The organism is Kitasatospora sp. NPDC028055, from assembly GCF_040637885.1.
Classification (GTDB): domain Bacteria; phylum Actinomycetota; class Actinomycetes; order Streptomycetales; family Streptomycetaceae; genus Kitasatospora.
The window spans coordinates 1-55,893 of record NZ_JBEZXE010000040.1 but is presented as its reverse complement, the minus strand read 5'-3'; the positions used below and the strand labels follow the sequence as shown (position 1 = coordinate 55,893).

Genomic DNA, 55,893 nt, shown 5'->3' with positions numbered 1-55,893 from the left:
TCGGCTGCGGCTGCTCCGGCTGCTTCGGCTGCTTCGGGTGCTTCGGCTGGTAGGCGAGGCGGCCCGGTCAGCGGCGGGCTGAGCCGGGACCGGACGCCGAGCCGGAGCCGTACGCCGTCCCCGAGGCGGTACGGCCCGGACCCCGGCGGACCGCGCGGCCGGCCATCGACAGCAGGTCGCGGGCCGGTCCCTGCGGACGCCGGCCGCTGGGCCAGACCGCCCGCAGGGACCGGCTCAGGTCCACCCCGGTGACCTGGACGGCCACCAGCCGCCGCGCCCGCAGGTCCTCCTCGACCGCCAGCCGGCTGAGCACGGCCGGCCCGGCCCCGGCGACCGCTGCGGCCTTCACCGCCGTCGAGGAGGGCAGTTCCAGCAGCGGGCCGGCCGGCCCGCCGTGCGGCGCCAGCACGGCCGTCAGCACCTGCCGGGCACCCGACCCCGCCTCCCGCAGGATCAGCCGGGCGGCCGCCAACTCCTCGGGGGCGACCCGGCTGCGGCGCGCCCAGGCGTGCTGCGGGGCGGTGACCACCACCAGCTCGTCCCGCGCCACCACCACGGCGTCCAGCCCGGCCGGGACGGTGGCGCTCTCGACGAACCCGAGGTCGACCTCGCCGCGCAGCACCTTCTCGGCCACCAGACCGGAGTTGTCGGCGCTCAACGAGACCACGGTGTCCGGCCGTTCCTCCCGCAGGGCGACCAGCCAGCCGGGCAACAGGTGCTCGGCCACCGTCAGGCTCGCGGCGACCCGCAACCGGTCGTCGCGCTCGCCGCGCAGCGCCTCGATCCCCGCGTCCATCGCCCCGGCGGCCTCCAGCACCCGGCCGGCCCAGCCGGTGACCAGCACCCCGGCCGACGTCAGGCGGGAACCGTTCGGGGAGCGTTCGAGGAGGCCGACCCCGATCCTGGTCTCCATCACCCGCATCCGGGCGGAGGCGGCCGGTTGGCTGATGCCGACCTCCCGGGCGGCCCGGCCGAGACTGCCGAGCCGGGCGACGGCGAGCAGCAGCTCCAGGCTGGGGAGGTCGGGCACTCGGGGGGAAAGCGGCATGGTGGGGTCCACGGACGTCGGGGCGGATCGAGCCGGACGGAACAGGGCAGGACGGGGCGGGACGGCGAACTGCCGTCCCGCCCTCGGGGGTTCTGGTCGTGGTGGGGTTCAGCGCCGTCGGCGGCGAGCACGGGCCGCCCGGGCGGCGAGGGCGAGGGCGGCACCCGCAGCGATCGCGACGAGGCCGACCGGCAGCGCGGTGCCGACCAAGTCCGCTCCCGTGCGGGCCAGTTCACCCCCGGGCGCGGGGGCAGCGGGTCCGGGGGAGCGCTCGCCGCCGGTGCCTGCGCCCGCTGCGGGCGGGGCCGCCGAGGCGGACGGGCTCGGGCTGCCGGACGCGCCGGGGCCGGGTGACTCCCCCGGGCCACCGGGTTCCGTGGGCGTCCCGCTCGGAGTGGCCGTCGGGGTGGTCGTCGACGTCGGCGTGGACGTGGGTGTCGAGGTGGGCGTGGGCGTCGGCGTGGGTGTTGGTGTCGACGTCGGGGTGGTGGTCGGCGTCACCGTCGGGGTCGGATGTCCGGGGACGAGCCGGATGACCTTCCGGGGCTGTATCTTCACGATGTCGTCCTTGCCGAGGTAGCCCATGACGCCGATGTCGACCCGGTCGGTGAACGGGTTGTCCGGCCCGAACTTCAACCGGATCGGAATCTCCGTGACACCGGGCGGAATGGGCCCTTCGTCCTCCGGGAGCGGGAAGTCCTGCCAGTTGTCCCCCGGATCGTTGAACGACGTGGTCGACTGCCACCGGCCGTCGAGGAAGTACTGGACCTCGATCTGATCGGACCTGATCCCGGCGTACTGGGTGTCGTGGACCTCGAAGAACAGCCGGTTGAACTGCCCGTCCGTCTCCGAGCGGTGGAGAACGACGGCGAACTCCTGCCAGTCGGCCCCGGGTTCGAAGTCGCGGGGCAGTCCGCGCAGTTCCAGGGTGGCCTCCGTCGCGGTCGCCGACGTTCCGGGCGCCGTCGCGGTCACCGCAGTCGTGGTCACCGCAGTCGTGGTCACCGGAGTCGCTGCCACCGGATTCGCCGCCGCCGCGGTCGGAAGCACCGCCGCCGCGACGAGCCCGGTGGCCCCTGCGGCGACGGCGGCGGCGGCCATTCTGCTCAGTTGCACGTGATTCCCTCGTCCCGTTGATGATCAATACACCGGGAATCCTCCGTGCACCGACCAGATCCGAGTAGTACCCCCTTTCCTATGGGGTCATAGGCCGGGTTTCTGACCCACTCCGGCCGTCCTCAGCTCCGTCTCTGCACCCGGGCGGGCACTGCACCGCCGACAAGCAGCACACCGGACAAGCGTTACATTGGGGCAGAAAGGGGACCGATCACCGGCGAGGTGCGGCGGATGCACGCGATCACCGACTGGCTGCGCGGACTGTCCGGCCCGGTCGTGTACGCGGTCGTCGGCGCCATGGTCTTCACCGAGGACGCGCTGTTCTTCAGCTTCTTCATCCCGGGCGAGTCGGCCGCCGTCCTCGGCGGCTTCATCGCCCACCAGGGCAGCGTCTCGCTCGGCTGGATGATCCTGGTGGTGGTCTGCGCGGCCGTCCTCGGAGACTCCGCCGGCTACGAGATCGGCCGCCACCTCGGCCCGACGATCCTGCGCACCCGCCCGCTGCGGCGGCACGCGAAGCGGGTCGAGACGGCGCAGGACCTGATCCGCCGCCGCGGACCGGCCGCCGTGTTCGTCGGCCGCTTCATCGCCTTCTTCCGCCCGCTGGTGCCCTCGCTGGCCGGGATGTCCCGGATGCCGTACCGCCGGTTCCTGTTCTACAACGCCCTCGGCGGGCTGGCCTGGGCCTTCGGCTTCACCCTTCTGGGCTACTTCGCCGGAGCCGCCTACAGCAGGGTGGAGGGCACCGTCGGCCGGGTCGCCGCCATCACGATCGCCGCTCTCGTCGCCGTCACCCTGCTGGTCTGGTTCCTCCGGCGCCACCACGCGCGCGGCCGAGAGCCGTCGGACCAGGACGGCGGCGGCGACCGCGAGCACTGAACCGGGCCGGACCGGACCGTCACCGATCCGGGCAGGCCCGCCCGCCGGTCACCGACCGCTACCGGAACGGCGGCCCGTCCGGCGCGCAGACCCGGCCACGCGGCGGCAGGTCGCCGTCCAGCAGGTAGCGCGCCTCGTAGCCGGCGGCGCAGCCGCTCGGGTTGCCGAGCACGCTGTGGCCCGGGCCGTCGACGGTCAGCAGCCGGCCGCGGGCCAGGGTGTCGGCCAGCGCGCGGGAGCCCTGGTACGGCCAGGCCGGGTCGCCGGTGTTGGCGACGACCAGCACGGGCGCGGCGGTGTAGCGGTCCCAGGGCCCGGTGTAGCGGTCCCGGGCGGCCTCGGCCGGCCAGTCGGCGCAGCGCTGGGTCTGCCAGACCCAGTACGGGCCGAGGGCGCCGGAGCGCTCCCGGGCGAGGTCGGCGAGGGCCGGGTAGCCGGTGCCGGCGGGCGGGTTGACGGTGTCGGCGCACAGCACGCCGAGGACCTGCGTCTGGCCGGGCTGCGCACCGGTCGGCAGGGGTGCCGCCGGGTTGTCGGCGGCGGTCCACAGGCTCTGCAACTGCCCGCCCAGGGCGGCCCAGCCGCGGCTGCCGAGCTGCGGCAGCGGCTGGGCCGAGTACAGCAGCAGCGCGACGGTCGAGACGGCGCTCGCCTCGTCGTAGGTGACGGCCTGCGCGCCGGTGCCGACGGTGACCGGTCCGTGCGCCAGGCGCTCTGTCAGCGCGGCGTACTTGGCCCTGGTCGCCTCCGGGCTGCCCGCGGAGAAGGCGCAGTCGGCCGGGGTGGCGGCGCCGCAGCGGTCGAGGAAGTCGTCCAGGGTGCGGGCCGAGCCGAGGTCGCTGCCGGTGCGCAGGAACGGCGGCAGTGCCCGGTCCTGCGGGGTGCGGCCCGTGGACCAGGCCACCGGGTCGACGGCGCTGTCCAGGACCATGGCGCGCACCCGACCGGGGAAGAGGTTGGCGTAGGTGGCGCCGAGGTACGTCCCGTAGGAGGTGCCGAGGTAGCTGAGCCTGCGGTCGCCGACAGCCTGGCGCAGCAGATCGAGGTCGCGGGCGACGTCCGCGGTGGACAAGTGGGCGAGCAGGCCGGTGCGGTCGTTCTCGGCGCAGCGGCGGCCCAGTTGCGCGTAGGTGTCGGCCCAGCGCGACTGCTGTTCGGCGCCGATCGGGTAGCCGGCGGGGAGTCCGCCGAGCAGGGCCTGTTCGCCGGCCGGGTCGGGGAAGCACCGCAGGGTGGTGGAGGCGCCGACGCCGCGCGGGTCGAAGCTGACGATGTCGAATCTCCGGCGGACCTCCTCGGGGAACAGCGGGGTGGTGGAGGGCAGCGCCAGGGTGCCGGGGATCGCCGGGCCGCCCGGGTTGTAGAACAGGGTGCCGATCCGGTGCGCCGGGTCGTCGGCGGGGTGGCGGATGAGCGCCAGGTCGATGGAGCGGCCGTGCGGGTCGCGGTGGTCCAGCGGCACCTGGGCGGTGTCGCACTGGAATCCGGGGGCGCAGGGCTTGGCCCAGGTCAGGACCGGCACCGGTGGGGCGGGCGCGGCGGCCGAGGCGGCGGCCGGGGGGAGGGCGGCCAGCAGCAGGCCGACGGCCGCGGCGGCGGCGCCGCGGAGGGTGGCGGTGGTGCGGGGTCGGGGCATGGGCGGCTCTCTCGGTCGATCGGCTGAGTGGGCGTCACGGAGTCTTCCGTTCCGCACCGTCAGGGCGCTGCCAGGAAACTGTCAGGGCACTGACACCACGCTCTCCGCGCGCTGTCGGCTCGCCGAACCGGGCCGTCCGATCGTTGTTGACGAAAAGTCAGCAGCTTCGCCGCCGTACCTTGACGGGTCACCGACACGGTCCTACAACGGAGTCAGCTCCCCGCTCCCCGTCCCTCGGGAGTCCTCCGGGAGCAGCGGAAGTTCGCCTTCCCGTCCCTCACCGAGGAAGAGGCTTTCCCATGCGCGCACTCCCCCACCGCACCGCTGCCCTGACCGTCTCCGTACTCGCCGCGCTCGCCCTGGTCGCGGCGGCTCCCGCCACCGTCGCCGCATCCCCGACCGCCGCGACCGCCCCCGTCGCCGCCGGCCCCGTGCTCACCACCGGCAGCACGGGTGGCGCCGCCGTCGCGGCGGGCGACGCCCTCGCCGCACCGCTCGCCGGCCGCTCCGCCACCTTCTACTCCACCGCCACCAGCACCACCGGCGTCACCTGCGCGACCTCCCGGCTGTCCGCCACCGTGCTGACCAACCCGGCCGCCCCCGGCACCGCCACCGAGTCCCTGACCGGCCTCACCTTCGGCTCCTGCACCGCCAACGTCACCGGCGTCACCTCGGTGCGCAGCCTGACGGTCGACACCCTCCCGTACGGCGTCTCGATCGCCGACGACGCGGGCCTGCCCGTCACCCTGACCGGCGGCAGCGCCGGGCAGATCCAGGCCACCGCCGTCCTGAACAGCTGGTTCGGCACCATCACCTGCACCTACCGGCTCAGCGGAGCCTTCACCGGCGCCGCCGACAACGGCGGCCAGGGCCTGACCTTCACCAACGAGCACTTCGCCAAGAGCGGCGGCTCCGGCCTCTGCCCCGGCGACGGCTACTTCTCGGCGAGCTACGGCCCGGTCACCGACACCAGCCAGTCCGGCGCCCCGGCGGTCTATGTGAACTGACCGCCGGACCGCGGCCCGGCGCCCCGGGGCGACCGGGCGGCGGCAGCACGAAACGATCAGACCGGGGCAGATTCGGACCCAAGCGGGCGGGATGGGACGATACCTGCCATGTCTAGCAAGTCTCCGCCGGTCCGGGGCAACGAGGCCCCCGCCGACCCGCTCCGCCGCCTGCTGCTCGAACTGGGCGACGCCCTGCTGGGCGGGGGCCTTCCCGTCCATGAGGTCGAGGAGGAACTCCGCGGGCTCGGACGGGCACTGGGGGCTCCCGAGGTGCGGGTCGCCGCGCTGACCAACGGGCTGTTCGTCGCCCTCGACGCGGTGGAGGCCACCAGCTTCCGGCCGGTCGGCGCCGCGCTGCGGTTCGAGCAGACCGCGGACGTCCTGCACCTGGCGCACCGGCTGCGCGCCGGTGAGCTGGACGGCCCCCGGGCCCTGGCCGAGCTGGACGCCATCCGGCACGCCCCCGCCCGCTGGCCCGCCTGGGTGGCGGACCTGGGGGTACTGCCGGTCGGGGTGGGCGTCTGCCTGTTCCTCCAACCGGTGACGGCGAACGTGCTGGCCGCCGGGGCCGGCTCGCTGATCGTGGCGGGCCTGACCGCACTGGCCCGCCGGCTGCCCAGGCTGCGCCCGCTGCTGCCGGTCACCGCCGGGTTCCTGGTGGCGCTGCTCGTCCTGTCGCTCAGCCGGGCCGGCCTGCTGGAGGGCCCGCTGCGCACCATCGTGGCCACCCTGGCGATCCTGCTGCCGGGCGGGCTGCTGGTCACCGGGCTGTCGGAGATCGCGGCGGGCGCCGCCAGCGCCGGGACGGCCCGGCTGGTGTCCGGCGCGGTGCAGCTGGCGCTGTTCCTGGCCGGGGTGGCGGCGGCCACCACCGCGATCGGCGTACCGGCCAGTGCGCTGGCCAACATCCAGGTGGCCAGGCCGAGTTGGTGGGTGATCGCGGTGGGGCTGGCGATCGCCGTGGCGGGCGTCGTGGTCAACGTGAACACCCCGCCGGCGGCGATCCCGTGGATCGTCGCGGTGATCGCGGTCAGCGTCACCGTGCAGGTGGTGGTCGGGTCGGTCCACGGCGCGGCGATAGGCGGGCTGGCGGGCGCGGTCAGCGCCGCGGTCGCGGCCACCGTGGTGCACTGGCTGCCCGGCGGACCGCTCTGGCAGGTGCTCTACCTGCCCGCGTTCTGGATCGTGGTGCCGGGCTCCTTCGGCCTGCTGAACACCGCGCAGATCGAGGTCGGCAACGGCGCCCAGTCGGTGCTGGCCGCCGTGTCCGCGGTGTTCGGGGTGTCGATCGGCACCCTGATCGGCTCGGTGATCAGCCGGATCCCGCGCCCCTCGCTCGCCGTGGCCCAACTGCGGGCCTGACCCCCGGCAGGCGCGGCCACCGTTCTCCGCGACCGCCCGACCGGCGCGGTCCCCGGCTCAGCCGGAGGCCGCGCCGTTTCCGTTGCCGCTGCCGCCGCCGGTGCCGTAGCCCTTGCCGTTGCCGGTGCCGTAGCCCTTGCCGTTCCCGCTGCCCTTGCCGTTGCCCTTGCTGGTGCGGACCGCGAGCAGCGCGGTGTCGTCCGTCAGGCGCCCGCCGGAGTGCCGGAGGACGGCGCCGACGACGGTACCCACCAGGCGCTCGGGCTCCCCGACCCCGGGCAGGCCGGCCAGGCCCTCCAGGTGGGCGCGCAGGTCGAAGAAGTCGCCCTGGCGGTCCCGGGCCTCGGTCACCCCGTCCGTGACGATCAGCACGGTCTCGTCCACGCCCAGCCGGAGCCGCTGCACCTCCGGGAGCCGACCGGCCAGCGGGGCGAGGCCCAGCGGGACACCGTTGCCCGGCGGCAGCTGCCGGACCCCGCCCGGGCCCAGGACGTACGGGCAGTCGTGGCCGAAGTTGACCACCTGGATCTCCCCGGGGGCGTCGTCGGGGAACCAGACGACCACCGCCGTGGCGAACCGCTCGTCCTCCTCGCCCAGCCGGGCGGAGAGCCGGTTCTGCCGGTGCACCCGCTCCTCCAGCCAGGAGGCGACCGTCGCCAGGCCCTCCTCCCGGAAGGCCGCCTCCCGGAAGCAGCCGACCAGGGCCGCCGCCGTGGCGACCGCCGGCAGGCCCTTCCCCTGGACGTCGCCGAGGAGCACCCGGGCGCCGTACGGGGTGGCCACCACGTCGTAGAAGTCGCCGCCCACCCGGGCCTCGACGTCCGCGGCCAGGTAGCGGGCCTCCGCGTCCACCCCGCCCCAGCCCGGCGGCACCGGGCGCAGCACCACCTGCCGGGTGGTCTCGGCGGCGCCCTGCAGATGGCGGACGTAGGCGGCGGCCCGGGCCCGGAAGACGCTGAGCGGATACGCGAGGACGCAGCCGGCGATCACCAGCAGGAAGTCCTCGATCCCGTGGGACTTGCCCCAGACGCCGTTCAGCCCGGGATAGGCGACGACCGCGAGACCGGCGAAGGCCACGGTGACCGCCGGACCGCACAGCCCCGCGGCGACCACCGGAACCAGGGCCAGCCAGCTGAGCGACTCGAAGTCGCGGGGGGTGAGGGCGTCCACGGCCACCACCGCCGCCAGCAGCACGGCCGGGATCAGCCAGGACCGGTGCCCGTACCGGACCAGCACCGGCAGCTGGGACCCTGGGTCGGACGGCGGCTGCGCCGGCCCGGACGCCTTCGCGGCACGCACCAGCAACGGCCCCTCCGCTCTCCTCCGGTGTCGCGACGGTGCCGGGCCCGGCGCCGTCGCGCCCACGTTAGAGGGCCGGGGCGCCCGGCGCCCCTCGGTCCGCGCCCGTCCGGCTCAGCCGGCCGGCCCGTCGCGCGGCCCGGCAAGGTGGACGCCCACCCCGGCCCGGAACCGCCCGCCCCGCCCGGCGGCTAGTCTGACCCCGCACCGAAAGCCCGTACGAACCGCGAGAGGCCTTCCCGATGAGCACCCCCAGCACCCCCGTCGTCGAGCGGTCGGACGAGCGGCACCGCTACGAGATCCTGGTCGACGGTGAACTCGCCGGTTTCACCGAGTACTTGGACCACGACGGGCAGCGCGTCTTCTACCACACCCTGGTCGAGGAGGCCTTCGCCGGCCGCGGCCTCGCCGGACAGCTGGTCCAGGCGGCGCTGACGGACGTCCGGGCCGCCGGGAAGCGGATCGTCCCGATCTGCCCGTACGTGGCCAAGTTCCTGACCAAGCACCAGGAGTTCGCCGACCTCACCGACGAGGTCACCCCCGAGGTCAAGGCCTGGCTGCGCGACCGACTGAGCTGACCTGACCTGAGCTGGCCCGAGCTGGCCCGAGCTGGCCCGAGCGAGATCCGCCCGGTCCCCGGTCGAGGACAGCGGAGGACGGTGCGGCCCCGCCGGGCGGGGCCGCACCGTCGGCACGTCCGGGTCGTCACATGTTGATCATGTGACCGGCGAGGCCGTGGATGGCCTCCTTGACCGCCTCGCCCAGGGTCGGGTGGGCGTGCACGTTGCGGGCCACCTCGTGGACGGTGAGGTCCCACTGCTGGGCCAGCGTCAGCTCGGGCAGCAGCTCGGTGACCTCGGGGCCGATCAGGTGGGCGCCGAGCAGCTCGCCGTGGGTGTTGTCGCAGATCACCTTGACGAAGCCGATCGGGTGGCCGAGGCCGTGCGCCTTGCCGTTCGCGGTGAACGGGAACTTGGCGACCTTGACGTCGTAGCCGAGGTCACGGGCCTGGGCCTCGGTGTAGCCGAAGGAGGCGATCTGCGGCTGGCAGTAGGTGGCGCGCGGGATCATGGCGAAGTCGACCTCCATGGTCTCCGCCCCGCCGATGGTCTCGGCGGCGATCACGGCCATCGTCTCGGCGGCGTGCGCGAGCATCAGCTTGGCCGTGACGTCGCCGATCGCGAAGATGTGGTCGACGCTGGTGCGGCCGCGCCCGTCCACCGCGATGGCGTTGCGGTCGGTCAGCTTGACCCCGGTGTTCTCCAGGCCGTAGCCGTTGACCCGCGGCGCGAAGCCGATCGCCTGGAGCACCTTGTCGGCCTCCAGCACCTGCTGCTGCCCGTCCTTGGTGACGGTCACCCGCACCTTGGCGTTCGGGTCGCTGTCGTCGATCGACTCGACCCGGGTCGAGGTGAGCACCTCGATGCCCAGCTTGCGGTACTGCTTGGCGAGTTCGGTGGAGACCTCGACGTCCTCCAGCGGCACCACGCGGTCCAGGAACTCGACGATGGTGACCTTCACGCCGTAGTTGTGCAGCACGTAGGCGAACTCGACGCCGATCGCGCCGGCGCCCGCGATGATGATGCTCTCCGGCAGCTGCTCGGTGAGAATCTGCTCCTCGTAGGTCACCACGCGCTCGCTCAGGCTGGTGCCGGGCAGCAGGCGGGTGGTGGCACCGGAGGCGATGATGCAGTGGTCGAAGGTGACCACGTCGAAGCCGCCGCCGCTGAGCGCGACCTGGAGGGTGTGGTCGTCGACGAAGGTGCCCCAGCCGTCGTACTCGGTGATGCCGTTCTTCTTCATCAGGTAGTGGACGCCCTTGACCCGGCCGTCGGCCACCGAGCGGCTGCGCTTGAAGGCCTCGGAGAAGTCGAAGGTCACCTGGCCCTCGACCTTGATGCCGAAGGTCTTGGCCTCCTTGGTGAAGATGTGGGCGAGCTCGGCGTTGCGCAGCAGGGCCTTGGAGGGGATGCAGCCGACGTTGAGGCAGACGCCGCCCCAGTACTTGGCCTCGATGACCGCGACCTTGAGGCCCAGCTGGGCCGAACGGACGGCGGCGGTGTAGCCGCCGGGGCCCGCGCCGAGGACGACGACGTCGTAGTGCGTGCTCATGTTGCTGACTCCTCCGAGGGTGTCACGGGTGTCGTGATCTCGTGATCTCGGTCCCATGGTGTCAGGACCGGACTCGACGCACCCACCGGGTCTCGGCGGATGCGCTCCGCGCGGCACCGTACAGGGCCGGGGGCCGATTGTCAGTGGTGGCCGCTACGGTGGTGCGCACCCTGACCCACCAGGGGCGATGGCGGACGGGAGGTGCCCTGTGGACGGTGTGCGCACGGCCGGTGGGTGGGCCCGCCGCCCGAGGACGGCAGCGGGCCCACCCGGGCGTCAGGCCGCCACCGCGTGGGCGGCGGTGCCGCCCGCTCCGGCGTCGCCGGCTCCGGTGCTGCCCGGGGTGCTGATACCCGCTCCGCCGGCCGCCCGGGCGGCCGGGCGCTGCCCGGGTACGGGCCGCTGCAGCGGGGAGAGGTCCCAGGCGTAGGTGCCGACGGCATGGGCGATCACGTCGATGTTGTTGTCGAAGACCGCCAGGTCCAGGTTGTCCAGGTCGTCACAGGCCTTGTGGTAGCAGGCGTCGTAGGCGGCGCCCGCCGTTCCGCCGTAACGGGCCTGCTGCTCGGGGGTCTTGATCACCTCGGCGCCGGTGTCGGTGCCGCCGGCCGGGATGCCCGCGTCGATGAACGGACCGTAGTCGGAGCGGCCGTCGAAGGCGCGCGGCTCGTGCGGCAGCTCGCGGCCGTCCAGGTAGTCGGTGAGGAAGCGCTCGATCTGGGCCGAGCCCTCCGGGCCCGCGCCGCCGCCCGCGCTGCCGGAGCCGTTGTAGACGAACTGCGCGTAGTTGGGGGATGCGATCATGTCGAAGTTGAGGTAGAGCCGGATGTTCTTCCGGTCCGCGTCGGAGAGCGACTTCACGTACGCCTCGGAGCCCTTGAGGCCGAACTCCTCGGCCGACCACCAGGCGAACCGGACCTTGTTCTTGACCGGCCGGGTGCCGAGGTTCTTCGCGACCTCCAGGATGCCGGCCGCGCCGGAGCCGTTGTCGTTGATGCCGGGCCCGGCCGGGACGGAGTCCAGGTGGGCACCGACCATCACGGTGTTCGCCGGATCGCCGCCCCGGGTCTCGGCGATGACGTTCCAGGTCTTGCGCTGCTCCATGAACGTGCGGACGTCCAGGGTCAGCCGCACCGGACCGGCGGCGGCCTCGGCGGCCAGCGCCTTGCCCGCCGCCTCGGTGATCCCGCCGGTGGGGACCTTCCCGGCGGTGGGCTCGCCGAGGGTCCCGTTCAGTTCGCCGTCGGTGTTGTTGTAGATCAGCGCCCCGACGGCGCCCGCCGTGGCCGCGGCCGCCTGCTTCGCGGCGAAGCTGCACCCGCCGCGCCGGATCAGCGCGATCCGGCCGGTGACGGAGCCCGCCGGGTAGTCGGCGGGCGTGCAGCCGGTGGCGGCGCTCACCGGGGCGACGCCCAACTCGGCGGTCAGGCCCGCCTCCGGGCCGCTCACCGAGTAGGTCATCGCCAGTACCGGCACCGACTCCGCCCGTGGTGACAGCACGTCCAGGCGCTGTGCCCGGGCCTCGAAGAAGGTGTACTCGAAGTCCTGCCGGGAGACCTTGAGCCCGGCCCGCCGGGCCTGTTCGTAGATGTACCGCGCGGACAGGTCGTGGCCCTTCGAACCGGCCGCCCTGGTACCGCCGTTGCGGTCGGCGAACCGTTGCAGCGCGACCAGGGTGTCCCGGGCGTCCTCGGCGCTGCTCGCCCCGACCAGCCGCTCGGCCAGCCTGGCGCCCCGGCGGGCCGGGTCCGGGTCGGCGTTGGCACTGCCCGCACTGACGAGTAGTAACGGCGCGACCAGGGCGGCGGCGGTCAGGGCGGCGAGCGGGGAGGTCCGGGAACGGGAGCGGGGCTTCAAGGCGACTCCTTCCGACGGTCGGTGGGTTCACGATTTGACATGACGGCGACCGCCTTGCCAAGGCCGCCGCGCGGCGCGAGGTGCGCGGGACGCCCAGGGCGGTGATGCTGGAGGGGTGGGGGCGTCTCATCCAGGGGGGTGACCACATGTCCATGCTGGATAAGCTCAAGGGCCTGTTGAAGGGCCACGAGGACCAGGCCGAGAAGGGTGTCGACAAGGCCGGCGACTACGTCGACGAACGCACCCAGGGCAAGTACCAGAGCCAGGTCGACACCGCCCAGGACAAGCTCAAGGAGCAGTTCCGCGACGACCGGCCGCCGCAGTAGCGCGGCCCCCGATGCCGCCCGGCCGGGCCGGCGGCGGCGCTCAGGCGTCGCCCCGGCCCGGCCGTGGTCGGCCCCCGCCCGTCTCCCCCGTCCGTGTTCCCTGCCCCGTGGACGCGCGGCACTGCGAGTAGACACTGTCTACGGTGATCCGGTAGACAGTGTCCATGACCGAACAGGACCGCGACCTCCGCGCCCGCCTGGTGGCTGCCGGCATCGAGCTGGTGACCGAGGAGGGCGTCCACGCCCTCGGGCTGCGGGAGATCGCCCGCCGCGCCGGGGTCTCCCACGGAGCACCGCGCCGCTACTTCCCCACCCACCGCGAACTGCTCGCCGCCGTCGCCCGGCACGGCTTCGGCCGGCTGACCGACACCCTGGCCGGTGCCGACGCCCTCGCCGCCGGCACCGGGGCCGACCCCCGCACCCGGATCGAGGCCCTCGCCCGCGCCTACCTCTGCTTCGCCGCGGCCAACCCCGGCATGTTCGAGCTGATGTTCCGCCACGACCTGCTGGAGGGCAGCGGCACCGAACTGCGCCGCTCCACCCTGCCGCTGTTCCGCACCTTCGTCGGCCTGGTCGGCGAACTCCACCCGCAGGACGAGGACCCGACCGCCGCCACCGCCGCGCTCTGGGCCAACCTGCACGGCCTGGCCCAACTCCGCACCTGGGGCAGCCTCGCCCTGGCCACCGGCAGCGACGGCATCGAACCCCTGCTGGGCGCCACCCTGACCGCCCACCTCGGCCCGGCCACCCGGTGAAGCCCCGTCGCCGCGAGCGGCTCACCCTCGCCACCAGCGTCACCGGTGCCGTCCTCGTCGCCCTGGACGGCACCGTGCTCGGCGTCGCCCAGCCCACCCTCCAGCGCGACCTGCACGCCTCCCTGACCGCCGTCCAGTGGACCAGCACGGGCTACCTGGTCACCGTCGCGGCCCTGCTGGTCTTCGCCGGCCGGCTCGGCGACCGCTACGGCCACCGGCGCACCTTCACCCTCGGGGTGGCCGGCTTCGCCGCCGCCTCCGCCGGCATCGCCCTCGCCCCCGACATCGGCTGGGTGATCGCACTGCGCGTGCTCCAGGGCCTCTCCGGCGCCCTGCTCCAGCCCGCCACCATCGGCCTGCTGCGCGCCGTCTGGCCGGCCGACCGGCTGCCCGGCGCGATCGCGCTGCGCACCGCCGCGCTCGGCGTCTCGGCCGCCGCCGGACCGCTGGTCGGCGGCGCGCTCACCACCCACTTCGGCTGGCGGGCGGTCTTCCTGCTCGGCCTGCTGCCCGCCGCGGCGGCCCTGGTCGCCGCCCTCGCCGTCCCCCCGGTCCGCACCGAACCGGCTACCAGCGGCCTCGACCTGCCCGGCGCGGGACTGCTCGCGCTCGCCCTGGCCGCCCTGGTGCACACCCTGGTGACCCTGCCGACCGACGGCTGGTCGACCGGCACCGCGCTCACCCTCACGGCGGCCGCCCTGGCCACCCTCGCCCTGGCCCGGCACGAGCGCCGCACCGACCGCCCGCTGCTGCCCGCCGCCCTGCTGCGCGCACCCGCCATCGGCCCGGCGCTGGGAGTCCTGCTCGCGGCCTCGGCGGCGCTCTTCGCAACGCTCTTCCCGGCCAGCTACTTCCTCCAGGACGCCCTCGGCCTCGACCCCCTGCAGAGCGCCCTGCGGGCATCGCCGCTCGCCGTGGCGATGGTCGTCGCCGCACCCGTCTCGGCCGGACTGGCGAAGCGCCGCGGCACCCGCGACACCGTGCTGGGCGCGATGGCGCTGCTCACGGCGGGCACGCTGCTCACCGCCCGGCTCGGCCCGTCCTCGGGCGCCGTCGCGATCGGCGGCTGCTTCCTGCTGATCGGCGGCGGCTTCGGCACGGTGATGGCCGTCGCCACCTCCGCCGTCGTCCGGGGCGCGGCCGCCGCCGAGGCGGGCGTGGCGGGCGGCCTCCAGCAGACCGCGATGAACGTCGGCCCGGCCCTGGGCGTCGCGCTGGCCACCGTCCTGGCCGGGCGCACGGCACCGGGCGCGGCACTCGCCCCGGCCGCGCTGTCCGCAGCCGCCGTGGCGGCGGCGGGACTGCTGCTCGCCACCCGGCTGCCCGGCCGGGCCGTCGCCACCCGGCCTCGGGAGGCCACCGGGCCGGGGGCCGCCGGACGCCCGTGACGGGCGCCCGACCAGGACGACCGGGACGACCGGGACGACCGGGGCAGCCGGGGCAGCCGGGGCAACCAGAGGGAGCGTCAGACGCCCGTGGCGCCGTCGAGGGCCTCACGTAGCAGGTCGGCGTGGCCGTTGTGGCGGGCGTACTCCTCGATCAGGTGCACCAGGATCCAGCGCAGCGAGGCGGTCTCGGCACCGAGCACCGCCGCCAACGGAGCAGGCAGCGGTCCGGCCTCGTCCAGCGGCACCCCACGGGTGAGCTCCCGGCCCCGCTCGACCTCCGCCCGCCAGTCGGCCAGGGCCTGCGCCATCCCGCGCGCGGCGTCCAGCCCGTAGCCGTCCGGGTTCTCCGGGCCGTACCGCGGCGGCACCTCCTGGCCGGCGAACACCCGCTGGTACCAGGTGCGTTCGACCTCGGCCAGGTGCTGGACCAGCCCGAGCAGGGTCATCGTCGAGGGCGGCACCGAGGCCGTCCGCACCTGCCCGTCGTCCAGCCCGGAGACCTTGTGCTCCAGGGTGGCCCGCTGGAAGTCCAGCCAGCCCTCCAGTGTGGTCCGTTCGTCCGCCTGCGGGGACGGGATCGGCCGCCCGTCCGGTGTGCTCGCCATGGCCGCCACTGTGGCACGCACCACTGACAACGGCCCCCGGCGCGGCCGAGCACGCCGGGGGCCGGTCCGGGGTCAGGGGTCAGGCCCGGCCGGTCGTGGAGATCACCACCACCTCGGCCACCGCGCCGTCTCACGGGGCTCGGCGGCGCACGGGCCCAGGCTGCGCTCCCTTCGGCGGCTCGCGACCCGCGATGTCACGTTCCGCCGCGCTGCCCGGTCCATCCAGCACCCGTACGACGAAGAACAGAAGAACAAAGGGAGCGTCCTCACCATGAAGGTCTTAATCGTGTGTGTCTCGGTTTCCCACGGCAACACCCGGCGGATCGCCGAGGAGATCGCCCAGCCGCTGGCCGCACCCGTGGTCGCACCGGAGGAGCTGGACCCGGCCGACCTCAGCGGCTACGACCTGGTCGGGTTCGGCTCGGGCGTCTTCACCGGCCGCCTCCACCCGCGCCTGCGGGCCTTCGTCCGCAGCCTGCCGACCGTCGTCCCGTCCGCCGAACGCCCCTGCCGGGCCTTCGTGTTCGCCACCAGCGGCCTACCCGAACCCCGCTTCCGCCCGTTCACCCGGCCGACGGAGCGCGCCCTGGCGGCGAAGGGCTTCCGGATCGTCGACGGCTTCACGGCCCGCGGCCACGACACCTGGCTCCCGTTCCGGCTGGTCGGCGGCATCAGCAAGCACCGCCCCGACACCCGCGACTTCGCCGCCGCCCGCACCTTCGCCGAGCAGCTCCGGAGCACGTCCAACCCGGCCTCCTGAGCCCCGCACCCGGGATCCGGTGGCCGGGCCCCGCCCGACCACCGGACCACCTACGTGCGCCGGAGACCCGACACCCGCGCACGCCCCGGCGCCTCCCGCACCTCCCGGACCACTCCCCCGTCCCGACGCCGGGTGAGCACCACCAACAGCACCAACTGCAGCACCGCACCCACTCCCTGGCCGACCCACACCCCGTCCACCCCCCACCACCGCGACAGCACCACCGCCGCCGCCAACTGCCCGCCGAGCCCGAACACCGCCGACACCACCAACGCCCGCCCGGCCCCGGTCGCCTGGTGGTAGCCGCCGAGCGCGACCGCCGGGGCGTACGGCAGCAGGTAGAGGGCGGCCAGGTGGAGAAACCCCGTGGACCGGGCGGCCACCGCCGGGTCGTCGGTGAACAGCGCGGCGAGCGGGCCGGCCGCACCGGCCGCGAGGAACGCCGCCGCGGCGCCCAGTCCCACGGCGAGGCGGGCGGTGGCGCGCCGCAGGTCGCGCAGCGGCTCGGGCGCACCGGCCCCGACGAGGTGGGCGGCCCGGAGGGCCACGGCCTGGCGCAGCGCGTAGAAGGCCATGGTGAGCACCAGCAGCAGCCGGTAGCCGATGCCGTACCCGGCCACCGCCGCCACCCCGAACCCCGCGACCAGGGCGAGTTGGGCCGTGCCGACGGCCATCCGGGCGGTGAAGTCCAGGCCGTACGGCGCACCGGCCCGCAGGATGCCGAGGGCCGCCGACCCGACGCCCCGAGCCTCCCCAATGCCCCGGACCTCCCCGGCGCCCCGGACCGGTCCGGCGGCCCGGGGCCGCAGGCGCAGGGTGACGGCGAGGGCGACCGCCCGGGAGCCGGCCAGGGCCAGTGCCGCGCCGGGCACTCCGAGGGCGGGCAGCGGGCCGGCGCCGAGGATCAGCAGCGGATCGAGGACCAGCAGCAGGGCGTTGGAGAGCAGCGCGATCCGCATCGGGGTGCGGGTGTCACCGCTGCCCTTGAAGAGTTCGTCGGCGACCCGCTGGGCGAAGAACAACGCGAAGGCCGGGAAGGCGACGGTGAGGTACTCCCCGGCCCTGGCGGCGGCCTCGCCGTCGAGGAAGGCGGCCGCGATCCGGTCCCGCAGCAGGAAGCCAGGGGCGGCGAGGGCCAGGGTGCCGAGCGCGCAGAGCCGCCAGGCAGCGCGGGTGATCCGCCCGGCCTCGGCCCGGTCCCCGGCGCCGAGGGCCCGGGCGAGCCGGACGCTGACGCCGGAGGACACCACCAGGACGAGCCCGAGCAACAGGTTCTCCAGGGTTCCGGCCAGGGTGACGGCGGCCACGGCGGCACCGCCGAGGCCGGCCACCCAGAGCGTCCCGATCACCGTGGCGATCACTCCGGACAGCAGCTCGGCGTAGACCGGCCCGGCCAACAAGGCCAGCCGGACGGACTGTTCGCGCACGGGTCCCCCCATCGTCGCGCCGCCCGCACCGGAGCGGGCGGCTGCCTCGAATGGATATACATCGATTCGAGGCACCTCGACAAGAGGTAGCATCATTCGTGGTGCGGGGCGCATCATGGGGCGCACTCCGACGAAAGGGCTCCGACCGTGCTGACCCTCGCGATCCTCGGCTTCCTGTACGACCAGCCCCTGCACGGCTACGAACTCAAGTCCCGGATCACCGGATTGACCGGTCACGTCCGACCGGTCAGCGACGGCGCGCTCTACCCCGCGATCACCCGACTGGAGAAGGCCGCGCTGCTGGACCGCCGCACCGAACCCGGCAGCGGCGCCGCACCGCGCCAGACCCTGGAACTCACCCCGGAGGGCCGGGCGGAGCTACTGCGGCGACTGGCCGACCCCGAGCAGGCCGAGATCACCGACCAGATCCGCTTCTTCACCCTCGCTGCCTTCCTCCACCAACTGGCCGACCCGGCCCGGCAGGCCGCCGTACTCCGGCGCCGACTGGACTTCCTGGAGGCGCCGAGCAGCTTCTTCTACGACGGGGACGGCCGGCCGGTCACCGCCGAGCGGGAGCCGAACCCGTTCCGGCGCGGCATGCTGCTGGTCGCCCGGGCCTCCGGCGCCGCCGAACGCGCCTGGCTGGCCGAGACCATCGCCGGGCTGGAGGGCGCCACGGGCGGCGCCCCGCGGTGACGTCGGCGGTGCCCCCGCCGAAATCCAGCGGGGGCACCCGCCGCGGACCGGAGGCAGCCCGCCGCGACCCGGTGGCGCCCGCAGCGGACGGGTGGCGCCCGAACCGCCCGGGCGCTCCAAGGAGTGCGGGCCACCAGCCCGAACACCAGGCCGAACGGCCCCGCCCCGGCACGGAACCGACCCCTCCGACACCCATCCCAGGGCGGCCCGGGCGTGGCTATGATGATCTGCCTCACGACCACGGCGCCCCTCCGCTGGCGTGATCCACCACCGCGCCCCGCCCGCCCCCTGGAGGCAGCCGTGCCCAGTGAAGAGACCACAGCCGCCGGCCCCGTCCCCCGGAAGCGGGACGACATCCCGGGCTGGTTCTTCGGCCTGGACCGGGCCGCCTTCTCCCACCTGCTGTCCGCCCAGACGGCCGCCGGGGTCAGCGGGGACATCCTGGAACTGGGCAGCTACCTCGGCCGCAGCGCCGTCCTGCTCGGGGACCACCTCCAGCCCGGCGAGCGGCTGACCGTCTGCGACCTCTTCGACTCCGAGGCCGCCGACGCGGAGAACGCCGCCGAGATGACCATGTCCTACCGCAAGACCCTCACCCGCAGCGCCTTCGAGTCCAACTACCTCGCCTTCCACGCCGAGTTGCCCGAGATCGTCCAGGCCCCCACCTCGGTGCTGGCCGACGGCCGGATCCCGGCGGGCAGCTGCCGCTTCGTCCACGTCGACGCCTCGCACCTGTACGAGCACGTCAGCGGGGACATCCTGGTGGCCCGGGCCGCGCTCGCCGAGGACGGCCTGATCTCGCTGGACGACTACCGTTCGGAGCACACCCCGGGCGTCTCGGCCGCCGTCTGGGAGGCCGTCTTCACCGGCGGACTGCAGCCGGTGCTGCTCACCCCGATGAAGTTCTACGGCACCTGGGGCGACGCCGCGGCCGCCCGGCGGACCCTGCTGGCCCGCGACTGGCGGGCCGAGGACTACGCCGTCGACGAGGACACCATCGCCGGCCACCAGGTCCTCCGCCTCAACTACCAGGTCAAGGCGCCCGCCCAGCTCCAGCGCTCGGCCTCCCGCCGGATCGCCCTGGACCTCCTCCCCCCGGTCGCCACCCGCGCCACCCGCCGGGTCCTCCGCACCCTGCGCGAACGCCGCGACGTGCGCCCCACCGCGAGCTCCTGACCCCCGGAGCGACCCCCGCTCCGGCGCGATCCCGACAGATCCGGCGCGACCCCGGACACAATCCCGGACACAATCCCGGACACAATCCCGGACACAATCCCGGACGCGACCGGCCACCGCCCCGGACACCCACCCGAAACCCACGGCCACCAGCGCCATCACCGCCGTCGCAGCGCCCGCTGCGGCGGCGGTTCGCGTTGCGGCGCCGCCGCGGGCCGATGAGCGCCGTTGAACGGACCGTGGCACCACCGTCATCCGGCCGTCAGCTCGGGCTCAGCTCGGACCCGGAATGTTCACTTCATCCGACTGACGCATTGTCGAAAATTCGTTCACTCACATGGGTGAATCTCCATTAAAGGTTTGCCCATGGACCTTTAAAGACCGCATAGTGATGGCACCTAAGTTTGGTCTTGAGAAAGCCAAGTTCAGGCAAAATCCTTGTGAGTGAGGAGAGACCCATGTTCCACGCTTCCACCTCCGCGGGCCCCGGGCAGCGGCTCCGCGCGGCGATCGCGGACCAGGGCACCACACCCCTGATCGGCGTCCACGACATGTACTCGGCCTCCATCGCGGCCGAGCACTACGACGGCATGTTCGTCTCCGGCTTCGGCTTCGCCGCCTCCTACTACGGCCTGCCGGACATCGGCTTCATCGCCTGGCCCGACATGGTCGCCTTCGTCGAACGGCTGCGCGGCGCGTTCCCCACGCACCACCTGCTGGTCGACATCGACGACGGCTACGTCGATCCCGAGGTCGCGTGCCACGTCGTACGCCGGCTGGAGGCCATCGGCGCCTCCGGCGTGATCCTGGAGGACCAGAAGCGCCCGCGCCGCTGCGGGCACGCCGACGGCAAGCAGGTCCTCCCGCTGGAGGAGTACCTGACGAAGCTCGAACTCGTCCTCGCCGACCGCACCGACCTCCTGGTGGTCGCCCGCACCGACGCCACCGAGGAGGCGGACATCCTGCGCCGCGCCCGCGCGCTCGCCGAGACGGACGCCGACGTGGTCCTGGTGGACGGCGTGCGCAGCGAGGAGTGGATCCGCCGGATCCGCAAGGAGGTCGGCGACAAGCCCCTGCTGTTCAACCAGATCGCGGGCGGCAAGTCCCCCCGGCTGTCCCTCACCGAGCTCACCGAGCTGGGGGTGGACGTCGCGATCTACAGCACGCCGTGCCTGTTCGCGGCCCACCGGGCGATCGACGAGGCGCTCACCGGCCTCAAGACCGCCGACGGGCGACTGCCCTCCCAGGCCGAGCAGGCCAAGCCGGTCGGCGTGCGGGAATCCACCGAACTGCTGGAGCGCAACATCGCGCGCTCCCGGCGGCTCGCGGACGTGACGGCTTGAGCCCCGGGCCGCGCCGGCCCGCCCCGCCCTCGGCGGCCGCCGCGCTGCGGGCCACCGTCCTGGGGCTGACCGGGGCGTGCGCCCTGCTCGCGGTCGGCGCGGCCCCGGCCGCCGCGGGCGGCAGCCTGATCACGGTCATCGACAACTCGCACGCCGACTCCTGGCTGGAGGTCGACCGCACGGCCAACCTCCAGCAGGGCGGCGGCTCGGCGGGAAGCGACCACGACGGCGCCGGGTCACTGGTCGGGGGCCTGGGCGGGTCCCTGGGCGGGGGCCTGGTCGGGGGTCCGGGCGGGGGCCTGGTCGGCAGCGGAGGTGGGCCATGACGGCCCGCGCCCGGCGCCCGCACTGGTGGCGCAGGTTCGACCCGTACCTGCTGGCGCTGGCGGGGACGGTCGGCCTGGCCGCGCTGTTCCCGGCCTCCGGCGCCGGGGCCCGGTTCGCCGCGACGGCCTGCGACCTCGCCGTGGCCCTGCTGTTCTTCCTGTACGGCGCCCGGCTGTCCACCCGGGAGACCGTGGCCGGGCTGCGCCACCTGAGACTGCACGGGCTGGTGCTCGCCGCCACCTTCGGTCTCTTCCCGCTGCTCGGCCTGGCCACCGCGCTGCTGACGCCGGTTCCGCTGACCGAACAGCTGCAGGCCGGGGTGCTGTTCCTCTGCCTGGTGCCGTCCACGGTGCAGTCCTCGGTGGCGCTGACCGGCGCCGCCGGGGGCGACGTCCCGGCGGCGATCTGCGCGGGGACGTACTCCAGCCTGGCCGGGCTGGTGCTCACCCCGCTGCTGGTCGCCGGACTGCTGGGCTCGCACGCCGGGCTGTCGGCGGACGGGCTGCTGCGGATCGGGCTCCAGCTGCTGGCGCCGTTCCTGCTGGGGCAGCTGCTGCGGCCGTGGATCGGCGGCCTGGTGGCCCGTCACAAACGGCTGCTGACCCCGGTGGACCGCGGCTCGATCCTGCTGGTCGTCTACACGGCGTTCAGCGCGGCGGTGGCCCAGGGCATCTGGCACCGGGCGACGCCGTTCGCCCTGCTCGGGATGGTCGTGGTGCTGCTGGCCCTGCTCGCCGTGACCCTGGCGGTCACCGGGCTCGGGGCGCGCGGGCTGGGGCTGGACCGCCCGGCCGCGATCGCGGCGATGCTGTGCGGTTCGCAGAAGAGCCTGGCCAACGGGCTGCCGATGGCCACCGTGCTGTTCGGGGCGGAGGCGGGGGTGATGGTGCTGCCGCTGATGGCCTACCACCAGCTCCAACTGGTGGTGGGCACCGTCCTGGCCGGGCGCTGGGCCCGGGCACCCGAGCCGGTCCCGGCCGGCGGGCAGCCCGCGGCCGAGCTCAGCCCGGCGGGCGGGCCGCCAGCGCACGGCTGATCCCCCGGCGGAGCCGGCTGGAGGCACCGGGCAGGTGCCCCAGCCGGTTCAGCCGTTCCTCCGTCAACTCCGGCCGCCGGGCCAGCAGCAGCACCGCGGCGTACGGGCGCTCGCCCTCCCGCAGCCGCTCGGCCACCAGCTCCACCAGTCCGTCCAGGGCCTCGCCGGCCACCGCCGGGTGGGCGGCCAGCAGCCGCAGCAGGTGGTTGTCGTTCCAGGTGCTGTGCCGCCGGACCGACAGGGTCACCAGCAGGTCGAGCGGCGCGGCGGGATTCCGCACGATCGTGTGCCAGACGAACGGGTACTCGCACCGGGCCAGTACGCGCAGCACCCCGGGGTCGGCGGTCCGCTCGGCCAGCCGCCGGTAGGCCCCGGGTTCGTGCAGGTGGTCGAGCGCCTCGGCGTCGCTCAGCCCGTCCGTCGCGTGGGTGTCGTCCATGTCGGGACGCGAGCCTATCGGGGCCCGTCCCCGAGGAGGACGGACCCTACCCCCAGCGGGCGGCCGCCGTACTGAGCACGGTGTCGGGCAGGACGGGCAACTCCCCCGCCGGCGGCAGCGCCCAGGCCTCCGGATCGGGCGCGAACGGCCCGGTGCGGTCGCCGAGTTGGGCGAGGGCACGCTCCCGGGCCAGCTCCACCTGCCGGTGGGTGGCCCGGTCGATCACGCCGAGCCGCCGGGCCTCGGCGTACTCGTCCTCGTCCTTCCAGCTGTGGGAGCCGAGGTCGGGGGTGATGACCAGATCCAGGAAGAGGTCGAAGGTGTCGATCCCGATGGCCGTCCGCCGGTACGGGAGCTCGAAGTTGACGTACCAGCGCAGCGGGCGGCCCTCGGGACTGAGGAACCGGTGCACGCTGTACAGCTCCCCGGCGGTGAAGCGGCTGACCACCACGGTGTCCCGCCAGAGCCAGCGGTCGAGCTGCCAGGACCCGGCGGCCAGGTCGTCGATGCCGCGCCTGCGGGCGGCGACGTCGTCGTTCCGCTGGGAGGCGGTCCAGCTGGCGGGGGCGAGGCTCTCGGTGCCGGGGCGGGCGGTCATGGTCAGGGTGGTGCCGTCGTCGGCGAGCACGGTGTACGGCATGGCCGTCCAGATCCGTCCGTCGACGACGTCCCGGCGCACGGCGGTGCTGCCCGCCGCGAAGGGGCGCGCCGTCACCGGACGTAGTAGGCGCGGTGGTGGGCGGCCACCGGGGCGGACTGGTAGGTCCAGACGCCGGCCGCCGGGGCCTCGCCGATCAGCTGGGCGAGGTCGCGGGCGGCCTCCTCGGCCGGGTTGCCGAGGTCGAGCCGGACCCGGTCGGCGGTGCGGTCGTCCAGGGCGTAGTAGCGGTACGGGTGGTGGACGTTGAGCGGTCCGGCGAGCAGCCTGCCCTCGTCGTCGGTGCCGTAGCCGGTGATCGGGGTGTTGTTCACCGGCTCGGGGGTGAGGCCGACCAGGTCGACGTCCAGGCCGAGGATCTCCTCCTGGTGCCGGTGCAGCCCCTCCGGGCCGAGTTCGGCCCGGCGGCAGGAGATGCTCCACCGTTCGCGCACGGCGGCCGCGTTGAGCGAGGGCAGGGTGGTCTCGAACCAGCCGGGGTGCTTGGGTTCGGCGTACAGTCGGCGCCCGGCGTCGATGGCGAGCGGGTTGTCGCACAGCACGTGCAGCCGGGCGATGCCGAGCAGCTTGGTCTGGTCGTAACCCCGGGCGTACTGGCCGTAGTTGACCACCGGGATGCGCTCCTCGGCGAACACCGGGTGGGCGATCAGGTTGATCTCCAGCTCCTCGGTGATGCCGCCGCCGTTCGGGTACTGGGCGAAGTACAGCTGGTAGTTGAGCGAGACGCAGGCCCCGCCGTCGAAGGTCGCGGCGCTCAGCCCGGGGTGGCGCTTGTCGAGCAGCCGGCGGGCCCGGGCCGGGTCGACCAGGTAGTCGACGCCGATGTTGTGCAGCGCGCCGTAGTGGAAGGGCAGGTGGTACGGCTCCGGGACGGGCGGCAGCGGCAGGCCGGTCATGAGGGCTCCGAAAGCGAGGGGGACGCGGGCGGGGAGAGGGTGGTCGGCCGCCGCAGCGCCAGCAGGTCCTGGTGCATCCGTTCGGCGCTGCGCAGCGCGAGGGCGGCCATGGTGAGCGAGGGGTTGGAGGTGCCGAGCGAGGGCATCGAGCCGCAGCCGACGGCGTACAGGTTGGGGTGGTCCCAGCAGCGCTGCCACTGGTCGACCACGGAGCTGCCGGGGGAATCGCCCATCAGGTGGGTGCCGCCGGCGTGGCCGGCTCCCCGGTAGCCGTGGACGGCGCCGCGGTGCTCCAGCCGGCCGGGCCAGCCGGCGCCCGGGTAGGCGGTGTGGTCCTCGGCGCCCAGCAGGGCGAAGAGCTGGTCGGAGACGGCCCGGGCGGAGGCCATGCCCTCGCGGACGTAGCCGCCCAGGTCGTAGTGGATCGCGGGGGCGGGCAGGCCGAGCGGGTCGCGCCGGTCCGGGTCGAGGGTGACCCGGTTGGCCGGGTCGGCGGGCTGCTCCAGTTCGAACTGGAGCGAGAACTGCCGCCCGAGCCGGTCGCCGAGGCGTTCGCGCAGCTCCTTGCCGCGCAGCCCGGCGTCTAGCAGCGCGGCGGCCTCGGTCGCCGGGTCGCCACCGGCCCAGGACCAGCCCCAGTTGCCGATCTCGATCCGGAACGGCGCCCGGTGCCGGCGGGCCCCGCCGAAGCGGAAGGCCTCCAGTCCGCCGGTGGAGCCCGGGCCCCGGTAGGGACCGACCTGGCGGGGCATCAGCCCCCAGGTGAGCAGGGCGGGGTGGTCCATCAGGTTCCGGCCGACCTGGTCGCTGCGGTTGGCCAGGCCGGACAGCAGCAGCAGTCGGGCGTTCTCGATCGCGTGCGCGGCGATCACCACCAGGTCGGCGGTCACCCGGTGCGCGGTGCCGCCGGCCAGGTACTCGACCCCGGTGGCCCGTCCGGTCTCCGGGTCGGCGAGCACCCGGCTGGCCACGGCCTCGGTGCGCAGTTCGACGTCGGGCGCCCAGCGGGCCTGGGTGCGCAGCGGGGTGTACTTGGCGCCGCCCGGGCAGGCCGGGACGCAGCTGGCGCTCCCGGCGCAGGGCGCGCCGTGGCCGCTGCCGGGCCGGGTGGGCAGGCCGTTGCGGGCGTGCGGGGTGCGGGTGACGGCGAGCCGGGCCGGGTCGGACATGGCGGGGTCGCGCACGGTCCGGCCGTCGAGGGCGCGGGCCAGCTGCCGGTCGAGGTAGCTGGCCGGGATCGCCCGCATCGGGTAGGCGTAGTCCGCCGGGAGGGGCAGGCCGACGGCCCGGCGCTGTTCCTCGGCGTCGGCGGCGACGCCGAGTTCCTGTTCGGCGTCGCGGTAGTGGGGTTCCAGGTCGTGGTAGCCGATCGGCCAGTTGCGGCCGTGGCCGAGGTCGCCGGTGCGGAAGTCCTCGGGGTGCATGCGCGGGGTGAGGCCGGTCCAGAGCAGTCCGGTGCCGCCGTTGGCGCGCAGGTAGCCGCTGGCGTAGGGCAGCGGGCCGTACTGGCGCAGGTGGCCGTGGGCGGTGTAGCCGCCGTCCGGGTGGCCGGTGAGGTCGGTGACGTCGGGTGACGGGGCGTCGGGGCTGTGCGGGTAGGGCGAGGTGGGCGGTCCGCCGCCGGCCGCACGGTGGGCGGCGGCGGTCTCGGCGCTCCCCGGTGCGGTCCGGCCGGCCTCCAGGACGAGGACCCGCCAGCCCCGGGCGCCGAGCCGCTGGGCGACCAGGCTGCCGGCGAAGCCGGCCCCGACCACGACGGCGTCCCAGTGGGCGCTCACCGCTGCTCACCTCCGAACGGGGCGCCTCCGGCCGGCGCGCCTTCGAACGAGGCGCCCCCGGCCGGGGCCGCGGCCCAGCTGCCGTGCCCGGGGGCGGCGGCGCCGGGCGGGCTGGCCCGGAAGGTCCGCCAGACCAGTCCGTGGTCGTGGGCGCGGGCGGAGCTCGGCGCCTCGCCGGGCCAGGCGCCGACGTACCAGAGGTGGACCAGGGCGTGCTCGTCGCGGACCCGGTGGGCCAGGGTGGTGCGGTGGTGTTCGTCGGCCATGCCGGTGGCGCGGAGTTCGGGGACGTCGAAGCCGGTGAGTTCGGCGCTGACGCGCAGGAACTCGTCGAGGTCGGCGAGTTCGTCCTCCCCGGCGGGCCCCCAGGGCCCGTACGGGTCGTCGGCTGCGGTGCGATCGTCGGACACGGACACGCGGGTACCCCCACGATCGTCGGCGGACGGCCAGGAGCGGATGGCCAAGACATGACAGGCTGGTGCCGAGCGGGCACGCTCCGCCTGCTCAGCGCGATCCTCCCGTCCGGGCGGACCGCCGGGGGCCGCTTGCCCGAATGTGACGTATCTTGATCAGTTCACGATCGATCGTCGCCCTCGCATGGCGGCTCCTGAACCGTTTCCGCTCAGCCCAGCGCGCGCACCGCCGCCAGCACGTCCAGGCCGAGCGCCGGGTCCGCAGTCTCGGGCAGGTTGACGGACAGCCGGGTGACCAGCCCCGCGTACCGGCGGTGGATCTCCCGGGCGACCTCCTCGACCGTGCCGGAGACCGCGAAGGCGTCGAACACCTCGTCCGAGACCAGTGCCGTCATCTCGGCCCAGCGCCCGCGCACCGAGTGGGTGTGCAGCTCCTCCTGCAAGCCCTCCCAGCCGTGCTGCGCCAGCACCGGGCGGTAGGCCGGGGTGGAGGCGTAGAAGGCCAGCCGCTCGCGCACCCCCGCCCGGTTGGCCGCCAGTTCCTCCTCGGTCCGGCCGGTGGCGGTGAGCACGTTGCCGACGGTCTCGAACGGCCGCCCGGTCCACTCCGCCCCCTCGGCCTCCGCCCGCGCCCGCGCCTCGACCAGCCCGGGCAGCACCTGCTCGGTCAGGTAGGCGGTGGAGCAGAACGGGTGCGCGAGGAAGCCGTCCGCCACCGCCCCGGCGGTGCGGGTCATCAGCGGCCCGACGCCCGCGAGCAGGATCCGGGGCACCCCGGACGGCACCGGGTCGGGCGAGAACACCGGCGTCATCACCGTGTGGGTGTAGAACTCGCCCCGGAACCGCAGCCGTTCACCGGTCTGCCAGCTGTGCCAGATCGCCCGCACCGCGTGCACGTACTCCCGCATCCGGGCGGCCGGCCGGTCCCAGGGCATCCCGAAGCGCTTCTCGATGTGCGGCTTGACCTGCGAGCCCAACCCGATGACGGCCCGTCCGCCGGAGGCCGCGTGCAGCCCCCAGGCCTGGTAGGCCAGCGTCATCGGGGTGCGGGCGAAGGCCACCGCGATGCCGGTGGCCAGCTCGATCGACTCGGTGCGGTCGGCCGCCCGGGCGAGCTGGAGGAACGGGTCGTACGCGGTCTCGGCGACCACCAGCCGGTCCATGCCCCGGCGTTCGGCCTGTTCGGCGGCGTCGAGGATGCCGGCCGGGTGCCCGGAGGCGGTGGCGTCGAGGCGGAGGGCGGCGGGTCGGTCCATACGGGTGCTCCTGGTCGCGGGGCTTGCGTCGTGCGGGGCTCGTGCGGTGCGGCGGGCTCATACAGCGCCGGGCTCGGGCAGCGCCGGGCTCGTGCGGTGTCGTGCGGTGCCGTGCGGTGCCGTGCTGCGGTGGTACCCGCCCAGCCTGCCACGCCGTCACGGGCCTGCCGGCCGGCCCTCCCCGGCGAACAGCCGGTCCAGGTGCCGGTCGACGGCGGTGAGCGCGGCGTCCGGCCCGACCACGCCCAGCTCCAGCAGGGTGGTGAACCCGGTCAGCGCGAGCAGCAGGTCCGTCTCCACCACCGGGTCCCGGTCCGCCGCCACCAGCCCGTCGGCGATCGCCTCCCGCACCACCCGCTCCACCTCCGCCCGCCCCCGCACCAGCCCGCCGCGCGCCCGCGCCCGGACCTCCTCGTCGTGCAGCGCCTCCAGGACGTAGGCGGCGCTCATCCGGCTGGTGACCCGCGAGTCCGGCTGCAGCGGCAGCAGTTCGACCAGCATCGCCCGCAGCACGGCGCGCGGGTGCGGCCGTTCGCCCAGCCCGGCCAGCGCCCGGGCGACCCGCAGACCGCTCTGCTCCCCGGCGAGGTCCATCGCGAATCCGAGCAGCTCCGCCCGGGAGGCGAAGTAGTGCTGGAGCTGACCGAGCGAGATCCCGGCCTCCCGGGCGACCTCACGCAGGGTCAGTTGGGTGGTGCCGCGCTGCTCCACGATCCGCCACAGCGCGCGGGCGATCGTCTCGCGGCGCTCCCGATGGTCCACCTGCTTGGGCATGCCCCGGCACTCCTCGACGACTCCCGACCAACCTTTTCCATACGCTTGACATAATACAGCCGACCTACAACGCTGGGGGCATTCCCGAGGGAGGAGCGTCCCATGCTCGTACAGCCCGTCGCCCGCACCGCCGGGGGAACCGTCCGCGGTTTCGTGGACCGCGGCCTCGCCGCCTTCCGCGGCATCCCCTACGGCCGGCCCCCGGTCGGCCCGCTCCGCTTCGCCGCCCCCGCCCCGCCCGAGCCCTGGGACGGCGTCCGCGAGACCGTCGAGTACGGCCCCGTCGTCCCCCAGTCCGGCCCCCTGCAGGTCGAACCGACCACCGGCACGGACTGGTTGACGCTCAACGTCTGCACCCCGGCCCCGGACTCGGCCGGGCTGCCGGTGCTGGTCTGGCTCCACGGCGGCGGCTTCATCTCCGGCACCGCGGGCGACCCGCTGTACGACCCGACCGGGCTGGCCCGGGCCGGCCTGGTCGTGGTGACCGTCAACTACCGGGTGGGCGCCGAGGGTTTCGCCCTCCTCGACGGCGCCCCGGCCAACCGCGCCTTCCTCGACCAGATCGCGGCCCTGGAGTGGGTGCAGCACAACATCGCCGCGTTCGGCGGCGATCCCGCCCGGGTCACCGTCGCCGGCCAGTCGGCCGGGGCCTCCTCGGTGGCCGCGCTGCTGACCGTGCCACGGGCCCGCGGCCTGTTCCACCGGGCGATAGCCCACTCCGTCGGCGGCAACCTCGCCACCCCCGCGCTGGCCGCCGAGATCACCGCCGCCCTGGCGGAGCGGCTCGGCACCGCTCCCACCGCGGCCGGCCTCGCCGGCACCGACCCCTGGCAGCTGGCCGAGGCCGTCACCGCGCTCGGCACCGCCCTCCCCGAGCACCTCGCGCACTGGGGCCGGCTCGCCCACACCGGCGTCCCCACCGTGCCGGTGGTCGACGGCGAGCTCCTCACCGAGGAGCCCTGGACGGCGCTGGCCGCCGGACGGGCCGAGGGCATCGAGCTGCTGGTCGGCCACACCCGGGACGAGTTCCGGCTGTTCGCCGTGCTGGCCGGCCGGCACGGCGCCTTCACCGAGGACGACGCCCGCACCGCACTGGACCTGCTCGCCCCGCGCCCGGGCGGCCCGGAGGCCTACCGCGCCGCCTTCTCCGGCGCCACGCCCTCCGACCTGGTCGAGGCCGTCTTCTCCGACTCGCTGTTCAAGATCCCCTCGCTCCACCTCGCCGAGGGCAACACGGCGGCCGGCGGCACCTCCCACCTCTTCCAACTCGCCTACCCGGCCCCCGCCCTGGGCGGGGTGTTCGGCGCCTGCCACGGCCTGGACGTCCCGCTGGCCTTCGGCTCCCTGGACAGTCCGATGGCCCGGCACTTCCTCGGCGACCCGCCCGCCCCGGAGGCCGTCGCGCTCTCCCAGGAGCTCCAGCAGGCCTGGATCCGCTTCGTCGGCACCGGCGATCCCGGCTGGGCCGCCCACGAGCCGGAGCAGCAGCTCACCCGGGTCCTGAGCGCCCGTTCGGAGACCGTCCGCTACCCGGACCAGGCCTCGCGCGGCATCTGGGCGGAGGGCGGTCCGACCCGCTTCGACCTGGTCTGACGCTCCCCCGGCCTGGTCTGACGCTCCCCCGACCTGATCTGACGCTCCCCCGGCCCGGGCGGGCCCTCCCGCCCGGGCCGGCCCCTTCGCCCCTGGCCGCTCAGCGCCCGACCGAGGCCAGGTACCCGGCGGTCAGCTCGGGCGTGGCCAGCCAGGCCGCGTGGTCGCTCGGCTCGGCGTAGGTGTTGGCCAGCCGCCGGGCGACCTCCGGGTGCTCCGCCGCGGCCGCGAAGACGCCCTGGAGGTGGTCCGGCATGGTCAGCAGGGCGGTGGTGAAGTCGACGGCGTGGCGGGCGTGCCGCTGCCAGAACCGTTCGGCGGTGCGGCACATCCAGTCCGCAGTGAACGGGGCGTCGCCGTGCTCGCGGATCGCCCGCCGGTACGCCTGCGCCGCGCGGGCGGCGCCGTTGGCGCCCTGCCCGGTGATCGGGTCGTTGACCACCACCGCGTCGCCCAGGCCCAGCACGTGCACGGCGTCGACGCCCGAGCCCAGTTCGGCCACCGGACGGCGGACGGTCGGGGTGACCGCACCGCACAGCCCGGCCCCGGCGTCGGTCGGCTCGGCCTCCCGCCACAGCTCCGCCTCCCAGGGCAGGTACTCGGCCAGCAGGGCACGGATCCGGTCGAGGTGGACGTCGGGCGCGGGCCCGTCGCCGAACACGTCCAGCGGGCCGCCGGGCAGCGCCTCCCAGAGCAGGATGTCGCACGGGCCGGTGCGGGTCAGGGCCGGCTGGAGGTAGAGCTCACCCAGGCCGGGCAGGGCGTGCATCCGGGCCCTGGGCCCGGCGGCCGGGTCGGGCGCCCCGACGCCGTGCGCGTACAGGCAGGACAGGGCCCGCTGCGGCCGGTCGAACGGCGAGCGACGAGGGTCCCGTTCGAAGATCCGGGCGAGCTCGCCGCGGCCGGTCGCGACCACGGTCAGCTGGTGCCGCCGGGCCAGTTCGTGCAGTCCGGCGCGGTCCAGGGAGCGGTACTCGACCCGGCCGCCGCGCTCGGCGAACAGCTCCAGCCAGCGGGACAGCTTGATCCGCTGGTCGACGGACCGGGCCGGCTCGTCGAGGGTCATGGTGAACTCCAGCGCGCGGACGCCCGGCGGCGCCACCAGCGCCGCGTCGACCGAGTGCACCGCCGGGGCCTCGTCCGCCCACAGGTCCAGCCCGGCCGCCGCCTCGATCCGCAGCGCCGGGCCGAACATCGCCTGGGTGGACAGCACCCGCCCGCCCCGCAGCTGGTCAGGGGTGCGCTCGGCGACCAGCGTCACCTCGCAGCCGTCGGCCACCAGCCCGAGCGCGAGCTGGAGGCCGGCCTGGCCCGCTCCGACGACGGCGATCCGGCGCATACGGGGGCCTCCCGGGTCTGTCGACGATCCGTTGACGGTGCATCAACCAGGCACAGTAGTCGAGCCGCCGGGCCACCGGCAGGGTCCGGACGCGACGGAACGCGGGGCCCTCGTACGGGCCGCCCAGACCACCGGACCCGTTCGCATAGTCATGCACTGAGATAACTCATTGACCACGCCGAGACGTTTGATGTATTCAGTTCTCCGCAAATCTATTCGCCGACTCGCGGTTCGAGGTCGCTCACCGCGCCCCGCACCGGGACCACTCGGAGAGGGATCGATCCACCATGCAGCCCGTCGCACCCCGCGGCTTCCGCGCCGTCACGACCAACATGGGCCTCAAGGACGTCGAGGACGACTTCGCGGCCGTCGTCTCCGAAGTCCCCTGCCGATCGGCCGCGGTGTTCACCCGCTCCCGCTTCGCCGGCCCCAGCGTCGTGCTCAGCCGCGGGGCGGCCGCCCTCGGGGCCTGTCGCGGGATGGTCGTGCTGTCCCGCAACGCCAACGTCGCCACCGGGCGCACCGGAGCGGACAACGCCGCCGAGGTCCGCGACCGGGTCGCCGGGATCGTCGGGATCCCCCCGGAGGAGCTCGTCATCGCCTCCACCGGTGTGATCGGTCGCCCCTACCCCATGGACGGCATCCGCGCCGGGCTCTCCACCCTGAATTGGCCCTTCCCGGAAGCCGATTACACCGCGGCGGCCAAGGCCATCATGACCACGGACACCCGCCACAAGGAGGTCCGGGTCCGCTGCGGCGACGCCGTACTGGTCGGCATCGCCAAGGGCGTCGGCATGATCGAACCCGACATGGCGACCCTGCTGACCTTCTTCTTCACCGACGCCGACCTCCCCGCCGACCAGCTCGACGCCCTGTTCCGCCGCGTCATGGACCGGACCTTCAACGCGCTCAGCATCGACACCGACACCTCCACCAGCGACACCGCCGCGCTCTTCGCCAACGGACTGGCCGGACCGGTCGACCCGGCCGCCTTCGAACAGGCGCTGTACGAGTGCGCGCTGCACCTCGTGCGGGAGATCGCCTCGGACGGCGAGGGCGCGTCCAAGCTGATCGAGGTCCGGGTGACCGGTGCCCGCGACGCCGCCCAGGCCAAGCGCGTCGGCAAGAGCGTGGTCAACTCCCCGCTGGTCAAGGCCGCCGTGCACGGGGCGGACCCGAACTGGGGCCGCATCACCATGGCCGTCGGCAAGCTCCGGGACGAGACCGACATCGACCCGGCCTCCGTCCGGATCGGCTTCGACGAGCTCCCGATGTACCCGGAGGAGCCGGGCGACGCCCTGCTCGAAGGGGCCCGCCGCTACCTCGGTGGCGACGAGGTGGTGATCCGGATCGACCTGGGCATCGCCGACGGCGCCTTCACCGTCTACGGCTGCGACCTCACCGAGGAGTACGTCCGGCTCAACTCCGCCTACACCACCTGACACCCCGGCCCGGCCCCCCGCCGCACCGCCTGCTGCCCCGATCGGTCACCGGGAACGGGGCGGCGGGCGGCAGGCGACGGTGGGCGGTGGGCGGTTCGGGCCCGCTACCGCTCAGCCCCGCAGGTGCGCGGTGAGCAGCCGCACCACGGCGTCGAGCTGCTCCGCCACGTAGAAGTGCCCGCCCGGGAAGACCCGCAGGCTGAACCCCCCGGTGGTGTGCCGCTCCCACTGGGCGACCTGCTCCACCGTGGCGTTGGCGTCGGTCTCCCCCACCAGGGCGGTGATCGGCTGCGGAACGACGGCGTCCGGCGCCGCCAGGTAGGTCTCGATGGCGGTGTAGTCGGCCCGCAGCGCCGGGATGATCAGCTCGCGCAGGGCCGGCACGTCGAGGATCCGCTCGTCCGTGCCGCCGAGCCGGACGATCTCCTCCAGCATGCCGTCGTCCGACATCAGGTGCACCGCGCTGTCCCGGGGCAGCGACGGAGCCCGGCCGGCCGAGACGAACAGCCGCTCCGGCCCGGCCAGACCGTCCCGGGCGAAGCGGCGGGTGACCTCGAAGGCGACCGCCGCGCCCATGCTGTGCCCGAAGAACACGACCGGGCGGTCCACCCAGCCGCGCAGCTCCTGGTAGACCTGCTCGGCGAGTTCCGGCACCGAGTCGATCGTCGGCTCCGCGAAGCGGTTCTGCCGGCCCGGGTACTGCACGGCCAGCACGTCGGCGTACGGCGCGAGCGCGTTGGCGTAGTCCATGTAGTAGCTGGCCGATCCGCCGGCGTGCGGGAAGATCACGATCCGGGCGGGAGCGAAGTCGGACGGGTTGAACCGGCGGAACCACGGGTTGTCGACGGCTGCGCTGCTGGGCATGCGGGGTGTGACCTCTCTCCGTGACGGACTCTGCTCACCCCAGTCTCTCAGTGCACCCGCACCACCGGGGGCGGTTACGGTGGGCGACCCGGATTCCGGCACTCCGGTCGGCCGCTCGGGCTCCTGCGGGGACGGGCTCCGCTCCGACCTCACCAGTCCCCTTCGGACTCGTCCGGTGCGACCCCCCAAGGGTCCACGGCCGCGTCCGGCTCGGTCACCCAGCCCGCCGCCAGCACCAGCCGGGAGAGCCGGTGGACGGCAAGGAAGCCGAACGGGCGGCCGAATTCCACGCTGACGTGGCGCTGCAGGAACGGCGGCCGCGACACGGCCGCACCGACGGCCACGCCCCCGAGGGCCGTCACCGAGGAAGCCCGGAACCCGCGGGCGCCGAAGGTCGCGGTGGCCTTCTGGCGCGCGCCGTTGACGAACAGCGGCAGCCCGCCGACCTGGAGGCCGGGCAGCCGGTCCTCCGTCTCGGACGGGGTGCTGAGCGTCGTCAGCCCGAAGAGATCCTTGCAGGCCAGCAGATCGTGTTCGGCCGCCACGGTGAACTGCGGGACGCCCACGGTCAGCAGGTCCGCCGGCTCGTACCGCCGCAGCATCTCGATCGTCAGCCCGGGGCCGGCGGTGCCGACCGGAAGCCGGTCGGCGGTGGTACGGCGGTACCGCTGCGAGAGCGACCCGATCCCGGCCGCCAGCACGCCGCCCGGATCGGCTCCGGGCTCGCCGAGCAGCAGGTGGACGGTGATGTCGCCGTACCCGAGCACCTGGAACTCGGTGACCGGGCCCGCAGGCGTCTCCAACAGGGCCGCGCGGTCCAGCAGACGCGTCGCACCGGTCAGGTAGCGGACGGGTCGGCCCCAGTCGTCCGTGTGGTTCCCGCCGAAGCCGCCGGAGTCCTGGAATGGTCGGATCCAGTCCGTCCGGAGAGTGAGCGCCGAGGCCAGCACCAGGCGGCTGGCCGGGTTCAACTCGATCGGCATCTCGTCGATCGCACCGTCGGTCTGCTCGCTCGCCCAGGCGTCCAGCAGCTTCTTGTCCCGCTCCGTGTCACCGCTCAGCCGCCCGACCAGGTCCGCCGGGACGGAGGCCAGCCAGTCCGGGCGCAGCCGCAGCCGGTCGTCGGCCCAGACCCCCAGCGCGGAGCGCACCGCCGGGACGTCCCGCAGCAGGCCGAGCAGGTCACGGGCGCGCTCGGCGGCGGCCGCGACCGGCACCCCGAGCGCCTGAGCCAACTCGCCCTGGACGGCGGTGCTTCCGGCCGGGGCCAGCAGCCCGAGCAGCGGCCAGACACCGGCCGGCATCAGGACCGTCCCCCGCCGCAGGTCGGCCTGCTCCACCCAGCGCTCCCCCAGCGCGTTGACGGCCCGTACCGCCTCGGCCCTGCTCATCCGTTCCCCCGTGCTCGGCGCTCCACTGCCGCCGAGCGTAGGAGGGCAACACCGGCCGGGGCCAGCGGTTTTCCCGGTCAGGACTCCCGGGCCAGGTACCGCGCGCGGGTCAGTTCGTGGACGCGGACGGCGTTGCCGTTGCCGGGGACGGTGGTCTCCCGCTCGACCCGAAGACCGAGCTTGGCCATCACACGCTCGGAGGCGGTGTTGCCGATCTGGGCGATGCTGACGATCCGCTCCAACCCGCAGTCCTCGAAGCCGAACCGCAGCGCCGCCGTCGCCGCCTCGGTGGCGATGCCCCGGCCCCAGAACGACCGGCCGAGCCGCCAGCCGATCTCGACGGCGGGCAGCACCTCGGGCAGGAACAGCGGCACCGCCAGGCCGGTGAACCCGGCGAGCTGACCGGTCTCGCGCAGTTCCACCGCGAACAGCCCGAAGCCCTCGGCCTCCCAGGCCCGTTCCCACCGCTCGATCGCCGCACGGCTCAGCTCCGGGGTGAGGACGCGCCGGTCGCCGATCCAGCGCATCACCTCCGGGTCCGCGTGCACCTCGGCCATCACCGGCACGTCGCTCTCGCGCCAGCGCCGCAGCACCAGCCGGGAGGTCTCGATCGTCACCATGCACCCATCATCCCCTCCATTCATCCCCTCCACCGTGCCGCGGTCAGGCCCGTCGCACGGCCAGCACGGCCGAACTGCCGGGCGTGGTCAGCACCTCGCTCGCCTCCAGCGCCGGGTGCGTCAGGTAGTGCAGGCGCAGCCGGTCGACCTCACCGCCGTAGCGGGGCGGCCAGTGCGGCGAGGGCGTGAAGTCGTCCATGAGCAACAGGCCGCCAGGAGCAAGCAGCTCGACCACGCGGTCGGGGTCGTCGCGCTTGCCGCCGCCGTCGCAGAAGAACACGTCGAACGGCGCGTGTTCCTCCAGCAGCCGCCAGTCCCCGTGCAGCACCTGCACCCGTTCGTCCCCCTCGAACAACGCCGCAGCCTCCCGGGCCAGTCGCCCGTCCCGCTCGACGGTGACCAGTCGGCTCCCCGGCCCCAGCCCGCTGCGCAGCCAGGCCGTACCGACGCCCGCACCCGTGCCGCTCTCGGCGACCGTCCCGCCCGGCTTGACCGCCGCGGCGAACGCCAGCAGCCGGCCGACCTCCCGGGTGCAGCTCCTCCCGAACTCCAGCCGGGCGGCGCCCCGCTCGGCCGCCAACACCCGCTCGGGAACGCCCCGTTCCACCTCGTCCGCCATCCGCCCGTCTCCCCTCCGACTCCGGACGGACCATCATGCCGTGCTCGCCGAATCGATGGGCCGGCCCCCGAGTTCCTCGCGGCGGGCCCGCCGCCGATCCGAGTCACCTATGCCGCCGGGCTCTGGAAGGAGGTCGACCGGGCGCCGTTCGGGCTGGTGGCCGCAGCCGGCAGTGCTGGGTCACGGTGCGGGTGGACGCCGACCTCCTGCGCCCCTCGGGCTCCACCCCGTGGCCCACCGCTGATCCTCAGCGCACCGCCCCGAAGGCGACCGCCGCCGCCCTCGACCGGGAGACGGCGTCCAGCAGCAGCACGGAGGCCGCCTCCGGGGTCGGCTGCGGTCCGCCGGCCCGGGCGTACCGGGTGAACTCCGCCGACAGCCGGGCCAGGCCCCGGTGGTGCCGGGCGAACACCCGGGCGGAGGCGTGCCGTCCGCGCGCCCGCTGGCCGTCGAGGGCGGTGGCGGCGCCGACGTCGAGCAGCACCAGGTGCAGTTCGCGGCCCTGCCGGCCGGCCTCCCGGGCGAGCCAACGTCGCATCCAGGCGCGGCTGCCGCAGTCGTGCACCAGCAGCGGGCCGCCGCGCCGTACCGAGCTCCGCAGCAGCCGGAAGTGCTCCAGTCGCGCCCACGGCCGGTAGACCGCGTACGGCAGGCGCGCGGGCATCACCGCCTCGCAGGCCTCGTGCACCGTCCGCGGGTCCACCGTCGCGGCCTCGCCGCCGGCCGCCCAGCGGCGCAGCAGCGTGCTCTTGCCGGCTCCCGGCAGGCCGGACACCACCACCACGGCCCCGGCCGGGTACCGCACGACGAACCGCGCCCCGGCCTCGCCCCGCAGGTCCAGCACCCCACGCGGCGCCTGCACCGCCGCCGCCGTGATCTCCGCCGCCGTCATCTCCGCCGTCCCCGCCTCGCCGCTGTCCACCGCTCCCCGTTCCCCGTTCGGTCCCCGTCCGATCGACCGCCGACCCTAACAAGCCGGGCGCCCGTCCCCGTCCCGGCACGACGCCGACGCCGACGCCGACGCCAGGAGCGGGCCCCACCCGCACGGCACCCGTGATGCCGCCGCACCCTAGACTGACGCCTCGTCAGACACGGGAAGGGTGGGCATGACAGAGGCCGGCGGGACGTACACCGGGCTGGTGCTGGACGGACTGGCGCGGGATCCGGGCCGGACGGCCCTGTCCTGCGGCACCACGGCGCTGACCGCCCAGGACTGCCTGGACTCGGTGTTCCGGACGGCCCGCGCGCTGGACCGGGCCGGGCTCGGGCCCGGGGACGGCGTCACCGTGCTCGCCGGGAACACCCCGGAGGCGGTGCTGGTCCGGCTGGCGGCCAACCTGCTGGGCTGCCGGGTGGCGATGCCCGGCCCGGACCTCCCGGTCTCCGAACTGGTGGCGCTGGCCGGGTTCGCCGAGACCGCGGCACTGGTCTTCGACCCCCTCCGGTACGCCGCGGCGGCCGGGGCGGTGGCGCGGGCGCTGCCCGCCGCGGGGGTGTTCGCCCTCGGCCCGACGGCCTTCGGCACGGACCTCGCGGAGCTCGCCGCGGCCTGCTCCGCTTCCCCATTGAAGCCGCGCTGCCGCCCCGAGGACGTGATGGCGATCCGGTTCACCAGCGGTACCACCGGTCGGCCGAAGGGCGTGCTGCGCCGCTTCGCCCGTCCGCCCCGGCCCGCGTTGTTGTCCGGGGCGTCCTTCCTGCTCTGCACCCCGCTGGCGCACGGCGGCGGCACGAGTGCGGACCTCGCCCTGGCCGCCGGGGGCGCGGTGGTGCTGCAGGAGGGTTTCGCGGCCGAGGAGGTGCTCACGGCCGTGGAGCGGCACCGGGTGTCCCGGGTGTACCTGCCGCCGCACCTGCTCTACCGGCTGCTGGACGACCCGCTGCTGGCCGGGACGGACACCGGCAGCCTGCGCCGGGTCGGGTACACGGGCTGTCCGCCCTCGCCGCGCCGGCTGGCGGAGGCGACCCGGCGGCTGGGCCGGGTGCTGCACCAGACGTACAGCCTGACGGAGTGCGGGCCGGTCTCCCGGCTGAGCCCGGACGAGCACCTGGACCCACGGCTGTTGACGACCGCGGGGCGCCCGTACCCGGACACCGGGGTGCGGATCCTGGACGAGGAGGGTGCGCCGCTGCCGCCGGGCCGGACCGGGGAGATCTGCGTCCGTACCCCGACCGCGATGGCCGGTTACTGGCGGGACCCGGAGCTGACCGCGCGGGTGCTGCGGGAGGGCTGGCTGCACACCGGGGACCTGGGCAGCCTGGACGCGGCGGGCTATCTGACGGTGTCGGGCCGACGGGACGCGATAGCGATTGTCGAGGGGCACAATGTGTTCCCTCATCAGGTCGAGGAGCCGCTGCGCAGCCATCCGGACGTGCGCGAGGCGGTGATGTTCACCAGCACCGACCCGGACCGCCTGGAGCGCGTCCACGCCGCCGTCGCGGTGGCTCCGCACGCCCGGGTGACGGCGGACCAGCTGCGCCAGTGGGCCCGGGAGCGCGGGGACGCCCGGTGCGTCCCGGACACCGTCCTGCTCCTGCCGGCGATCCCGCTGACCGGGCTGGGCAAGCCCGACCTGCCGGCCCTGCGCGCGCTGGCCGAGGAGCGGACCGGTCGGGCCGTCACCACCGCCACGGGGGCGCGCGACGCCATGTGACGCGCCCCTCCGGTGCTTCGAGCGCCCGCGTAGGCCACCTGTTGCGCACCAGTCGACGGGAAGAACCCCCACCGTGGGCGCTCGACCGTGCGGGCCGAGCTGCCGATACACCCCGGCGGCGCTCCCTCGCACCGCCCCCAGGAGGCACCCCTTGACCTGGCTACGCGTCCTGACCGCGCTCGGCATCCTCGCCGCGGCGGCCGGTGCCCTGTTCCTCTTCGCCCGCTGCACCGCCCCCTCCCGGGGGGAGCGCACCGGCGGAACCGCGCCGCCCGACCTCCGACAGGAGGCCGAGGGCAGCGGCCTCTTCCAGCGGACGGGCGGCGACGGCTGAGGAACCGCCCCTCGGCTCCCGCGATCTCAGCTCCCCCGATCTCAGCTCCCCGCGAGGTCGTCCGGACGGACCTCGATGTGGTCGGCCGCGAGGTCGACCGCCACCCGGTGCTCCATACCGAGCGACTCCAGGAACTTGACGGGCAGCTGAACCCGTCCGGCGCGGTCGAGCATCACGTACTCGCGCTCGCTGACCGACTCCTCACCGTGCTCGTCCGTCACGGTGCGGCGCAGCACCTCGCTGCTGGTCCGCCCGTCCCGGATGGCCACCGTGCGACGGACCTCGCCCGCGACCATCGGGTCGTGGGTGACGATCACGACGGTGGTGCCGAGCTCCCGGTTGACGGTGCGGAAGGACTCGAAGATCACCCCCGCGGTCTCGGAGTCCAGCTCACCGGTCGGCTCGTCGGCGAGCAGCACCGGCGGGTTGTTGGCCATCGCCACCGCGATCGCGACCCGCTGTTGCTGACCGCCGGAGAGCTCGTTGGGGCGCCGGTGGGCGAGGTCCCCGATCTCCAGGGCCTCCAGCAGCTCGGCCACCCGAGCGGCCTGCTGCTTCGAGCCGCTCGCCCCGCTCCGTCGGCCGCGCAACTGCATCGGCAGCGCGACGTTCTCGGCGGCGGTCAGGAACGGCAGCAGGTTGCGGGCGGTCTGCTGCCAGATGAAGCCGACCACCTCTCGGCGGTAGCGCAGCCGTTCCTTGGCGGCCATCTCCAGCAGGTCGCAGCCCGCGACGGTGGCGGTGCCCGCGGTCGGCACGTCGAGGCCGGCGAGGATGGTCAGCAGGGTCGACTTGCCGCTGCCGGAGGCGCCGACCAGGGCGACCAGATCGCCCTGCTGGATGGTCAGCTCCAGACCCTGCAGGGCCTGGACCTCGATCCCCTCGGCGCTGAAGATCCGGACCAGCCGGTCGCAGACGATGGCCGCGCCCGCTCCGTAGGCCTTGGGCGAGGCGGCGGCCAGGGCCCGCTGCCGGAGCTCCTGCAGGCTGGGAGCCTCGACCGCCGGCCGCTCCTGGGAAGTGCTCTTCACGGCTGCTCTCCTGTCTCGACGGTCCGGTAGGTCCGGTCGGTGCGGTCAGTCTGTGCGGCCCGGCCGGTCTGTGCGGCCCGTCCGGTCGGTCCGGTTCCGGTGGCCGGTCCGGTTCCGGTGGTCGGTCCGGTGCAGGCCGTTCCCACGGCGGCGGCCCCGGCCGGTGCCCGTCGCGGTGTCATGACTGTTCCCCCGCTCGGAGTTCGGTGGCGATCTGGCGTCGACCGGCGACGAGGGTCTCCAGGACGATGCCGAGGCCGACCAGCAGGGCCAGGCCCGCGGTGGGCAGCAGGACCGGCAGGAGGACGGGGGTGATGACCTCACCGACCTTGGCGCCGACCAGGGTGGAGATGTCGAAGGCGCCGCCGAGCAGGGCGACGGCCGCGAGGGCGACCAGGCCGCCGCCGACGGCGGCCGCGAGCGTCTGCGGCAGTGCCTCGGTGATGATCAGCGCCAGGCCCTGGCGGGGCCGCAGGCCCATGGTGCGCAGCCGGGCGAGGACGGCGGTGCGGTCGGGTGCGGCGCGGAACAGCGTCAGCAGCACGGCGAGCAGGGCGTAGCCGGCTCCGGCGGCGGCCGCGTACCAGAACAGCCGCTCGGCGGCGTGCTGCAACGGATCGTCGGCGAGTGCGGTGACCGTCTCCGCGCTGCTGTGCACCGTGTACCCCACGGGCAGGCCGTGGGTTCCCTTGCCGGCGGCCGCGGCGTCGTCCGCGACCAGCTTGGCCAGACCCGTCGGCTGGGCACCGCCGTTGTCCCGCAGGGCCGACCTGACCTGCTCGGGGTCGATGTCCCCGACGGCGAACCACTTGTTCACCCGCTTCGCGTCCGGCAGGCGCTCCCAGGCGGGACCGGCCGGAACCACGACGAAGGGCTTGCCCGGGTCGGGCAGGGCCGGGGTCGCGGCGACGGTCGCGGCGACGCTCAGGTGCAGGTCGTTGCCGTTGGGCGTGCGCACCCGGGCCGGCCCGGCCGCCAGGCGCTTGGTCAGGTCGCGGCTGACCAGGGCGGGCACCGGGGTGTCCCGGCCGCCCGAGGTCCCGGCCAGCTTCGCCGCATCGAACTCGCCGACCCCGACCGTGCGGGAGATCTCGGCGTAGGCCGCCGGCTCCACCAGCACCAGGTACGCCTCGGTGTAGTCCTGGTCGGCGCCGACGAAGCGGGCCTTGGGCTCGACCCAGACCGCGGTGGAGGCGTGGACGCCGGGCAGGGCGTCGGCGACCTTGGTGAAGGACTCGCCGAGGGTCGCGTAGTCGGGCAGCGAGACGCTGATGTCCCCGCCGGTGGCGATCCGTGCGGCCCGGGTGCGGACGTGGTCGACGGTGTCCAGCACGGTTGCACCGAAACCGGTGGTGGTCACGGCGATCAGCAGGGCGAGCAGCGGCAGCACGGAGGGCCGGCGCCGCCCCGTGCTGTCCCGGGCCGCCCGGGCCAGGCCCAGGAACGCGATCAGACCACGGCCCCGCCCGGCCAGCGCCGCCAACCGCCCGACCACCACCGGCTCGATCCGCGCCAGCACCAGCCCACCCGTCACCGCGAGCAGCAGCGGCGCGGCCACCAGCAGCGGGTCCAACCCGCCACCCGTGCCCACACCCCGGCGCCTCACCTCGGCCACGGCCGCCACGGTGACCGCCAGCACCGCCAGCTCACCCACCAGCCGACGCCGACCACCGGCCCCCCGCCCACGCGACCACAACAGCGCCGCACGCGCCGGGAAGGCCAGCAACGCGATCAGCGCCGCCACCGCCGCCGCCAGCACCGCGCCCTCCCAGCGCGGCGTCGGCAGCAGCACCACCGCCAGCGCCGCACCGGCCACCGCGGCCGGCAGCACCGTCACCGCGCCCTCACCCACCAACCGCCCCAACACCCCGGTCCGCGAGCCACCGCGGGCCCGCAGCAACCGGATCTCCGCGCCGCGCCGGTCGGTGGTCAGCGCTGCCGCGAGGAACAGCACCACGATCGCGACACCCGCGACACCGGCCGGACCGATCGTGCTGAGCGGCAGCGACGCCCGGTAGCGGTCGTCCGCCCGGCTCAGGATGTCGGGGAGGTTGGAGCCGGTCCGCAGGTCGCCGCGCAGGGTGGCCCTGGACAGGGCCGTGGCACCGGGCCCGGTCAGGAAGGAGCTGACCGTGGTCCTGGTCCGGCCGAGCTGGTCGGCGCGCAGCGAGGCGGGGTCGACGGGCAGCCGCCAGAAGTTCTCGGCGCCCGCGCCCCAGCGGGCCAGCGCGGGCAGGCTATCGCCGTCGACGAACCCGCTGGTCGCCCAGTGCTCGTGCTCGGGCACCGGCTTGAGGCAGGCCCGGGCCGGGCAGCCGAGGTTGTCCCAGAACGGGTCCTGGGGGTCGTTGATCCGGTAGAAGCCGACCACCACGGTGGTCCGCTGGGCGCCCGGTCCGTCCACGCCGTTGTCGATGACGTCACCGAGCTTGATGTGGATGGTGTCGGCGGCCGTCCTGCTCAGCACGATGGGCAGCGGACCGTCGCGGGTGCCGGGAGTCGGCCAGGTGCCGTCGGTGAGGGTGGCCCGGTCGGCCAGGTCCTGGAGGTAGAACAGCCCGAGCTCGGGGTCGGTGCTGTCCGAGAGCCGGACGTACTCCCGATTGCGCATGGTGCGCCCGCTGAGGGCACGGGTGCCGTGGGCCTGGCCCGCCTGGGCCAGCGTCAGCTGTCGGCCGACCGTGCCGGTCAGCTGCCGCTGCACCCGGTCGAGCACGACGGCGTTGTCGTCGCCCTGCGTCCGGGAGGTGACCTGCAGGCTGGTCGCGTTGAGGCCCTTCTGGCCGACGAAGTCGTGCAGCGCCGCGTCCGCGCCCCGGTCCGCGATCCGCGGGAAGGCCGCCGCCAGGAAGACGGTGACGAATGCGAGCACTGCCATGAGCAGCGCGGCCAGCGGGTTCGCCCGCAGCCTGGTGGGGACCCAACGCGCGGGGCGGTGGGCGGTGTCGGGGACGGGCACGCTGGTGCCGGCCTGGGTGGTCACATCTCCTCCACGTGGCGCAGCCGGTTGGCCACGTCTCGACGGCGGCGTCCGATCAGGAAGGCCGACAGCAGCGGGGCGACAGCGATCGCGGCCGCGAACAGCAGGGCCTGGCCGACGGGCAGGTCGATCAGGGCCTCGGGCAAGGGGCGGTGGGCGGCGGGTGTCAGGACGACGAACGGGACGATCAGGTGGACCAGCAGGGCGCCGAGGGCGAGCCCGACCGTCCCGCCGAGCCCGACCAGCAGCGCCTGTTCGGCCGCGACGGTACGGGTGACCTGCTTGCGCGGCGCGCCCAGGGCGAGCAGCAGCGCGGAGTCCCGGGCGCGCTCGTGGGCGGAGCCGGCCACGGCGGCGACGAAGCCGATCGCGGCGAGCAGGGCGGTGACGAGCGCGATGGCCATCAGCGCGTTCTGCGGGGCGGCGCCCACCGGGTCGCTGAGCATTCCCTCGGTGACCTCGTCGTAGAGCTGGACGTCCTGGGTGCCCGGGGCGGCCCGCAGCGCGGCGGCCAGTTCGGCCGGAGCGCGGTCGCCGGGCCCGGTGGCCGGCAGCCACCACTCGGCGTGGCTGGGCAGCGCCCGGCCCTGCGCGGCCAGTAGCCGCGCCACGGTGTCGAGGTCGACGACCAGCGCGCTGCGGCCGCCGACCGGCACGGCCTCGATCGCCTTGGTGATCTTGACCGGGACGACGCCCCCGGCGAACGGCACCCGGACGACGTCGCCGGCGGAGCCGCCGATGAGTTTCAGGTAGTCCTTGGTGGCGACTCCGGACACGGTCGTCGGAGCGTCCGCCCCGGCGATGCCGAGAGCGGCCCGCAGGGAGAGGCCGGTGCCCTTCGCGAAGCGGTAGGCGGCAGTGAACAGCCGCCCGGCGTCAGCGGGTTCGGGCGCGACGGTGACGAACGGGGCCTCCCCGCTCCTGAGCGCCGGACCGTCGACCAGGTCCCCCTGCCAGGAGAGGCCGGCCGGCACCGGGACCTCGGTCGCGGGGCCGTCGGCGCTGTCCGAGACGGCCAGCCGGCCGACGGTCACCTCGCCCTCGGCCCGGTCGCTGTAGGAGACGGTCGCCCCGACCAGGGTCAGCGGCGCGGCGACGGAGCCCATCGGCGCGTCGACCAGCGTGGTCAGCGGGGCCGAGGCGTGCTGCTGGCCGCTGACCGGGAGGCCGACGAACGGGGCCTTGTGGACGTAGCCGTTGCGGTCCCGCAGCAGCAGCGTCACCTCCGGCGGGGAGGGGGCCATCGGGTACCGGCCGGTGTACAGGCCCGTGTTGTCGACCGTCTGCCGGATGGACAGGTCCGCGTCGATCCGCAGCGGGCGGCCGGGGAGCGGGACCCCGCCCTTGACGCCGGTCGGCGCCGGCTGGGCGAGCGGGCCGAACACCGCCGCCCGGTCGGCCCCGTTGAGCAGGTCGGCGCGGATCGGGACGCGGTCGGCGACGGCGGCCGTGTCCAGGGCGAGCAGCTGGCCCGTGCCGTTCTGGAGCGGCTGCTGCTCGTGGTAGACCGGGATCAGCCGGTCGCCGCCGGGCAGTGCGCCGTAGCGTCCGCCCTGGCCCATCAGCGCGGTGTGCGCGCCGGAGATGCGCAGGCCGCCGGCCGTACCGAAGGCGGCCTGGTCGCGCTGGGAGGCGGTCCAGGTGGCGTGCTGGCCGAGGGCGAGCACGCCGGTGGCCACGGCCATCACCAGCAGCAGCACCGGCCCGTTGGCCCGGGCGGGCTGACGGGACAGCTGCCAGCCGACCATGGCCGGGCCGAGGCCGCTGCCCCGGGCGGCGACCCGGGCACCCAGCCGGGCGACCAGCGGCAGCAGCCGCAGCACCACCAACGTCCCCGCACACAGCGCCAGTGTGGGGGTGGCGACCAGCAGCGGGTCGACGCCGAGCCGGCCGGAGGAGTCGGCGGACAGTCCGCCGCCGTACTGGTCGAGTTGCTGGTAGGCGAGCACGGCCAGGGCGAGCACTGCGAGGTCCCCGCCGTTGCGGACGATGCCGGAGACCACCGCCTGGCGACGGCCGGCCTTGCGGCGCAGCGCGGCACCGGCGCCGCGCAGCAGGCCGGGCGCGCTGGCCAGCGCGATGCACAGCAGGGCGCAGGCCACGGCCACCGGCCAGAGCATCCAGCTCAACCGGGTGTCCAGGGCGACCTGGTGGGCACGGCCGAGGCCGGCCAGGACGCGGACCAGGAACGGGGTGAGCAGGGGCGCGAACACCGCGGCCGGGAGGGCGAGCAGCACCGCCTCCAGGGCGGTGAAACCGCCGAGCCGGGCGCCGGAGGCACCGCGGGCGGCGAGCAGTTCGTTCTCCCGCTCCTGGCGGGCCGAGATCAGCCGGACCACCAGCAGCAGGGCCGCGGCGGCGAGCACGGCGAGTTGCAGTGCGCCGATCAGCAGGGTGGACCGGGCGACCATCAGACTGGCCGACAACTCGCGCACCAGATCGGGGAGTTCGGTGGTGGCGGCGAGACCGGAGGTCTTCCGCAGGTCGTCGGCCAGCGGCTGGACCCGGTCGCCGATGGCCTCGGCCGTGTCCTGGTCGACGCCCGCGAAGTCGGCGTCGAGCAGCCAGCCGCGGCTGCTCTGCGGCAGGGCGCCGGCCGCGAAGGCGCTCCGGTCGACCATCATCGGGCCGTAGGTGGTGAATCCGCCGGTCTCGACCTCGTGGCCGCCGACCGGGTCGATGCGCCAGTACGCGGCGAACGGGTCGGCGGCCCGGTAGACGCCGGTCACCCGGACGGTCAGCGCCGTGCCGTCGAGCCGGTCGGTGAGCGGGACGTCCACGGGCAGCGCCTGGGCGGTCAGGCCGAGCCGGGCCAGCATGGTCTGCGGCACGGCGACCTGCGGGGCCGCGGAGCGGACCGGACCGGTGGCGGCACCCGGCCAGGCACCGGCGACCAGGCTCACCCGGGAGCGGTCGAGATCCGCGAGGACCGTCAGGTCGACCTTGTCCGTGCTGGACTGACCGCCCGCCGGAGCACCCGGGGCCGCACCGGTCCCGGCCGCCGGGGCGTCAGCGCCCGACAGGCCGAAGGAACGGCTGCGCAGCAGGCTGTCGGTGTGGACCGGTAGGTCCCCGAAGAGCTTCTGCCGGTAGGAGGCGAGCGCCTCCTCGTCCTTCTGCCGCTGGTCGGAGCCGTGTTCCGCGGTCACCACCACAGCGGTCCGGGCATGGCCCGGTCCCTGGAGCGCCTGCCGCAGGCCGGCCTGGCCGACACTGCTGTTGAAGGTCACCAGAGCGGTCAGTACCGCCGTGGTGATCAGTACCGTCAGCAGGACGGCAGCAGCCAGCGGCAGTCGCCCGCGCACTCTGCGCACGACGAAGCCGAGCATCAAGTTCCTCCCCCGGTCTCAGACCCGGTCGCGGTCCAGCCCCCACCCGTCGATCCGTTCCGGACCCTCGTCGGTCACGGACGGGCACCCCACGGGCGTACCGGCGCAGTGATCACCGGCATCGGTCGCCGGATAGCGGACGATGCTGTCAGATCTGATCCGGGAACGGAAGGGACTTGCGCGAATCAAGTAAGCAATGAGCAAATTCTTTCTATTGGTGACATCCCCAGCGGGGAGAAGCCGATGAAATGCCATGCACACTTCATGACCTCAGGTTCGCCGACCTCCTTCTGACCAGGGAACTTCTCTTTTTCGAATTCTCTGCTCGGGAGGTTGAACCCACGAAACCACCTCACCCGTTGACCCGAACAGAACCGGGTAGTCACCACCCCAGGGGGACGCCGCATGACGCAAGACCAGGCCGCCGACACCACCTTGACGGCCACCGGCCCGATGGTGGCCGTGTCCGATCTGCGGCGCAGCTTCGGCAGCGGGGAGCGGACCGTCCACGCCCTGCGCGGCATCGACTTCTCCATCGAGCGCGGTGAACTCACCGCACTCAAGGGCCGCTCCGGATCCGGCAAGACCACCCTGCTCAACCTGGTCGGCGGCCTGGACGCACCGACCAGTGGCAGCATCGTCCTGGACGGCACCGACCTCGGCGGCCTGGACGAGGACGGCCGGCTCGCCCTGCGGCGGGAGCGGATCGGATTCGTCTTCCAGTCCTTCGGACTGATCCCGATGCTCACCGCCGCCGAGAACGTCGGCGTGCCGATGCGACTGCGCAAGGTCCCGCCGGCCGAGCGCGAGGAGCGCGCACACACCCTGCTCGCCCTGGTCGGCCTCGCCGACCACGCCAACCAGCGGCCCGGCGAGCTCTCCGGCGGCCAGCAGCAGCGCGTCGCGATCGCCCGCGCACTGGCCAACGACCCCGGCCTGATCATCGCCGACGAGCCCACCGGCCAGCTGGACTCGGAGACCGGCCGCTCGATCATGGAGCTGCTGCGCGCCGTGGTCCGGAGCGAGGGCGTCACCGTCCTGGTCGCCACCCACGACCCGACGCTGATGAACCTCGCCGACCGGGTCATCGAACTCCACGACGGACGGATCCTCGAGGAGGAGGCGGAGCAGGCCGCCTAGCGGCGGCGGGCCGAGGCTACGGGGGGACTACGGGCCGGGGTGCGGCGGGCGGTACCAACGCCCCCGCGGCCCGGCCCCGCTCTGCCCAACCCGGCGCCGCTCGGCTCAGTGCAACTCGGCTCAGTGCAGCTCGCTTCGGCGCCCCGCGCGAGCCGCGGCTCAGGAGCGGACCGGCCGGAGAATTCGTTTCGCATGCGCTTCCCCCGCTTTCTCGGGTTCGAGAGAGTATGGCGAGCGGCACGCTAACAGCCGTATTCGGCTTTGTGAATTCATTTACGAATTAATGTGACTGTACGTCATTTCCCGCGCCCTGGAAGCGGGCTGCCGCACCGATAAATCAGGTGCCGATTGTCAGTGGCATCGACTACGGTCCACCGCAAGTCGCTGGAATCCGCTCCACCGGGAGGTTCGATGACGATCTTCTGCCGCGTTCTCCACAATCTCCGCGCGCTCCCCGCCCTCCGCACCCTGCGCTGCCTCCGCCCGCCCCGGAGTCCGGGCCGCCGCACACGACTGTGGTGGCCGACGGGATCGTCGGCCACCACAGCCCCGGCCTCAACGGCCGGTCGTTCGAGAGGAGATCCCTCAGGCCGCCGGGAAGATCTCGGCGTCCGGCTTGAGCAGCTGGCCCGGCTGCGGCGCGGTGCCGTCCACCAGGTAACGGGTGACCAGCGCGTTCAGCGCCTTGCTACGGCCGACGGCGCAGTGCTCGATGGAGTCCACGCTGACCAGCACGGCGTTGCCCAGCTCCTGCTGCATCCGCTGGGCGAACTTGTACTGGGTGGCCGGGTCATAGAGGTTGCCGACCACCATCACCGTGTTGGAGGTCTTCTTGTTCCAGGGGCCGGTGAAGCGCTCGGCGTCCCGGGCCGGGGCCGGCCAGCTCGCGCACGCCGGGGCGTCGAAGGCCTGGTAGCGGCCGAAGGTCGGCGACTCCTTCTCCCACGCGCGGGCGACGTTGGCGAACACCCGGTCGTTCGACGGGTACGGCTTGTCCTGGCAGTTGACGCCCATGTAGGAGTCGTCACCGGCGTACTCGGAGTCGGCCGGGGCCTCGCGCAGCGCCCGCGGGACGTTCACCGTGAGCTGGTTGGCCTCGTCGTCGGAGACGTTCGCCTTCGGCGCCAGCAGGGCGGCCGCGGCCGGCTTCTGCATCACCTGGTAGGTGGCCTGCAGCGACTTCGCCAGCGGAGCCAGCTTGGCCTGCGAGTACAGCGCGCTGGCCACCTCGCTGGTGAAGCTGCTCAGCGTCACCTGGGAGCCGTTCGACAGCGTGATCGGGCTGGTCCGCAGGTGGTCGCGGAGCGCGTCGAACTTGGCGCGGGTGTCGCCGTCGCCGAAGGCACAGCGCGGGGCGCCGGCGGCCTGGCAGCGCTTGAGGAACTCGTCCAGGGCGATCTCGAAGCCGCCCGCCCGCTGGCGGTCGTACTCCAGGCCGTTGTGCAGGCGAAGGTTGGGGTCGACGTTGCCGTCGACGATGACCGCACGCACCTTGTTCGGGTACATGGCGGCGTAGGTGGAACCGATCAGGGTGCCGTAGGAGAACCCGGCGAAGGTCAGCTGGGAGTCACCGACGGCGCGACGCATCCGGTCGAGGTCGCGGACCACGTTGATGGTCGACATGTGCTCGATCAGCGGGCCGGCGTTCTTGCTGCAGGCGTCGGTGTAGTCCTGGTCGGCGTCCAGCGTCTCGTCGACCTCGGCCTTGGTGACGGGCACGCCCACCATGCGGTTGTTGACCGCGTCGGCCTCTTCCTGGGTCTTGAAGCACTTGAGCGGGTTGCTCCGGGCCACCCCGCGCGGGTCGAAACCGACCAGGTCGAACTTGGCCTGCACCTCGGCGCCGAAGCGGGTGGTGGTCGCCCACATGTAGCCGCTGCCGCCGGGACCGCCCGGGTTGAGGAACAGCGAACCGATCCGCTTGGCCGGGTCGCTGGCGCGGTGCCGCATCATGGCGATGCCGACCTTCTGGCCCGACGGGTCGTCGTAGTCCAGCGGCACGGGGTAGACGGCACAGTCGAAGCCGCCCGGGTCCGGCTTGGTCGGGTCGGGGTTACAGGGCTTCCAGTCGACGGGGTCGACCTTCGCTTCGGCGGCCGCCGCACCCGGGGCCTGATCGATCGGCGCGGCCGACGCGGCCACAGCGGTTCCGGTGACAAGGGCGAGCGCGCAGGTGACCGCTCCGGCCAACGTGGATATACGGGACAAGGAACCTCCTCCGTACTGAAAGGGCGGCCCCAGCCTGTCAGTCTGAGATCTCCCTGTGAAGACCTCGTGGCGGCCGAATTGTCCCTGACTTCCTGTCGCTCTCCCCCGGAACATTCTGTGAATAAACCAACTTGACGGTTGTTTGACCTGACGGTAGTTCACCCAACCCGATGGATGAACGGCAACCGCCGGCCGGGCCATGGGCTTCCGGCGTCACCCCCGGCCCGGGGCTCGACCGCTATTCGGCGATCGGCTGCGACAGAACAAGGCTCACCGTCCTGGCCACCCGCCCGGCCGCCACCCCGGCCGCCCTAACCACCCGTCGCCCCGCGGAGGGCGGCCGTCACCAGCCCCTGGAGTTCGTCGGGCCCGGTCTCACCGCCGCCGACCAGGCGGTCGAAGACCAGCCCGTCGATGCAGGCCAGCAGCGTGGCGGTCCGCCCGTCCGGGTCGGCGACACCCTGATCGGCCAGGAAGGCCCGGACGACGGCCCGCCCCGCGTTCTCCCGCGGCACGAGGATCTCCCGCAGCTCGGGGTCGCGTACGCTCTCCACCGCACAGGCGTACCGGGCGAGCGAGCGTCGCCGCCCCTCACCGGTCAGTCGGCGTCGCATCAACTCCCGGATGCTCTCCACCAGTTCGTCCGCCGATCGGAGCACCGCCCGCTCCCCCAGGGCCTGCAGTTCACGCTGGTCCAGCTCGACCAGCCGTCGCACCAGCGCGGTCAGCAGCGCCTGCCTGGTCCGCAGATACGCCGAGGTGGTGCCGACCGGCAGCCCGGCTGCCGCGTCCACCGCCCGGTGGGTCAGCCCCCGCACGCCCGCGTCCGCGAGCACGCCGATCGCCGCGTCCGCCAGCACGGTCCGCCGGTCCGGCCTCGCGACAGCGCCCGCGCCCTGCCCCTGCCCCTGCCCCTGCCCCTGCCCCTGCCCCTGCCCCTGCCCCTGCCCCTGCCCCTGATCCTGCCCCTTTCCCTGGTCCCGCCCCTGGCCCTGGTCCCGATCTCGCCGCATCCCCCCTTTCTACCGGGCCGACACCTCCCGCCGGAGCGGCGCCCCGCCCCCGGCACCCACCCCGAGCGCCCGCCCACCAGCCCGACCCCACCCCTCCACCGCCTCCCGTAAGCCCGTAGTACGCTCGTTCTACAGCTGTAGAAGGCAGCACGGCGACAGGGGAAGGACCGGGCATGAGCAGCGGCAACAGCGCGGTGGTGGTCGGGGGCGGGATCGGCGGACTGGCCGCCGCGATCGGGCTCCGACTGGCGGGGTGGCAGGTGACCGTGATCGAGCGGGCGGCCGTCCTGGACGACGCCGGCGCCGGGATCTCCCTGGCGGCCAACGGAATGCGGGCACTCGCGACGCTCGGGGTGGCGGAGGCGATCGAGGCGGCGTCCCGGCGGCAGTACACCGGCGGCACCCGCACCCCGGACGGCCGCCGCCTCGCCGCTATGGACGGCGCGGCACTGGAGCGCGAGCTGGGCGCACCGATCGTCGGCATCCCCCGGGCGGACCTTCACCGGATCCTGCGCGAGGCGCTGCCCGCCGAGTCCCTGGTGATCGGCGCGGAGGTGACCGACCTCGACACCAGCGCCCCCGACCGGATCACCGTGAGCCACGGCAGCAGCACCGTCGCGGCCGACCTCGTGGTCGCGGCCGACGGCATCAACAGCCGGATCCGACGCCGCCTCTTCCCGGCCCACCCCGGGCCGGCGTACAGCGGCTCGACCGTCCTGCGGGCGATCACCGAGCGCCCGGTCGCGGGGCTGACCACCGACTTCGAGCTGACCTGGGGCCACGGGGCCGAGTTCGGCCACATCGCCTTCCCGGACGGTCGGGCCGAGTGGCATGCCGTCCTGAACGCTCCGGCCGGGGTCCGCTACCGGGACCCGTTGGCCGAGGTCCGCCGCCGTTTCGCCCGCTGGCACGACCCGATCCCCGCGCTGCTGGCGGCGACCGAGCCGGAGGCGGTGCTGCACCACGACGTCAACGCGCTGGTCACCCCCCTGTCCTCGTACGTCTCGGGCCGGGTCGCGCTGCTCGGCGACGCGGCGCACGCCATGACGCCCCACCTCGGCCAGGGCGCCTGCCAGGCCCTCGAGGACGCGGTGACCCTCGCCGCCGCCGTCGCCGCGAGCCCGACGGTGGAGGGTGCGCTCGCCCGCTACGACGCGGTCCGCCGCCCGCGCAGCCAGACCGTGGCCCGGGACGCCCGCCGGGCCGGCCGGATGGGCCAGCAGCTCGCCAACCCGCTCGCGGTCCGCCTGCGCAACGCCGCGATCCGCCTGACTCCGCCCGGCGCGATGATGCGGACCGTCCTCAAGCACGCCGACTGGACGCCGCCCCGGATCGCCCCGGGCGCCGCGGCCTGACGGGCTGCGCGCCACCGAGCGGCGGCGCTCCAGCAAGGGTGGCGCTCCGCCGGAGGGCTCCGGGCGGCGAGCGGCAGGGCAGTGCAATCGGGATGCATCCGGAACAAAGTAGGATGACTCAACTCCCGCGCTACGCGCGAAGAGTTCCATAAATGTTCCATTTGCCCGATTTACTACCGCTTCACACGCCCGGAGCCCCCCTCATGGACAACACGTCCACCGCCGACACCGCCGCCGGCGCGATAGAGACGCGCGGAATCGAACCCGTCCCCGACCACGAGCGTCAGGGCAGAGTCCGCGAGCTCTTCCCGACCTGGGTCGCGGCGAACATCAGCGTCCTGCTGCTCACCATGGGTGCCGCCCTGGTGGTGCTGAACCAGCTGAACTTCTGGCAGGTCCTGATCGTCGCCGCGTGCGCCGCGCTGGTCTCGTTCGGCCTGGTCGGAGTGCTGTCGGTCTCCGGCAAGTGGGGCGGGGCGCCGGGTGCGACCCTCTCCCGGGCCACCTTCGGGGTGCGCGGGAACCTCTTCCCCGGCGCGATCCTCTGGATCGCCCGGTTCGGCTGGGAGACGATCAACGCCGTCACCGGTGCATACGCCGTGCTGACCGTGCTCGACCTGCTCTTCGGCGTCAAGAGCAACACCGCGCTGATCGTGATCACACTGTTCGCGTTCGTCGCCTGCACCTTCCTGGTCTCCGGCATGGGCCGGAAGGCGCTCAACGTCTGCAACACCTGGTCCACGTACCTCTTCGGTGTGTTCAGCGTGCTGGTGCTGGGCTACCTCGTCGCGACCATGCACTGGAGCGAGGTCTTCTCCAAGCCCGCGGGCACCACCGCGATGATGATCGCCGGCATCGGGACCATCGCCGCCGGCGGCATCAGCTGGGTCCCCACCGGCCCGGACTTCGCCCGCTACCTGCCGCACTCCGCCTCCGGCAAGAAGATCGTCGGCGTGACGGTCTCCGGCGCCGGCCTGGTCATGGTGCCGATGGTGCTGATGGGCGCCGTGATGGCGGTGGCCTCCCCCGGTCTGGCCGAGGCCGCGGACCCGGTCTCCTTCCTCGGTGACCTGCTGCCGACCTGGCTGGCCGTGCCCTACCTGCTGACCGCGATCGTGGGCATGCTGCTGATCAACAGCCTCTCCATGTACTCGGCCGGCTTCACCGCGCAGACCATGGGCGTCAAGCTGCCGCGCGCCCTGGCCGTCAGCATCAACGCCGTGATCTCGCTGGTCGGCGGCCTGCTGCTGATGCTGGTCGCGAAGAGCTTCCTGGGCTCCTTCATCACCTTCCTGATCCTGCTCGCCGTCTCCTTCTCGGCCTGGATCGGCGTCTACGCGGTGGACATGTTCCGGCGCCGGACGCGTGCGGTGCGCTACGACGCCGCCGCGCTGATGGACACCACCCGGAACAGCCGCTACTGGTACGCGGGCGGCTTCTGCTGGCAGGCGATGGTCTCCTGGGTGCTCGCGCTGCTGTTCGGGCTCGCCTTCACCAAGTGCGACTGGTTCGCCGGCCCGCTCTCCGCCACCCCTGTCGGCAAGTACGGCCTCGCCTGGGCCGCCACCATCGTGATCTCCGGCGTGATCATGGCGCTGCTCCCCACGCCCCGGGAGAACACCCCGGCCACCGGCGACCAGCCGGCCGCCGAGCAGGCCGAGCGGACCGAACAGGTCACCGTCTGACCCCGGCAACACCCCGGGCCCGAACCTCGGACCGCCCGGTCGCAGCGACTCAGCCGAGTCGAGGCGACCGGGCGGTCCCGTTTCCATCTGCCCGAGAAACACTCCCCGTGGAACGACGACCCGCAGGTCTCAGTCGGCCGCCGGGCTGCCGACGCGCAGCAGGTTGCCGCTGCGGTCGACGAGGGCGAACTCCCGCATCCGGTAGTCGGTGCCGTGCACCGGCTCCAGCCGGCTGCCGGTGGCCGGGTCGGCCGGAACCCCGATCCGCGCCCACTCCTCGTGCCATGCGTCCGCGTCCCGGACGTGGAGGTAGCAACTGCCCGCGGTGGCCAGCGGGTCCACCCCCGGTTCATGGCGGAAGTGCAGCTCGACCGTACCCCGGACGACGATCAGGTAGCCGTCCGGCCCGTCCCAGCGGCCCCGGGGCTCGAAGCCGAGCCGGCCGTAGAACTCCTGGGTCTCGTCCAGGTCCCGGCTCGGCAGGACCGGAACCGCGTACTCGTCCATGCCGGCACCCTACCCGCCGCCCCTGAAAAGTGTGTTGACAGAGCATCAGACCGTTGCGCTCGGCACCTGAGACGACGCACGGGAGGAGAACCGACCGGTCGGGTGCTCGAACTGCTCAGCGCCTCCTCTCGTACCTGGCCAGGAGCACTCCCCCGGGGAACGTCCGCGTCTCCACCAGGTTCAGGTTCACCCAGCTGTCCAGTGCGGTGAAGAACGGCGTGCCGCCGCCCACCAGGACCGGATGGGTGGCGATCACGTACTCGTCGATCAGCCCGGCGCGCATGGCGGCCCCGGCGAGCGTTGCGCCGCCGATGTTCATCGGGCCGCCGTCCTCGGCCTTGAGCCGGGTAATCTCGGCGATCGCGTCGCCGGTGACCAGGCGGGCGTTCCAGCCGACCTCGTCGATCGTCGAGGAGAACACCACCTTCGGCGTGTCCCGCCAGTTCCGCGCGAACTCGATCTCCGCCGGAGTGGCGCCGGGGCGCTGGTCGCCGGTCGGCCAGAAGGAGCTCATCGTCTCCCACAGCTTGCGCCCGTACAGCGACAGGGCGCACGCCTGCTCCAGTTCGAGCCACCACTGGAAGAGCTCGGGGCTCGGCGGTCCACTCCAGCCGATGTCGTCGCCCGCCGCGGCGACATAACCATCCAGGGTCAGGTTCATGCCGTAGATCAGTCTCCGCATCGCCCAGCCTTCCGTCCGTGGGTGTCCGGCGTACCGACCAAGCGTGACGCGGGAAGCTCATCGACGCACGGACCCGGGACCGGTCGCCACGTCGGCGTGGCCGGGGTCGCCGGGGACCGCCGCCACGGCATCGGCGATCTCGCCGCGCGTCGCGGTGGGTTCCAGCGCACGCCCCAGGCCGCGCCGGGCGAACGCGGCCGCCTTGTCGGGCTGGTCGGCGAGAACGCCCACGGCCGGCACGGGGGTCGCGCCCTGCACGGCGTCGAGTAGGGAGGCCCGTCCGCCGTGCGTCACGAACAGGTCGGCCCGCCGCAGCAATGCGACCCCAAAGTCACCGGTATTGCGTCTAGGAGCTGTTTAAGGTTCGGATCTCGCAGTGACTCAGTTTCGGGCTGTTGTCTCTGGTAGAACTCGGGGTCGTGGCGCGTTTTGACGTGACGGATGCCGAGTGGGCCTTGATCGAACCGCATGTGCCGGTGGCGGCCACCGGGCCCTTGCCGCGGCGGGTCCGGGAGCAGTTCAACGGGGTGCTGTGGCGCTTTCGCACCGGCAGCGGCTGGCGGGACGTCCCCGAGCGCTACGGGTCCTGGAGCACCGTGTACGCCCGCTTCCGGAGCTGGGTGGCTTCCGGCTTCTTTCAGGCCCTGATGGACGAGTTGATCGCGGAGGCCGCCTCGCGCGGGAAGGTCGGGCTCACGCTGGTCAGCGTGGACTCCACGATCGTGCGGGCTCACCACG

50 protein-coding genes are annotated in these 55,893 nt (G+C 74.2%); 21 read left to right on the top strand and 29 right to left on the bottom strand.

Annotated features, from left to right (window positions below; genetic code table 11):
- Nucleotides 1–67 precede the first annotated feature (67 nt).
- Together AB0F71_RS30530 and AB0F71_RS30525 are read right to left on the bottom strand one after the other, a co-directional pair.
- Entirely contained in the window at nucleotides 68–1,048 is a 981-nt protein-coding gene (locus tag AB0F71_RS30530; protein ID WP_360241007.1) for a LysR family transcriptional regulator, read from the bottom strand.
- A gap of 108 nt (nucleotides 1,049–1,156) precedes the next feature.
- Nucleotides 1,157–2,164 carry a hypothetical protein gene (locus tag AB0F71_RS30525; protein WP_360241004.1) on the bottom strand — a complete coding sequence of 336 codons (1,008 nt, stop codon included), beginning with the start codon at nucleotides 2,162–2,164 and terminating at the stop codon, nucleotides 1,157–1,159.
- Between the two features lie 231 nt (nucleotides 2,165–2,395).
- Here AB0F71_RS30525 and AB0F71_RS30520 point away from each other — a divergent pair, with 231 nt between their 5' ends.
- Nucleotides 2,396–3,043 carry a DedA family protein gene (locus tag AB0F71_RS30520; RefSeq protein ID WP_360241001.1) on the top strand — a complete coding sequence of 216 codons (648 nt, stop codon included), beginning with the start codon at nucleotides 2,396–2,398 and terminating at the stop codon, nucleotides 3,041–3,043.
- A 58-nt stretch (nucleotides 3,044–3,101) separates the two neighbouring features.
- Here the strand turns inward: AB0F71_RS30520 and AB0F71_RS30515 are convergent, their stop codons facing one another.
- Nucleotides 3,102–4,679 (bottom strand): alpha/beta fold hydrolase, encoded by a 1,578-nt coding sequence (locus tag AB0F71_RS30515; RefSeq protein ID WP_360240998.1) that lies wholly within the window; start codon nucleotides 4,677–4,679, stop codon nucleotides 3,102–3,104.
- Nucleotides 4,680–4,978: 299 nt separating this feature from the next.
- Here AB0F71_RS30515 and AB0F71_RS30510 point away from each other — a divergent pair, with 299 nt between their 5' ends.
- Entirely contained in the window at nucleotides 4,979–5,686 is a 708-nt protein-coding gene (locus AB0F71_RS30510) for a Tat pathway signal sequence domain protein (RefSeq protein ID WP_360240996.1), read from the top strand.
- A gap of 108 nt (nucleotides 5,687–5,794) precedes the next feature.
- Complete coding sequence (locus tag AB0F71_RS30505; protein WP_360240993.1) at nucleotides 5,795–7,048, top strand: threonine/serine exporter family protein; 1,254 nt, start codon at nucleotides 5,795–5,797, stop codon at nucleotides 7,046–7,048.
- A gap of 57 nt (nucleotides 7,049–7,105) precedes the next feature.
- Here AB0F71_RS30505 and AB0F71_RS30500 read toward each other — a convergent pair whose 3' ends face one another.
- On the bottom strand, nucleotides 7,106–8,347 hold the full coding sequence (locus tag AB0F71_RS30500; protein WP_360240990.1) for a PP2C family protein-serine/threonine phosphatase: 1,242 nt from the start codon (nucleotides 8,345–8,347) through the stop codon (nucleotides 7,106–7,108).
- A 242-nt stretch (nucleotides 8,348–8,589) separates the two neighbouring features.
- Between AB0F71_RS30500 and AB0F71_RS30495 the strand changes: the two genes are divergently transcribed.
- The gene (locus tag AB0F71_RS30495; RefSeq protein ID WP_360240987.1) at nucleotides 8,590–8,925 is read left to right on the top strand and encodes a GNAT family N-acetyltransferase; all 336 of its coding nucleotides are present in this window, start codon (nucleotides 8,590–8,592) and stop codon (nucleotides 8,923–8,925) included.
- Nucleotides 8,926–9,052: 127 nt separating this feature from the next.
- On the opposite strand, the gene lpdA is transcribed toward AB0F71_RS30495, so the two are convergent.
- Both lpdA and AB0F71_RS30485 read right to left on the bottom strand, forming a co-directional pair.
- Entirely contained in the window at nucleotides 9,053–10,459 is a 1,407-nt protein-coding gene (lpdA, locus tag AB0F71_RS30490; protein ID WP_360240984.1) for a dihydrolipoyl dehydrogenase, read from the bottom strand.
- Between the two features lie 276 nt (nucleotides 10,460–10,735).
- On the bottom strand, nucleotides 10,736–12,316 hold the full coding sequence (locus tag AB0F71_RS30485; RefSeq protein ID WP_360240981.1) for a M28 family metallopeptidase: 1,581 nt from the start codon (nucleotides 12,314–12,316) through the stop codon (nucleotides 10,736–10,738).
- Nucleotides 12,317–12,462: 146 nt separating this feature from the next.
- Here AB0F71_RS30485 and AB0F71_RS30480 point away from each other — a divergent pair, with 146 nt between their 5' ends.
- The 3 genes from AB0F71_RS30480 (at nucleotide 12,463) to AB0F71_RS30470 (ending at nucleotide 14,785) form a co-directional block, all read left to right on the top strand.
- On the top strand, nucleotides 12,463–12,642 hold the full coding sequence (locus AB0F71_RS30480; RefSeq protein WP_360240978.1) for an antitoxin: 180 nt from the start codon (nucleotides 12,463–12,465) through the stop codon (nucleotides 12,640–12,642).
- A 164-nt stretch (nucleotides 12,643–12,806) separates the two neighbouring features.
- Entirely contained in the window at nucleotides 12,807–13,397 is a 591-nt protein-coding gene (locus AB0F71_RS30475; protein ID WP_360240975.1) for a TetR/AcrR family transcriptional regulator, read from the top strand.
- Nucleotides 13,394–14,785 carry an MFS transporter gene (locus AB0F71_RS30470; protein ID WP_360240972.1) on the top strand — a complete coding sequence of 464 codons (1,392 nt, stop codon included), beginning with the start codon at nucleotides 13,394–13,396 and terminating at the stop codon, nucleotides 14,783–14,785. The genes AB0F71_RS30475 and AB0F71_RS30470 overlap by 4 nt, the downstream gene beginning before the upstream one ends.
- Before the next feature lie 77 nt (nucleotides 14,786–14,862).
- On the opposite strand, the gene AB0F71_RS30465 is transcribed toward AB0F71_RS30470, so the two are convergent.
- Entirely contained in the window at nucleotides 14,863–15,390 is a 528-nt protein-coding gene (locus AB0F71_RS30465) for a DinB family protein (RefSeq protein WP_360240969.1), read from the bottom strand.
- A gap of 271 nt (nucleotides 15,391–15,661) precedes the next feature.
- Here AB0F71_RS30465 and AB0F71_RS30460 point away from each other — a divergent pair, with 271 nt between their 5' ends.
- Complete coding sequence (locus AB0F71_RS30460; protein ID WP_360240966.1) at nucleotides 15,662–16,150, top strand: flavodoxin family protein; 489 nt, start codon at nucleotides 15,662–15,664, stop codon at nucleotides 16,148–16,150.
- 50 nt (nucleotides 16,151–16,200) lie between these two features.
- On the opposite strand, the gene AB0F71_RS30455 is transcribed toward AB0F71_RS30460, so the two are convergent.
- The gene (locus tag AB0F71_RS30455; RefSeq protein WP_360240963.1) at nucleotides 16,201–17,577 is read right to left on the bottom strand and encodes an MATE family efflux transporter; all 1,377 of its coding nucleotides are present in this window, start codon (nucleotides 17,575–17,577) and stop codon (nucleotides 16,201–16,203) included.
- 147 nt (nucleotides 17,578–17,724) lie between these two features.
- Between AB0F71_RS30455 and AB0F71_RS30450 the strand changes: the two genes are divergently transcribed.
- The 5 genes from AB0F71_RS30450 (at nucleotide 17,725) to AB0F71_RS30430 (ending at nucleotide 22,155) form a co-directional block, all read left to right on the top strand.
- Nucleotides 17,725–18,273, top strand: coding sequence for a PadR family transcriptional regulator (locus AB0F71_RS30450; protein WP_360240960.1), 549 nt, complete (start codon nucleotides 17,725–17,727; stop codon nucleotides 18,271–18,273).
- A gap of 300 nt (nucleotides 18,274–18,573) precedes the next feature.
- On the top strand, nucleotides 18,574–19,449 hold the full coding sequence (locus tag AB0F71_RS30445) for a class I SAM-dependent methyltransferase (RefSeq protein WP_360240957.1): 876 nt from the start codon (nucleotides 18,574–18,576) through the stop codon (nucleotides 19,447–19,449).
- Nucleotides 19,450–19,907: 458 nt separating this feature from the next.
- Nucleotides 19,908–20,792: an isocitrate lyase/PEP mutase family protein gene (locus tag AB0F71_RS30440; RefSeq protein ID WP_360240953.1), complete on the top strand. Its 885-nt coding sequence runs from the start codon at nucleotides 19,908–19,910 to the stop codon at nucleotides 20,790–20,792.
- Complete coding sequence (locus AB0F71_RS30435; protein ID WP_360240950.1) at nucleotides 20,789–21,118, top strand: hypothetical protein; 330 nt, start codon at nucleotides 20,789–20,791, stop codon at nucleotides 21,116–21,118. Before AB0F71_RS30440 ends, AB0F71_RS30435 begins: the two co-directional genes overlap by 4 nt.
- Nucleotides 21,115–22,155 carry a bile acid:sodium symporter family protein gene (locus tag AB0F71_RS30430; RefSeq protein ID WP_360240947.1) on the top strand — a complete coding sequence of 347 codons (1,041 nt, stop codon included), beginning with the start codon at nucleotides 21,115–21,117 and terminating at the stop codon, nucleotides 22,153–22,155. The genes AB0F71_RS30435 and AB0F71_RS30430 overlap by 4 nt, the downstream gene beginning before the upstream one ends.
- Here AB0F71_RS30430 and AB0F71_RS30425 read toward each other — a convergent pair.
- The 7 genes from AB0F71_RS30425 to AB0F71_RS30395 form a co-directional block, all read right to left on the bottom strand.
- Nucleotides 22,121–22,594, bottom strand: a complete 474-nt coding sequence (locus AB0F71_RS30425; RefSeq protein ID WP_360240944.1) for a hypothetical protein — start codon at nucleotides 22,592–22,594, stop codon at nucleotides 22,121–22,123. The genes AB0F71_RS30430 and AB0F71_RS30425 overlap by 35 nt on opposite strands.
- A 46-nt stretch (nucleotides 22,595–22,640) precedes the next feature.
- A complete protein-coding gene (locus tag AB0F71_RS30420) occupies nucleotides 22,641–23,309 on the bottom strand; it encodes a DUF402 domain-containing protein (protein ID WP_360240941.1) in 669 nt (222 codons plus the stop codon).
- A complete protein-coding gene (locus AB0F71_RS30415) occupies nucleotides 23,306–24,148 on the bottom strand; it encodes a hypothetical protein (protein ID WP_360240938.1) in 843 nt (280 codons plus the stop codon). Before AB0F71_RS30415 ends, AB0F71_RS30420 begins: the two co-directional genes overlap by 4 nt.
- A complete protein-coding gene (locus tag AB0F71_RS30410) occupies nucleotides 24,145–25,926 on the bottom strand; it encodes a GMC family oxidoreductase (RefSeq protein ID WP_360240935.1) in 1,782 nt (593 codons plus the stop codon). The genes AB0F71_RS30415 and AB0F71_RS30410 overlap by 4 nt, the downstream gene beginning before the upstream one ends.
- Entirely contained in the window at nucleotides 25,923–26,336 is a 414-nt protein-coding gene (locus AB0F71_RS30405) for a hypothetical protein (protein ID WP_360240932.1), read from the bottom strand. Before AB0F71_RS30405 ends, AB0F71_RS30410 begins: the two co-directional genes overlap by 4 nt.
- 212 nt (nucleotides 26,337–26,548) lie before the next feature.
- On the bottom strand, nucleotides 26,549–27,595 hold the full coding sequence (locus tag AB0F71_RS30400; protein ID WP_360240929.1) for a TIGR03617 family F420-dependent LLM class oxidoreductase: 1,047 nt from the start codon (nucleotides 27,593–27,595) through the stop codon (nucleotides 26,549–26,551).
- A 156-nt stretch (nucleotides 27,596–27,751) separates the two neighbouring features.
- Nucleotides 27,752–28,369 carry a TetR family transcriptional regulator C-terminal domain-containing protein gene (locus AB0F71_RS30395; protein WP_360240926.1) on the bottom strand — a complete coding sequence of 206 codons (618 nt, stop codon included), beginning with the start codon at nucleotides 28,367–28,369 and terminating at the stop codon, nucleotides 27,752–27,754.
- 102 nt (nucleotides 28,370–28,471) lie between these two features.
- On the opposite strand from AB0F71_RS30395, the gene AB0F71_RS30390 reads away from it, so the two are divergent.
- Nucleotides 28,472–29,962, top strand: coding sequence for a carboxylesterase family protein (locus tag AB0F71_RS30390; RefSeq protein WP_360240923.1), 1,491 nt, complete (start codon nucleotides 28,472–28,474; stop codon nucleotides 29,960–29,962).
- A gap of 100 nt (nucleotides 29,963–30,062) precedes the next feature.
- Here the strand turns inward: AB0F71_RS30390 and AB0F71_RS30385 are convergent, their stop codons facing one another.
- Nucleotides 30,063–31,301 (bottom strand): styrene monooxygenase/indole monooxygenase family protein, encoded by a 1,239-nt coding sequence (locus AB0F71_RS30385; protein ID WP_360240920.1) that lies wholly within the window; start codon nucleotides 31,299–31,301, stop codon nucleotides 30,063–30,065.
- Nucleotides 31,302–31,588: 287 nt separating this feature from the next.
- Here AB0F71_RS30385 and argJ point away from each other — a divergent pair, with 287 nt between their 5' ends.
- Complete coding sequence (gene argJ / locus AB0F71_RS30380; RefSeq protein WP_360240917.1) at nucleotides 31,589–32,743, top strand: bifunctional glutamate N-acetyltransferase/amino-acid acetyltransferase ArgJ; 1,155 nt, start codon at nucleotides 31,589–31,591, stop codon at nucleotides 32,741–32,743.
- 111 nt (nucleotides 32,744–32,854) lie between these two features.
- Here the strand turns inward: argJ and AB0F71_RS30375 are convergent, their stop codons facing one another.
- The 5 genes from AB0F71_RS30375 to AB0F71_RS30355 all read right to left on the bottom strand — a co-directional run bounded on the left by AB0F71_RS30375 (nucleotide 32,855) and on the right by AB0F71_RS30355 (nucleotide 37,159).
- Nucleotides 32,855–33,607, bottom strand: coding sequence for an alpha/beta fold hydrolase (locus AB0F71_RS30375; protein WP_360240914.1), 753 nt, complete (start codon nucleotides 33,605–33,607; stop codon nucleotides 32,855–32,857).
- Nucleotides 33,608–33,756: 149 nt separating this feature from the next.
- Nucleotides 33,757–34,998, bottom strand: coding sequence for a serpin family protein (locus tag AB0F71_RS30370; RefSeq protein WP_360240911.1), 1,242 nt, complete (start codon nucleotides 34,996–34,998; stop codon nucleotides 33,757–33,759).
- 77 nt (nucleotides 34,999–35,075) lie between these two features.
- Nucleotides 35,076–35,618: a GNAT family N-acetyltransferase gene (locus tag AB0F71_RS30365; protein WP_360240908.1), complete on the bottom strand. Its 543-nt coding sequence runs from the start codon at nucleotides 35,616–35,618 to the stop codon at nucleotides 35,076–35,078.
- Nucleotides 35,619–35,661: 43 nt separating this feature from the next.
- Nucleotides 35,662–36,237: a class I SAM-dependent methyltransferase gene (locus tag AB0F71_RS30360; protein WP_360240905.1), complete on the bottom strand. Its 576-nt coding sequence runs from the start codon at nucleotides 36,235–36,237 to the stop codon at nucleotides 35,662–35,664.
- Between the two features lie 247 nt (nucleotides 36,238–36,484).
- A complete protein-coding gene (locus AB0F71_RS30355; RefSeq protein WP_360240902.1) occupies nucleotides 36,485–37,159 on the bottom strand; it encodes an AAA family ATPase in 675 nt (224 codons plus the stop codon).
- A 184-nt stretch (nucleotides 37,160–37,343) separates the two neighbouring features.
- Here AB0F71_RS30355 and AB0F71_RS30350 point away from each other — a divergent pair, with 184 nt between their 5' ends.
- Nucleotides 37,344–38,891 carry an AMP-binding protein gene (locus AB0F71_RS30350; protein WP_360240899.1) on the top strand — a complete coding sequence of 516 codons (1,548 nt, stop codon included), beginning with the start codon at nucleotides 37,344–37,346 and terminating at the stop codon, nucleotides 38,889–38,891.
- 151 nt (nucleotides 38,892–39,042) lie between these two features.
- Nucleotides 39,043–39,225: a hypothetical protein gene (locus AB0F71_RS30345; RefSeq protein WP_360240896.1), complete on the top strand. Its 183-nt coding sequence runs from the start codon at nucleotides 39,043–39,045 to the stop codon at nucleotides 39,223–39,225.
- Nucleotides 39,226–39,266: 41 nt separating this feature from the next.
- Here the strand turns inward: AB0F71_RS30345 and AB0F71_RS30340 are convergent, their stop codons facing one another.
- The 3 genes from AB0F71_RS30340 to AB0F71_RS30330 all read right to left on the bottom strand — a co-directional run bounded on the left by AB0F71_RS30340 (nucleotide 39,267) and on the right by AB0F71_RS30330 (nucleotide 46,565).
- The gene (locus AB0F71_RS30340) at nucleotides 39,267–40,256 is read right to left on the bottom strand and encodes an ABC transporter ATP-binding protein (protein ID WP_360240893.1); all 990 of its coding nucleotides are present in this window, start codon (nucleotides 40,254–40,256) and stop codon (nucleotides 39,267–39,269) included.
- Between the two features lie 178 nt (nucleotides 40,257–40,434).
- Nucleotides 40,435–43,239 carry a hypothetical protein gene (locus tag AB0F71_RS30335; RefSeq protein ID WP_360240890.1) on the bottom strand — a complete coding sequence of 935 codons (2,805 nt, stop codon included), beginning with the start codon at nucleotides 43,237–43,239 and terminating at the stop codon, nucleotides 40,435–40,437.
- Complete coding sequence (locus AB0F71_RS30330) at nucleotides 43,236–46,565, bottom strand: FtsX-like permease family protein (protein ID WP_360240887.1); 3,330 nt, start codon at nucleotides 46,563–46,565, stop codon at nucleotides 43,236–43,238. The genes AB0F71_RS30335 and AB0F71_RS30330 overlap by 4 nt, the downstream gene beginning before the upstream one ends.
- A gap of 405 nt (nucleotides 46,566–46,970) precedes the next feature.
- Between AB0F71_RS30330 and AB0F71_RS30325 the strand changes: the two genes are divergently transcribed.
- On the top strand, nucleotides 46,971–47,705 hold the full coding sequence (locus tag AB0F71_RS30325) for an ABC transporter ATP-binding protein (RefSeq protein ID WP_360240884.1): 735 nt from the start codon (nucleotides 46,971–46,973) through the stop codon (nucleotides 47,703–47,705).
- A gap of 585 nt (nucleotides 47,706–48,290) precedes the next feature.
- On the opposite strand, the gene AB0F71_RS30320 is transcribed toward AB0F71_RS30325, so the two are convergent.
- The gene (locus AB0F71_RS30320) at nucleotides 48,291–49,913 is read right to left on the bottom strand and encodes an alpha/beta hydrolase (RefSeq protein WP_360240881.1); all 1,623 of its coding nucleotides are present in this window, start codon (nucleotides 49,911–49,913) and stop codon (nucleotides 48,291–48,293) included.
- Between the two features lie 311 nt (nucleotides 49,914–50,224).
- On the bottom strand, nucleotides 50,225–50,926 hold the full coding sequence (locus tag AB0F71_RS30315; protein ID WP_360240878.1) for a TetR family transcriptional regulator C-terminal domain-containing protein: 702 nt from the start codon (nucleotides 50,924–50,926) through the stop codon (nucleotides 50,225–50,227).
- A 173-nt stretch (nucleotides 50,927–51,099) separates the two neighbouring features.
- Here AB0F71_RS30315 and AB0F71_RS30310 point away from each other — a divergent pair, with 173 nt between their 5' ends.
- Both AB0F71_RS30310 and AB0F71_RS30305 read left to right on the top strand, forming a co-directional pair.
- Nucleotides 51,100–52,281, top strand: a complete 1,182-nt coding sequence (locus AB0F71_RS30310; protein ID WP_360240875.1) for an FAD-dependent monooxygenase — start codon at nucleotides 51,100–51,102, stop codon at nucleotides 52,279–52,281.
- Between the two features lie 203 nt (nucleotides 52,282–52,484).
- On the top strand, nucleotides 52,485–53,966 hold the full coding sequence (locus AB0F71_RS30305) for a cytosine permease (RefSeq protein WP_360240872.1): 1,482 nt from the start codon (nucleotides 52,485–52,487) through the stop codon (nucleotides 53,964–53,966).
- 129 nt (nucleotides 53,967–54,095) lie between these two features.
- Here the strand turns inward: AB0F71_RS30305 and AB0F71_RS30300 are convergent, their stop codons facing one another.
- The 3 genes from AB0F71_RS30300 to AB0F71_RS30290 form a co-directional block, all read right to left on the bottom strand.
- Nucleotides 54,096–54,473 carry a VOC family protein gene (locus AB0F71_RS30300; protein ID WP_360240869.1) on the bottom strand — a complete coding sequence of 126 codons (378 nt, stop codon included), beginning with the start codon at nucleotides 54,471–54,473 and terminating at the stop codon, nucleotides 54,096–54,098.
- A 115-nt stretch (nucleotides 54,474–54,588) separates the two neighbouring features.
- The gene (locus AB0F71_RS30295) at nucleotides 54,589–55,155 is read right to left on the bottom strand and encodes a dihydrofolate reductase family protein (RefSeq protein WP_360240866.1); all 567 of its coding nucleotides are present in this window, start codon (nucleotides 55,153–55,155) and stop codon (nucleotides 54,589–54,591) included.
- Nucleotides 55,156–55,212: 57 nt separating this feature from the next.
- The gene (locus AB0F71_RS30290; RefSeq protein WP_360240863.1) at nucleotides 55,213–55,413 is read right to left on the bottom strand and encodes a hypothetical protein; all 201 of its coding nucleotides are present in this window, start codon (nucleotides 55,411–55,413) and stop codon (nucleotides 55,213–55,215) included.
- Nucleotides 55,414–55,574: 161 nt separating this feature from the next.
- On the opposite strand from AB0F71_RS30290, the gene AB0F71_RS30285 reads away from it, so the two are divergent.
- The coding region (locus tag AB0F71_RS30285; protein WP_360240860.1) for a transposase at nucleotides 55,575–55,893 on the top strand (319 nt) is incomplete at its 3' end.

Coding starts and splice junctions, on each gene's coding strand:
- lpdA (WP_360240984.1), bottom strand. CDS start 10,459: ATGAGCACGCACTACGACGTCGTCGTCCTCGGCGCGGGCCCCGGCGGC.
- AB0F71_RS30430 (WP_360240947.1), top strand. CDS start 21,115: ATGACGGCCCGCGCCCGGCGCCCGCACTGGTGGCGCAGGTTCGACCCG.
- AB0F71_RS30425 (WP_360240944.1), bottom strand. CDS start 22,594: ATGGACGACACCCACGCGACGGACGGGCTGAGCGACGCCGAGGCGCTC.
- AB0F71_RS30310 (WP_360240875.1), top strand. CDS start 51,100: ATGAGCAGCGGCAACAGCGCGGTGGTGGTCGGGGGCGGGATCGGCGGA.
- AB0F71_RS30495 (WP_360240987.1), top strand. CDS start 8,590: ATGAGCACCCCCAGCACCCCCGTCGTCGAGCGGTCGGACGAGCGGCAC.
- AB0F71_RS30300 (WP_360240869.1), bottom strand. CDS start 54,473: ATGGACGAGTACGCGGTTCCGGTCCTGCCGAGCCGGGACCTGGACGAG.
- AB0F71_RS30440 (WP_360240953.1), top strand. CDS start 19,908: ATGTTCCACGCTTCCACCTCCGCGGGCCCCGGGCAGCGGCTCCGCGCG.
- AB0F71_RS30370 (WP_360240911.1), bottom strand. CDS start 34,998: ATGAGCAGGGCCGAGGCGGTACGGGCCGTCAACGCGCTGGGGGAGCGC.
- AB0F71_RS30315 (WP_360240878.1), bottom strand. CDS start 50,926: ATGCGGCGAGATCGGGACCAGGGCCAGGGGCGGGACCAGGGAAAGGGG.
- argJ (WP_360240917.1), top strand. CDS start 31,589: ATGCAGCCCGTCGCACCCCGCGGCTTCCGCGCCGTCACGACCAACATG.
- AB0F71_RS30360 (WP_360240905.1), bottom strand. CDS start 36,237: ATGGCGGACGAGGTGGAACGGGGCGTTCCCGAGCGGGTGTTGGCGGCC.
- AB0F71_RS30415 (WP_360240938.1), bottom strand. CDS start 24,148: ATGACCGGCCTGCCGCTGCCGCCCGTCCCGGAGCCGTACCACCTGCCC.
- AB0F71_RS30395 (WP_360240926.1), bottom strand. CDS start 28,369: ATGCCCAAGCAGGTGGACCATCGGGAGCGCCGCGAGACGATCGCCCGC.
- AB0F71_RS30400 (WP_360240929.1), bottom strand. CDS start 27,595: ATGGACCGACCCGCCGCCCTCCGCCTCGACGCCACCGCCTCCGGGCAC.
- AB0F71_RS30520 (WP_360241001.1), top strand. CDS start 2,396: ATGCACGCGATCACCGACTGGCTGCGCGGACTGTCCGGCCCGGTCGTG.
- AB0F71_RS30325 (WP_360240884.1), top strand. CDS start 46,971: ATGACGCAAGACCAGGCCGCCGACACCACCTTGACGGCCACCGGCCCG.
- AB0F71_RS30465 (WP_360240969.1), bottom strand. CDS start 15,390: ATGGCGAGCACACCGGACGGGCGGCCGATCCCGTCCCCGCAGGCGGAC.
- AB0F71_RS30460 (WP_360240966.1), top strand. CDS start 15,662: ATGAAGGTCTTAATCGTGTGTGTCTCGGTTTCCCACGGCAACACCCGG.
- AB0F71_RS30480 (WP_360240978.1), top strand. CDS start 12,463: ATGTCCATGCTGGATAAGCTCAAGGGCCTGTTGAAGGGCCACGAGGAC.
- AB0F71_RS30365 (WP_360240908.1), bottom strand. CDS start 35,618: ATGGTGACGATCGAGACCTCCCGGCTGGTGCTGCGGCGCTGGCGCGAG.
- AB0F71_RS30475 (WP_360240975.1), top strand. CDS start 12,807: ATGACCGAACAGGACCGCGACCTCCGCGCCCGCCTGGTGGCTGCCGGC.
- AB0F71_RS30350 (WP_360240899.1), top strand. CDS start 37,344: ATGACAGAGGCCGGCGGGACGTACACCGGGCTGGTGCTGGACGGACTG.
- AB0F71_RS30530 (WP_360241007.1), bottom strand. CDS start 1,048: ATGCCGCTTTCCCCCCGAGTGCCCGACCTCCCCAGCCTGGAGCTGCTG.
- AB0F71_RS30295 (WP_360240866.1), bottom strand. CDS start 55,155: ATGCGGAGACTGATCTACGGCATGAACCTGACCCTGGATGGTTATGTC.
- AB0F71_RS30330 (WP_360240887.1), bottom strand. CDS start 46,565: ATGCTCGGCTTCGTCGTGCGCAGAGTGCGCGGGCGACTGCCGCTGGCT.
- AB0F71_RS30510 (WP_360240996.1), top strand. CDS start 4,979: ATGCGCGCACTCCCCCACCGCACCGCTGCCCTGACCGTCTCCGTACTC.
- AB0F71_RS30305 (WP_360240872.1), top strand. CDS start 52,485: ATGGACAACACGTCCACCGCCGACACCGCCGCCGGCGCGATAGAGACG.
- AB0F71_RS30375 (WP_360240914.1), bottom strand. CDS start 33,607: ATGCCCAGCAGCGCAGCCGTCGACAACCCGTGGTTCCGCCGGTTCAAC.
- AB0F71_RS30515 (WP_360240998.1), bottom strand. CDS start 4,679: ATGCCCCGACCCCGCACCACCGCCACCCTCCGCGGCGCCGCCGCCGCG.
- AB0F71_RS30505 (WP_360240993.1), top strand. CDS start 5,795: ATGTCTAGCAAGTCTCCGCCGGTCCGGGGCAACGAGGCCCCCGCCGAC.
- AB0F71_RS30385 (WP_360240920.1), bottom strand. CDS start 31,301: ATGCGCCGGATCGCCGTCGTCGGAGCGGGCCAGGCCGGCCTCCAGCTC.
- AB0F71_RS30390 (WP_360240923.1), top strand. CDS start 28,472: ATGCTCGTACAGCCCGTCGCCCGCACCGCCGGGGGAACCGTCCGCGGT.